The sequence below is a fragment of the Porphyromonas sp. COT-108 OH2963 genome (assembly GCF_000768895.1).
GTDB classification, from domain to species: Bacteria; Bacteroidota; Bacteroidia; order Bacteroidales; family Porphyromonadaceae; genus Porphyromonas_A; species Porphyromonas_A canoris.
In genome coordinates this window covers 1-57671 of record NZ_JRAP01000002.1, presented here as the reverse complement: position 1 = coordinate 57671, position 57671 = coordinate 1, and the positions used below count along the sequence as shown (strand labels likewise).

The following is a 57671-nucleotide window of genomic DNA, read 5'->3' as shown; positions in this document are numbered from 1 at the left end:
TCCGACAAAAGATTGCTTCCTAAAAGAGTCATAAAAACAGAATACATATATATAAGATGAAAACTTTTAATCTGGCAGAAGAGAACTCGCTGCTACACCGCTTTGTGGCTGAACTCCGAAATGTGAACATACAAAACGACTCGATGAGATTCCGTCGCAACATAGAGCGGATAGGTGAGATCATGGCGTATGAGATAAGCAAGACATTGGACTACAAAGTAAAAGATATACAGACACCGCTGGGCATCGCTCCTACCGAACTGGAAGAAGATAAAGTGGTACTTGCTACCATCCTTCGTGCAGGACTTCCGATGCACCACGGATTCTTGAACTATTTCGACAGAGCCGAGAATGCTTTTGTATCGGCATACAGAAAGTACATCGACGAAGAGCATTTCGATATCCACATGGGTTATCTTACCACTCCCGATCTTACAGATAAGACACTCATCATTATAGACCCGATGCTTGCCACCGGAAGCTCTATGGAGATTGCCTACGAAGCTCTCCAGCGTTTTGGGAAGCCCAAGAGCGTACACATTGCATCCGTTATAGCGAGCAAGCCGGCACTTAAATACTTGGAAGAACATCTGCCGGAAGAGGTAAGTGTATGGGTTGCGGCTCTTGACGACACCATCAACAGCCACTCTTATATCGTGCCAGGACTTGGTGATGCCGGAGACCTTGCATACGGACACAAGCTCGATCACGGTGCGAAGCATTGAACTTCTTGCTCCTGCAAAGAATAAAACCTACGGACAGGAAGCGATACTGCATGGTGCGGATGCCGTTTACATAGGAGCTCCGGCGTTTGGAGCTAGAGCATCGGCAGGCAATAGCATAGAGGATATTGCAGAACTTGCAGCTTTTGCACACCTGTATGGAGCGAAAGTGTATGTCGCTCTCAATACGATTCTGACGGATAAAGAGCTGCCCCTCGCCGTGGATCTCACCCGGATGTTATACGAGTCGGATATCGATGCCATCATTATTCAGGATGTCGGATTGCTGGCTTCGGACCTTCCGCCCATTCCGCTCCATGCGAGCACACAGATGGATCTGCGCACGCCTGAGAAGGTAAGATTTTATGCGGATCTCGGCATGGAGCAGATCGTGATACCTCGTGAACTGAATCTTTCCGATATTGCCACAATCGCAAAGACCGCTCCCGATGTTCGCCTCGAAGCATTCATCCACGGAGCTTTGTGCGTCTCTTACAGCGGAGTGTGCTATGCCGCTCAAGCCTTTCATGGGAGAAGTGCAAACAGAGGAGAGTGTTCGCAAGTGTGCCGAATGGCATTCAATCTGATAGATGCCAATGGACGCACGATTGTGTCCAACCGTCATCTTCTCTCCATCAAAGACCTCAACAGAAGTTCTCTGCTGGAACAGATGATAGATGCAGGTATCTCGTCATTCAAGATAGAGGGCAGACTGAAAGATCTCACCTATCTCAAGAGTGTAACTGCGTACTATCACCAGGAGTTGGAGCGGATTATCTCTTGTAGGGAGGATCTGTGCAGGAGTTCGGAGGGGGAGGTTACGCACTTCTTTACTCCGGATCTTTCAAAGTCGTTCAACAGAAGATTCACCACCTATATGGCAAGAGGGCGAGGAGAAGACGAGCTATCATCTTTTGCAACGCCTAAGTCTATCGGGGCGCTCATCGGCAAAGTAGAGAAGATTACACCGCAATGGTTCTCCATCACCGGTACTACTGCTCTGAACAATGGAGACGGACTCACATTCTTTCTCCCCGATGGAGGCACCTCCGGAATACGGGCAAATAAAGTGGAGGGCTTTAAGATATTTCCATCCACACCGTCCGATCTGAAAAAACTCTCTCTCGGAATGGAGATTTACCGCAGTCTCGATGTCCGCTATCAGAAAGAGTTGCAACAGAAGACGGCGGAAAGAAAGCTCCCCATATCCATCTGCGCCACTGCTCAAGATGGTGAACTTTCCATAGAGGCTATCTGTGGAGAGAAGAGAGTAAGGGACAGCATACCATTCAAACCGGAACCGGCAAAGCGTGATGACTCTGCAGGTCAGATAGATATCCTTTCAAGATGGGGCGAAACCATCTTTACTCCGTCAGACATTGACACAGACGGTCTTAAAGGTATATTTGTACCTCGTTCTCTACTCCAAAATCTCAAAAATGATCTCTCCCAACATCTTCTTCGGGAAATAAAAAGATCTTATACGAAACCATATCGCACGATAAAGCGGAAGACGCTCTTAGCTTATCCCGAAAAGAAAGTAGACTTCCGTGCCAACGTCTTTAATGCCCAAGCCAAAACATTCTACTCCGACCACCACGTAGCCGTAGAGGCTGAAGCATTCGAGAGTTCACCAGCCCCCGAAGCTCCTCTCATGGAGACACGACACTGCATCAAGTACAGTCTTGGTAAATGTCCTATCCGCCAATCTCCCTCCTCCACTCTCTCCGAACCTCTCTACCTCGAAAGCACCGATGGGACCGTCCGAATGCGGATCCGTACCGACTGCAAGGCTTGTAAGATGTACCTCTACAATGCCAAGCCTAAATGCTAAGCACCTTTCTTGATTCCTTCATCGAATCTTTCTGCCAAATTTATCATCTCTAAAGACAAGGGAGATACAATAAAAGGGTGAGATTCCCTTTTCTCCCTATTCAAACGACAAAGCATTCCCCTAAATATGTACAATAAGAAAGAGACGGAAATAGAATCATCTATTTCCGTCTCTTATAAGTAATGTCGTCAATAGGCTATTGTTCTAATAGTGCCCTTTCGATCTGTTCGGCTTTCAGGACACCTTCCAATCTTGTATCTCCAATGTATATGGTCGGTATGAAACGAGGGCATTTGGTCTCAGACTCTTTTTGGTCTCTCTCCAAGGTCTCAAGATAGACACCGTTGTCCAAAATCTGCTTCGCTTCGACTCTATCCAGTCCGGCTTCTTCAGCTGCAGAAAGAAGCACTACCCTATCGGATAATACTTTACCTTCCGAAAAGAATGCTCTGCCAAGAGCCTCTTTCAAGGCAAAAAGAGTGTGAATATCTCCACTGAAACGATCCGATACCCACAGAAGCAAAGCAAGAGCTTCGGACGTATTGGAGACGACAGCATCATCCATTCCGTACTTTAAGCCATACTTGTCTGCCAGATGCTTCAGGACTCCGATTTTCTTGTCGATCTGTTCTTTCGCTGTTTCGTCAGATTCATCAAGTTGAGAACGGAAATGATACTGCTCTTCAGGAGTAAAGTGAGGGTATAAACGACAAGCCCGATAAGCCACTTCAACCCTATCCATATATCCCATAGCTTCGATTGTACGCTTGAGAACAACATCTCCGATGTAGCAGAAAGGGCAGTTGAGATCTCCCCAAAATTCTATCTTGATCTTATCGTTTCTCTTCATCTGTGTGGGTTTCTAAGAACTGTTTCATATTACGAAATGCCTTTCCTCTGTGGCTGATGCTGTTCTTCAATGCCAATGGCATCTCTGAAAAGCTCTCTCCGAAACCATCCGGAATAAATATGGGATCATAACCAAAGCCATCTATACCTCTTGGGTCAGTAGCAATAACACCTTCTACTACCCCACTGAAAAGGTGCTCCTCTCCTCCGTGCAAGATAAGTGCAATGACGGTACGAAATCTGGCTCGTCTCAGCTCCGGCTCTTGAAAGTCTTGGAGTTCACGGAGAAGTTTGTCTACATTATCCTTGAAAGAGCAGTGCTCTCCCGCATATCTCGCGCTGTATATGCCCGGAGCTCCGTTAAGTGCATCCACTTCCAATCCGGTATCGTCGGCAAATGCCATATCCACAGAAGGGTTCTTTGAAAAGACGTAACGAGCTTTGATAAGAGCGTTTTCTTCCAAACTGCTACCATCTTCGATGATCTCTTCGGTAAGTCCTATGTCGTTCAAGCTACGAAGATGAAGCCAGAATGGTAACATCTGAGCCACTTCATGAAGCTTGTGGTTATTATGCGTTGCAAATATTGCCTCCATAAGGTTGTTATCCCCAGAAAATAAGGTTTTCTACGACTTTATGCCATTTTTTTTTTCTTGGAAGAAGTTTTGATCGGATCAAATCCCTCTCCGTAAACACCCTTGACAAGGCTTTGAGTGATAAACGCTTTCTGGTCTCGCTCCTTTACAATCCTAAAGATTGTGGAACTTTCGCTACGTCTTGCCACAACCATCAAAACCCTTGCTTCGTTACCGGAATAAGCTCCTTCGCCATAAAGATATGTTCCTCCGCGTCCGGTCTCCTCCATGATGGCTTCACTAATCTCTTTGGTCTTCTCGGAGAAAATGAAAAACTGCATGCTCTGTCTGTAACCATTCAGCACGAAGTCCAAAGTAAAGTTGACCAACATCACTTCTACAACAGAGAACACTAAGAGGTCGGGGTTTCTGAAGACAAAATAAGAAGCACCAATAATAAATACGTCAATGATCATAAGTCCGGTTCCGATGGACATTGGCTTATATTTATTGATGATTGCTGCTATAATGTCTGTACCTCCGGTAGAGCCATTTACGGTGAACACTATTCCCAAACCGATACCGCAAAGAATAGATCCTATAACCACTGCCATAAAAGGCTGATCGGCAAGTAGCGGTGTTTTGAAAAAGCTTTCAAAAGGAGGGATTATAAAGAACAATGCAACAACACTAAAGAGTGTCTTTAGAGAAAACTGCCATCCTAAAACAACAAGAGCTATTACTATAAGAATACCGTTGATAATGTTATACGGCCAAGCCACAGCAATGTCCAGAGTACGACCAATGAGTGTTGCAATACCCGCAAGACCTCCGGAGGTGATGTCGTGCGAAAGGATGAATGCCGTCCAACCAAAAGAGTAAACTAAAAGCCCGATGAAAATGACAACATAGTCGGAGATTGCATAGAGTTTTTTTGAGATCTTTCCCATGATTTCTAAACTATTAGAGAATGGTTATGTTTTTGTGTTTAATGTACTATGTTTATAATCTTTCCAGGAACAACTATCACTTTTTTAGGAGTAGCTCCCGAAAGCCATTTGGTTGTGTCCGGATGTGATAAAGCAACTTTCTCCACTTCATTCTTACCCATATCTGCAGGGAGAGGGAGTTGGAAACGCACCTTGCCATTGAAAGACACAGGATAATTTATCTCGGCTTCAACCAGGTATTGCTCTTCCAACGCCGGGAAAGGCTCTTGAGTAATAGTCTTTTCATGTCCGAGATACTGCCACAACTCTTCTGCCAAGTGTGGGGCAAAAGGAGAAAGTAAAATCGTAAGAGGCTCTAAAATCTGTCTCTTACTGCAACGACCGGCTTGCAACTCATTAACGCAGATCATAAAGGCACTGACGCAGGTATTAAAAGAGAAAGACTCGATTCCCTGCCCTAACTTCTTGATAAGAGTGTGCAAGATTTTATACTCTTCCGAAGAAGGTTTTTCATCCGTGATATTATCGTATAGTCCGACGAACTTTCTCAAGAAACGATGAACACCATCTATACCCTTAGTATCCCAAGGCTTAGATTGCTCCAACGGACCTAAAAACATTTCGTATAGTCTGAGCGTATCCGCTCCATATTGTGCAACAATATCATCAGGATTGACTACATTGAAGAGACTCTTACTCATCTTTTCTACTGCGTAACCACAGATATACTCTCCATCTTCGAGGATAAACTCTGCTGTTGCAAACTCCGGCATCCATCTTTTGAATGCATCCAAGTCTAAACGATCGTTATGAACAATATTTACATCGACATGTATTGCAGTAGTATCATACTGATCTTTCAAACCAAGAGAGACAAACGTATTGGTCTCCTTGATTCTATAAACAAAATTGGATCGTCCTTGTATCATTCCTTGGTTAATAAGTTTCTTGAAGGGTTCATCTTCACAAATGATGCCTAAATCAAACAAGAACTTATTCCAAAAACGACTATATATAAGGTGTCCGGTGGCATGTTCCGTCCCTCCGATATAGAGATCTACATTCTTCCAATATTCGTTCTTTTGCTTGTCAACCAAAGCCTCCGGATTATGAGGATCCATATACCTCAAATAGTACGCAGAAGATCCGGCAAATCCGGGCATCGTTGAGAGCTCTAAGGGATAGCCGTCTTGGGTCTTCCAGTCCTTTGCTCGACCGAGAGGAGGCTCTCCTGATTCTGTTGGAAGAAACTTATCTACCTCCGGCAATTCAAGTGGAAGTTGCTCTTCCGGTAGAGGATAAGGCATTCCCTCTTTGTAATAGATAGGAAAAGGCTCTCCCCAATATCTCTGACGACTGAATATGGCATCACGAAGACGGAAATTGGTTTTAACTCGTCCCAAGTCATGGTCGTGGATATAATTCTTCATCTCGGCAATAGCATCTCTTACCGACAGTCCATTAAGAAAATCAGAGTTTATCATGACTCCCTCTTTACTGTCCAAGCTATCTTTCCACTCCTCTACCGGCAAAAGTTCTCCGTCCAGAGGTTTTACAACCGGAAGTATAGGCAAGCCAAAGTGGTGAGCAAAGGCAAAGTCTCTACTATCATGAGCAGGAACAGCCATGATTGCACCGGTTCCATATCCGGAAAGGACATAATCGCTAATCCAGATGGGAATTGGCTGCTTTGTAATAGGATGGATGGCATAACCTCCCGTAAATACACCGGTCACTCGACGATCAGAAATACGCTCACGCTCAGTTTTCTTTTTCGTCGCATCCAGATAAGCTTCCACTTCTTCCCTATACTCGGAGGAAGTGATGACACTCACATATTCGCTTTCGGGAGCCAGTACCATGAAGGAGACTCCAAACAAAGTATCTGCTCTTGTGGTAAACACAGTGATAACAGCATCGGAATCTGCTATATGAAACTTTATCTCTGCCCCTTCACTTTTACCAATCCAGTTGCGCTGTGTTTCTTTAAGCGATTCTGTCCAGTTCAAACCTTCCAAGCCGCTTAAAAGCCTGTCTGCATAAGCAGAAATACGCAGGCACCACTGCTTCATCTTGCGTTGTTCTACCGGATGTCCTCCGCGAACAGAGAGACCTTCGCTGACTTCATCGTTGGCAAGAACCGTACCTAAAGCAGCACACCAATTTACCATCGTTTCTCCAAGGTATGCTATCCGATAGTTCATCAAGATCTCTTGCTGCTCTTTCTCACTTTTCCCTTTCCATTCCTCTGCAGTAAAATGAGTTTCATCAGAGCAAGCAACATTGAGCCCCTCCGTACCCTTATGCTCAAAGTGAAACACAAGTTGTTCTATGGGAAGAGCTTTATTTTGTGTGTTATCGTAATAAGAGCCAAACATCTTCAAAAATGCCCACTGAGTCCACTTGTAATATCGGGGCTCAGAAGTGCGAATCTCTCTATCCCAATCATAACCGAAGCCGATCTTGGCGAGCTGCTCTTTGTATCTGTCAATATTTTTATAGGTCGTTACTTCAGGGTGCTGCCCTGTTTGAATGGCATACTGTTCTGCCGGTAAGCCATACGCATCAAAGCCCATAGGATGCAAAACATTAAACCCTTTATGTGTCTTGTATCTTGCATATATGTCTGATGCAATATATCCTAATGGGTGCCCCACATGTAACCCGGCTCCGGAAGGATATGGAAACATATCCAATATGTAAAACTTCGGACGAGATGTGTCTTCAACAATCTTATACGTTAAGTTTTTTGACCAGTAGTCTTGCCACTTTTTTTCTATGGTCGAAAAGTTATATTCCATACTCTGATTTTTACTACTTAAATATTGTGCAAAGATAACAAAAACGATGTAGAGATAAATCAGCTAACAGCTTCTATTTTACGATAAAATCAGACTCTCAGAAATGAATTGTCAAACTCCTTTGAAAGCGTAAGAAAACAATCAGAAAAAGCCTTCTCCTATACAAAATAGAAGAAAACACACACAAGAATTGGTTTTTGAGAAAAAATGTTTTACTTTGCGCCAAGTTTGCTCCGGAAGGCGGATTAAGTTTTCTTCGGAGAAAGAATAATTAAAAGAACCTATAACGACAACTAAATCACTATGTACTGGACACTAGAACTTGCATCAAAATTAGAAGATGCACCATGGCCTGCAAGCAAGGATGAACTTATAGACTACGCTCAGCGATCCGGAGCTCCTATGGAAGTCATAGAAAACTTACAAGAAATAGAAGAAGAAGGTGAGATATATGACTCTATTGAAGATATTTGGGCAGACTATCCCAGTAAAGAAGATTTTTTCTTTAACGAGGATGAGTATTGATCTTCTGTCCGGACAGCAAAAGAAAACAAAGGCAATACCGCTCAACCATAGCGATATTGCTTTTGTTTTTATTACAGACGATTGGTCTAAATGATCTCCATTACAATAGAAATTGCTAAATTAGCATTCGTATATGGCTGTCCTCAAATTATATTTGAACAAACAAAATACAAACCATAAAATATCTTAGCACAATGAACAGTAAAAGCATCTTTTCTTTTGTGGTAATACTTGCGACTCTCTTAGCCGGATTCGCCTATGCACAAGACTTCAATAAGAATGACAATAGGCAGTATGACCTACCTGAGTCTCCTAAATTTGTAGAAGCAGAAAGAGTCGTTAAAATAACTGTTAAGCAGTCTAATAAAAACTATTTAGAACTTATTTCCGATTCTAAATACGCGAAAGGAACCGAAATACGAGTAGATAATGGGAAAGTAAAAGTTATAGGTCCTAAGAAACTTCCCTTCACAAAAAACAGCAGAATAGAATTTATACTATATGTAACAGATCTATCTGTTCTACGAGGTTTTTCTCTACAAGGGGCATCTACGATTCTTGTCAACTCGAGTCAATCCTCAAACATAGACAAACTCGCGATAGAACTTTCCGGAGCATCATCTTTTGGTTGTTCTGCGGATGTCAGGGAGTTAGACGTTGAACTTTCTGGGGCATCAATGGCAAAGATATCCGGGAACTTTGACAAAATTGACTGTGAATTATCCGGAGCTTCTAATATTGATATATCAGGGCATACGCGCTTGTTAGATATAGAAATATCGGGAGCTTCATCTGCAAATTTGAAAAAGCTGCTTACTAAAATAGGTAAGGTTGAAGTTTCAGGAGCAAGTTCTGCCACAACCAATGTCACTGGAGAACTCTATTATGGTGTTTATGGTAGCTCTTTATTAACCAATGCAAGCGAAAAAGTTCCAGAAATTCGACGTGGAGAGACAAGTGGATTTTCAAAGTTTAATCAGAAGTAATTCCAGAGAATATGCGAGAAAGCAAGAGAATGACAACGGTATTGGCACTTCTGTGCTGTGCCGTAGCGTTGATGATTGCCAAATGCACGTTTAATCGTAGTGCATCTTACAATGAAAGGATTGTTGTACATACTTCTGAAGATAGGAATAAAAAAGAAATTCCGGAAAGAGGAGAGTTAGAGGACTTTGATGCAGTAGAAATTGAAGGAAATATTCTATTGGACTTCATCTACGATAAGGAGGTTAAACGCTCCATATATGAAATAGTAGATCAAGACCTCTCGGAAGAAGATATTTTATTCAAGATCTCTAAACAAGACAACAGAAAAGTTTTAAGGATTGTGGACTATAGACATGATTCTGACAATGAACAAATCTATATAAAAATAAAATCCCGAAAGATGAACTTCACGGGCATTAGTTTAGACAAAGCTGCATCGGCAAAATTTTCAATTGGTGAAAAGTGGCTTTCCAAACTTAATGCAGAAATCAATAAAGCCGGAAGTTTCTCATTGCAGGGTAATATTGATACCCTTACAGTAGTAACTCAAGATGCATCAACTCTGCTCTTTTCAGGAGATGTAAATATTTTCCATCTTAAATTGGCAGATGCATCTGAGGCATCCTTAGAAGGGAGTTCCAAATATCTTAAAGCGTCAGTACTAAGAGCCTCCGAACTACTTGCAGGTACGTTTAAAACAGACAGCATAGACCTAAAGCTGCTAAACTCATCCGAAGCATTATTAAGCTCTGATAAGGTTAATAAGAACGACATAGACAATTCTTCAAAACTTATTATCTCTTCTCCGGAAGAAAATAAAAGTTCCAAAACTCCTACAAGGACAGACTCCGTAGATGTTAATGCAAAAACTTATCGTCTCTAAGATCTTTCAGCACACTCTTGGGGTCATTCTGATCTTATCTTGTCTCTCTTGTACATCTAATGATAAGACAGATTCTAAGCCAGAAATTGTGGTAAGTATTTCTCCACAGAGATTCTTTGCAGAAAAACTGTTAGGAGACATCGCCAACGTAAGAGTATTGGTTCCTCCTGGAGCAAACCCTGAGTCCTTTGATCCTACACCCAATACCCTTCTCTCCTTATCATCATGTAAGGTATTCTTTTACATGGGAAGTTTGCTTATGGAGAAAACTTTGGTCAATACCATCAATGAGAATGGAATAAAGAGTGTAGATCTTTCAAACTATGTTCCTAAAGAAATTATGGAAGCATATGGGTCAGATCATATTTGTTCTCATCCGGGGCATGTCCACTCAAGCATGGGAGATCCTCATTATTGGTCTTCTATTCTTGGAGGACGTGCAATAGCAAAAGGGATGTTTGAAACATTCCAAGCTATTTTTCCTAAGCATAAAGATTTATTGGAAAAGAACTATGATCAGCTTATCCATGAAATGGATTTATTGGAAAAAGAGATAGAACTACTAAAATCAAACTCTTCAACTCGCTCATTTGTAATCTTTCATCCCTCTCTCTCTTTCTTTTCGGGGGAATGGGGACTCTCTCAAATAGCAGTGGAACACGAAGGCAAAGAGCCTACTCCCAAGCATATAGAGAAGATATTAAAGGAGGCAAAAGACCAAGACGCAAGAGCTGTATTGCTTCAAAAAGAGTTTTCAAGCAGCTCCGTGGAAGCTATTGCCAAGTCTTTATCTCTTCCTACTCACACCATAAATCCGCTATCCGAAGAATGGGATAAGGAGCTATTAGCTACAGCAAAAGCGATATTCAACTAATGCCTTTACTAATAAAAGCTATAGATATTGTAGCCGGATATGATGGGGATATCATTCTTCCAAGAGTATCGTTTGAAATCTCTTCTAACGATTTTATAGGTATTATTGGCCCCAATGGTGGGGGAAAGACAACTTTGATAAAAGTACTATTAGGAATGATAAAGCCTTTCTCCGGAAAAGTTCTTTATGGAGAAGAGGGCACCCTATTTCCGACATTTGGAATTGGTTATCTTCCGCAACAAAGTAGCATAGACAAACAGTTTCCCATATCTGTCTATGATGTAGTGAGTAGTGGATTGGTAAAAAGCTGGAACAAAGGTATAAAAGACATCTATAATATTCGGCAGAAAGTGGAAGATATGCTCAAAAGAGTACACATGATCGACTACAAAGATGCTCACATAGGAAAACTATCCGGAGGACAACTCCAACGCATACTTCTTGCTCGCGCATTGGTGTCTTCTCCAGCTCTGCTTATATTAGATGAACCTAATACGTATGTAGATAAACGTTTTGAGGGTCATCTCTACTCTCTTCTTCCCGAAATAAACAAAGAGACCGCCATTATAGTGATCTCTCATGATGTTGGAAGTGTTCAAAAATTAGTGCGAACGATTTTCTGTGTGGATAGAGATCTTCATATCCACCACGATGTTCAATCCTTAGCAAGCAATCCGACGGACCATACTATTGTATAATATCTGTTCTTTTTCAAGGTTGTTATCCGTTGGGATTGTTCTATAAAAGAAAAGCTGTCCAAATGATCATCTGGACAGCTTCTATTCTTTTTATAACAAGAAGGTACAAAGTCTCTTATTTTTCTCTCATTGGAACAAGATACTTATTAGCAATGATGTGGAAAAGGAAACCACCGACCACAGCAATTAACCCCACAACCAAAAGAGTATTGCTTTGGATATTTCCTCTAAGACCAACAAAGATCAAAATTGCGGCACCGATAAGTTCAATAATGATGCCTAAGTATTTCAGTATGCCCATAATGCTGTTACTTTATATAGTATGTTTATTATTCTTTCTCTAAATTCGTCTCGCTCTATAAAGGCGATATCACTGCAAATAAAGCCATTTTTATTGATTCTACAAAAAAGATTAAGAGAAAAATGCCATTATCTAAATTTCAAAAGAAGATTCTTTCTTGCCCCATTCAAAAACGCTTGAATCGTCATTCTTTTCTTACTTGGAGGTTGAAGTTCAAGAAGTTCCACAGACTTTCCGTCCGCAGCAATTACTCTCAAAAAACTCTTTCCATCTGTCTCACATATTCCTGGAGCAGAATTAGAGACATGATCTCCAATTTTCGCATCATACACCTTAAACTGTAAAGAGTTCCCTTCTTCATCTTCACACTCAGCTAAAGCAGCAGGATAGGGAGACATGGCCCTTATAGTAAGCAAGAGGGATTCTGCATTAGATTGTGTAAACGAGAGGAGCTGATCTTCCTTAAAAATCTTCGGAGCGAATGGAGCTTGTGCTGCAGCTATCGGATCTTGTGGAATACCATCTGAAATAGTGCCATCAAACAGCCCATCTATGGTTTTTGCTACCAAGAATTTCCCCCTATTCATCAGTTTGTTGTGTAGAGAACCCGCATTATCTACAGGCTCTATATTCACCTCTTCTTGCAACAATATTCGTCCGGTATCTATTTCTTCATCTAATAAAAATGTGGTAATTCCGGTACGTGTTTCTCCATTCTGGATAGCTCTATTGATCGGTGCTGCTCCTCTGTACGCAGGTAATAAGCTTGCATGAAGATTAAAAGTCCCCAGGGCTGGCATATTCCAAACAATCTTAGGAAGCATCCTGAATGCTACTACGACAAATATCTCTGCTCTCCATGCCTGCAAAGAAGATACAAACTTCAAATCTTTAAGGCTTTCCGGTTGCAACAGGGGGAGATTATTAGACTCTGCCACAACTTTCACAGCTGATGGTTGCATCTTGTGTCCTCTTCCGGCAGGTCTATCAGGAACAGTTACCACTCCGGCTATGTTGTATTTCTCAGATACAAGATAGTCTAAAATATGAGCAGCAAACTCCGGTGTTCCAAAGAATACTATCGATCTTTGTTTATTGTTTTCAGACATTTTATTATCCGTCAAAATTGGTTATTAGAAGATCTCTGTAACTATTAAATATTTTAGACTTGGAGACAAATCCCAAATAACAACCTTTTTCATCCAATACAGGCAAGTTCCAAGCCCCTGTGTCATCAAATTGGTGCATCACCTCTTCCATAGTCAAGCTAACATTTACCCTCGCCGGAGGTGATACCATAAACTTCTGCACCAGAAATCTGTCGTATAGTTCTGGGCGAAACATGATGTTCCTAATATTATCCAGCAATACTATCCCAACCAACTTTCTGCCCTCTGTAAGTACCGGAAAAAGGTTTCTTTTACTCTCTCCAAAGACTTGTACCATCTCGCCTAAGGTCATATCCGGCCTAAGCTCACTAAAATCCGTTTCTATTACGTTCTCCACATGTAGAAGTGTAAGGATAGCTTGATCTTTCCTGTGAGTCAGCAGTTTACCTTTCTCTGCTAAACGAAGAGAGTAGATATTATGTGGAAGGAATATCTTATTGGTAGCATACGAACTTATAGAGACCACCATCAGAGGTAGAAACAGATCATACCCGCCGGTAAGTTCGGCAATAAGGAATACTCCTGTCAGAGGTGCATGCATTATACCAGCCATCACCCCTGCCATGCCCATAAGAGCAAAGTTTTTTGTCGGAAGATATGGAGCAAATGGAGCGTAGTTGAGTAAGTATGCAAAAAGGAATCCTGTCAAGCATCCTAAGAAAAGACTTGGTGCAAATACTCCCCCACACCCACCTCCGGAATTGGTAGTTACAGTTGCGAATACTTTCATCAAAATACTCAGAACAACAAATATCGGTAACACCCAAAAGAGATTATCCATATTGGCAAAGATGGTATTCTTCAATATAGAATTCGGATGACCATTAATAAGAGCATTGATAGTGAGGTATCCTTCTCCATACAGTGTTGGTATAAGAAAGATAAGAGCACTCAATATCGAAGCACACAAAGCATAGCGTACCCAATAGCTTGGTATCTTTTTTAAACGTGTCTCAAGAGAAAAAGAAATCTTCGTAAAGTAAAGAGAGACCAAACCACACATCACCCCCAAACATATCACAAACGGAATACGCTCAAGTGTAAACATCTCCGAGTGAGAAAACCCAAACATAGGTTCTGTTCCGAAGGCTACGTAAGAGAGCGTTGCTGCAGTAACAGAGGAGATAAGCAATGGCAGTACGGATGATAGTGTAAGATCCAACATGAGAACCTCTATCACAAATACCAAACCGGTGATAGGAGCCTTAAAAATACCCGCAACAGCTCCGGCAACACCACAACCGACGAGCAACATCAGATTTCGCTGCTCCAACCGGAAAGCTCTACCAATATTACTACCGATCGCGGCTCCTGTCAGAACGATTGGAGATTCGGCTCCGACAGATCCTCCAAATCCAATTGTCATACTTGAAGCAACAAGAGAAGACCACATATTGTGCGGTTTTATCCTACTTTTCTTCTGACTCAAAGCGTAGAGAATCTTGGTAACGCCATGGCTTATATCATCCTTCAGAATGTACCTTACAAAAATTCCGGAAAGCAATATTCCCAGAACGGGAAAGATGAGATAAGAAAAGTTGAGCCGTTGAGTGGCGGTAGTATAAATGACAAAATCCTGAATCTCGTGAATGATAGTCTTAAGAAGACCTGCAGCGAATGAGCTGCAAATACCTATCAAGAATGCTACAATAAGAATAAACAGCCCTTCTTTGATATACTTTTCCCGCCAAAGTAAGACCTTCAGAAAGAACGAATCTATATCTTTTATCAGTTTCATCTATCCTCTTATGATCTTTATAGAACCTTCAACATCGAGTTTTATTATCTTGGAAGCCGTAGTAGGCTTGCGATCTTGTTGCCTGAAGCTGACCACGTAATCCACTCCGGACTTTATCTCCTCGCCTATCTCCTCAAAGTTTCGAGGAGCACTCTCTCCGCTGATATTTGCAGAAGTAGACACAAGAGGGCGTTTAATTTTGTTGCACAATGCTTTGCAGAAAGCATCATCAGGGATACGTATGCCGGCACTTCCATCCTCAGCCTTCAAGAGAGCACTTACTCCCGTAACATTCGGATAGATAATGGTAAGAGGTTCTGTCGCCAATTCTACCAGATCATACGCTATTTCGGGCACCTCTGGCATATATCTTTCAAGCCATCCGCTGTGTTCCATAAGTGTAATGAGCGCCTTAGAGTCTGCTCGCCTCTTTAGTTCAAAAACCTTAGATACCGCTATATCATTCGTCGCATCACAGCCTATTCCCCAAATTGTATCTGTCGGATAGAGGATCAAACCTCCTTCGAGTACCGTCTTTACAGCTTTTTCCAGATCTTGGGCGTCATAACGTTGTTCTACAGATCTGTCCATTGATTACATTTTTATTATTCTTTAATTATGGATAGCGAATATAGGCATTTCCAAGCAATTGCATGGTCTGACTCGTTAAAATATTTTCCTATCTTTGTGTTTAAGACACGGAAAGATTTCTTTCACGGTAAAAATCTATAAAAGAAAGACTCTCCAAAACTATAACACAAAAGATGAAAGCACACAATAATACGCTCATAGATGCTATTCAGGGCTACCCCATCACTCATACACCGATATGGATGATGAGACAAGCCGGACGCTATCTTCCGGAGTACATGAAGATACGGGAGGAAGTAGGCTCTTTCATGGGCATGTGTACACGCCCCGACATTGCTGCGGAGATTACTCTTCAACCGTTAAGGCGTTTTCCGTTGGATGCCGTTATTATCTTTTCCGATATTCTTACCGTTCCCGATGCCATGGGACTCGGTCTCTACTTCGAGGAGAATCAAGGTCCTCTGTTCAAGCATCCTATCCGAACGGAAAGAGATATCAAACAGCTGGAGTTTGATAGTCCATTGTCCATGGAGAAGTTGTCCTATGTCATGGAAGCTATCAAGGAGACAAAGAAAAGGCTCGAGGGTGCAGTACCGCTGATAGGCTTTTGCGGCAGTCCTTTTACGCTTGCTTGCTACATGATAGAGGGCAGTGGAAGCAAACGGTTCATACAGACCAGACGGATGATGTACAGCCGTCCGGATCTTTTGCACAGACTATTGAGCGTACTCTCTCAAGCCCTTATCTCCTATCTTGTTGGGCAGGTGCGTGCCGGAGCAAGTGTTTTACAGATCTTCGACACATGGGGAGGGATACTTTCCACTCCGTCGTTCAAGACTTTCAGCCTGGCATACACACAGGAGGTCATGGAAGGAGTCCGAAAAGCATTGGGTGAGTCCGCTCCCCCCATTATCTGCTTCACGAAAGATGCTCCTCTTGCGTGGTATAAGCTCTATAAGGAGTCGGGTGCATCCGTTATAGGAGTGGATTGGCGCCACGAGCTCTCTTCCGTTGCGGAGGCTTTGCCTCGGATGCCATTGCAGGGCAATTCGGATCCATTCCTTTTGCTTGGTGATCCGGAAGCCATAAGGGCGAGAGCGAGAGAGATATTGGATCAGGTTCCTGCCGATACGCCTCACATCTTCAACTTAGGGCACGGCATAGACCGAGAGACGCCGATAGAACACGTGGCGGCACTAGTGGATGAAGTTCGCCGCTACTCTTCTGGAAAGAAACAGCAATAATTTTGTATTTATCACTATATAGTTTTTCACACTAAAACAAATCGTTACACTATGATTCCAAAGACACTTAAACAAGCTATTGACGAACAGATCAAGCTGGAGCTTAATGCTTCCCATATCTATCTTTCCATGTCCATCTACCTTTCCAATGAGGGATGGTCCGGTTTTGCAAAATGGTTTGCAAAGCAAGCCGATGAAGAGTATCAGCACGCCATTACGATGATCAGATACGTCCTTTCGCGCGGTGAGACGCCCATCCTTGCAGGAGTGGAAGCTCCGGAGTCCGACTTCAAGTCCGTCCTACACACATTTGAAAAGAGCTACGAGCACGAATGTAACGTTTCCAAAGCGATCAACAACATCGTAACCATTGCTATCAAGGAGACGGACTATGCCACAGAAAACTTCTTCCGCACGTTTGTGGACGAACAAGTAGAGGAGGAAGAGACTGTTGTGGATATTATAAACAAGCTCAAGCTGATAGATAAGAATCCTGCCGGTCTTATGACATTGGACAGCCAGTTGGGAGCAAGATAAGCCTTGCTCGGCGGCTGCCTTGCACGGGTAAACTTTTTCTTTTACCTTTGTGCCTGAAATTTATGGCGCCCAGATGGTGGAATTGGTAGACACGAAGGACTTAAAATCCTTTAGCCATTGCGGCTGTACGGGTTCGAGTCCCGTTCCGGGCACTTCTAAAGACTCTTGCAAAAGGCTGTTTCATCCTTACAAGAGTCTTTTTTATACCTGTTTCCCCCGACAACGTAACATCTCCGAAGAAAGGAGCTCCACATCATTGTTTCGAGATCTCGGTACTCTGTTTTGCCTCAAGACCAAGCCTCGTGTCGGCTCTTCTCTCCCGAACATCTGCTTTTATCTGCGACTGTAACGGAAAAACAGTCCGGAACAACGACTCTTTCAACGAGAAGAATAAACTCTCTTACTAACAAGTAAAAATAGTTTTTCCGACCAAAAACTATTTTTGGGTCAATAGTTTCTAAGTTTTAGACCAATAGTAATCAAACTTTTCTCAAGTGGATCCGAGAGCAAAACGGCTAAGTCTTCAGAAGGAAAAAAGAAGATCTCCAAGTAAAGCCACCAAGATGCAGAAGAAAAGCCCCTAAAGTTTCGGAACAAACGCACTATTCAACGACATGATTGCAGGACAGCATACCCGGATTTTGTCCTAAATAGGGGCTAAACATTTCATCTCAGACTATTGATTTTTGTTGCCTTTTTCCGTTACTTTGTCATGAGACGAAGAGACGACAGATCATAGGGGGAAGGAGAAGTTTCTGCTCCTCTTCGAACAAAAAAATGGTTTAATTCAACAAAATATTATTCTGCAATTATGTCACTATTTGGAGCAATCAAAGAGAAAGTTTTCAAAGAATTTATTGACATCATCGAGTGGACGGACTCTAGCTCGGATACAATGATCTGGCGATTTCCTCGCTATCAAGCCGAAATTAAAAACGGGGCGCAGCTTACCGTTAGAGAGACACAGTTGGCTGTGCTGGTGAATGAAGGTCAGTTTGCCGACGTATTCCAGCCGGGAAGACATGAGCTTACAACTCAAAACATGCCCATCCTGACCACTCTTAAGGGATGGAAATACGGCTTCAACTCACCGTTCAAAGTGGACGTTTACTTCGTCAATACAAAAGAGTTTCTGAACCAACGCTGGGGAACATCCAATCCTATCATGATGAGAGACCCCGAATTTGGTCCCATCAGGCTGCGGGCTTTCGGCTCTTTTAATATCCGCATCCAGTCTGATCCGATACCTTTCATCCGAAAAGTGCTGGGAACGAACGAACACTTCACAACAGAAGGTATCCGCGAACAGCTGCGCAACTTCGTCATCACAAAGTTTAGCGACTATCTGGGCGAATCCAAGATCGCTGCGCTTGATCTGGCCGCAAATCTCAATGAGTTCTCTCAAAGCCTTTTCGAGAAACTCTGTGCGGACTTCGCAGATTATGGTTTGGATCTGACAAAGTTTCTCATCGAAAACATATCTCTGCCCGAAAGCGTCGAACAAGCCCTTGATCGCCGTACAAGCATGGGTGTGATAGGAAACATGAATGCTTACACCCAAATGCAGTTTGCAAACTCTCTCGAAAAAGGAGCAGTACATGGCGGATCTCCGGCAGGAGATGCAATGGGAATGGGAATGGGCTTTGCGATGGCATCTCAGATGGCTAACCAAGTAAGCCAAGGCTTATCAGCCTCGCCTTCCAGTCAGGCAACTGGAGCTATGCCTCCTCCTGTACCGGAAGCAGTACTCTATCATGTGGCTCTGGATGGTAAACCGAAAGGACCTTTCTCCAAAGAAGAACTCATCCGGATGCGCGAAGCAGGATCTTTATCTCCTGATAGCCTGGTCTGGACAGCAGGAATGTCGGACTGGGCATCCGCTTCTTCCATCCCAGTTCTGAACGAACTTTTCGGAGCAACCCCTCCTCCACTTCCTAAGGAGTAAAGATGTGCAATAGAAAGACTTCATGATCAAACACGATGGATATGGTAGAGATCGAGATTGATGATACCTTACAAACAAAGTGTGAGGGATGTGGAGGCTACACACGTTTCGACCCCGAAAGTCAAGCTCTCAAGTGTCTGAACTGCAGTTTTACTCAAGCCTTAAACCTGATTCCCGGAAAGATTGTCGAAAATGACTTTGAGTATTGGACGACTCATTTCAATGAAGGAAAGAAGGAGAAAGGTGCCGAAACGGAAAGCCTTCTGAAAGTAAGACAGGTGAGGTGTAAGCAGTGTGGAGCAAAGACATCCATGCCTCCGAACACCAGCAGTATGAGTTGCGCCTTCTGCGGCACTCCTCTTATATTGAGTGAGGCAAGCCTTCAATCAACTTGGCTTCCAAACTATGTCCTCCCCTTCTCCATCACCGAAAAGAGAAGCCAAGAGAGTTTCAGAAAATGGATAGGTTCTCGTTGGTTTTTGCCCAACAAGGTCAAAAGAGGAGACATGGCAACCGACTCTTTCAAGGGGATCTATCTCCCATTCTGGAGCTATGATGCCGACACCGAAACCCAATATACCGGAGAGCGTGGCATAGACAGGACTGAGGAGGATAAAGATGAAAAAGGGAACATACGGCATAGAACCGTGACAGACTGGTACTATACTTCCGGAGATGTCAGCCATAGCTTTGACGATCTATTGGTCTCGGCATCTCATACATTACCCAAGAGTTTGGTGAATGATCTCACTCATTGGGATACTAAGAACTGCCTGCCATATAGCCATGAATACATTGCCGGATTTATCACAGAGATATACCAACAAGATTTTCGTGAAAGTATATCGGAAGCAAAAATGAAGATGGAAGCAGAACTTGAGCAAATGGTTCGGAATGACATCGGAGGCGATCGTCAGCGAATCCATTCTATGGATACGGAATATAGCAATGTTATGTTCAAGCTCATGCTTTTGCCTCTATGGATAAGTGCTTTCAAGTACAACGGCAAGCTCTATCAGTTTGTGGTGAATGGTAGGACAGGTGAAGTAGCCGGTAACTACCCCAAGAGCTTTATAAAGATATTCTTCTTCATACTGGGGATCTTACTAATAATAGCTATTCTCTATTTTCTCAGCGGAAAGGCGTGATACCTATTCTACTCCTGACATAGTCTCTGTAACAGATAATAATAAGAATAATCGGTGCTGCTTGACAGTTTTTATTGGTTGTGAAACCAATAAAGGATTGTTGAGCAGCACTGTTTTGTAAATAAAATACTTTGAAGAATAGAAGTAAGGGAGGTAAAGCAATCACTTTTTTCTAACCAGCCCCGCAATGCGCCCATAAAAAGAGGAGCGTTCTATCACTCCGGATGTTATGATAAGTGTTACGGCACAGAGGATAAACAGAATACCGGAAAATGTCAAAGTATAAATCGGTTCGTCAAACACAATAATCCCGACCGCCACGGCAGTCAGAGGCTCCATTGCTCCCAACACAGAAGTAGCGGTAGAACCAATGGAGCGTATGGCAACAACTAAAGCAAGATTGGAAAGCACTGTTGGAATGAGAGCCAAACCTGCAATATTAAGCCATCCGTCAAGCTGAGGAATGTGAGCAAGTCCGCCTTGGGTAAGATTCTCTATAATCAAAACCATTCCTGCTGCGAGGATCATCACCCAAAAGGTAAGCACAGAACCGGAAACACTTTTAGTGGGGGAGTGTTGAACTATTACAATATAAAGCGCATAGGCAAGAGCAGATAGAGCTACGATGATAAGACCAAATGTTTCTATACCTCCACTTCCCTCTCCCCAGACATCCATAATAAATGACACGCCCAATATTGCCATGATAATGGCAAGTAAAGAGATAGGCGAGATGCGCTGGCGGTAGAATATAGCTAAGATAAGAACTAAAAATACAGGATAAAGAAAGTGTATCACTGTGGCTACTCCGGACGGCATGTAGTAAAATCCCCAGAAAAGAAACATAGCTGAACCAACATACATCATGGCAAGAGCGAATACACTGGGAATTGCTTTCTTCGGCACTTTAAGATTTTTCTTCCTGAAGAAAGACAATAAACCAATAATAAGGGCAGAAAAAAGAAAACGGTAAAAAATAATAGTACCTTTAGAAACACCTATCTCCATAACCGGAAGAGTAAAGAAAGGAATCAATCCAAAAGATGCTGAGGCAAATATACCAATGATCCATCCTCTGGCTAATTGCCATACAGAGCTTTTACCATTTTGCATTACTTGTTCCATGACATTTATTGTTGTGAAACAGTTGCACATTTACCATAGTTCAGGTCAATGTAAATGGGAAAATGATCCGAATATCCGCCGTTATAAAATTCCCCGGATAAGAAGCGGAGAGGCCTGGAAATACTAAATCTTTTATCTTGCAAAAAGAGAGGAGCGTAAACTTGTGCCATCGGGCTCTCTATACAAAGAGTTCCGGACTCTGACTGAACAAGAGAAGGAGAAGCAATAATGTGATCCGGAGTCCAACCTTTACCTTGAAAATAGTGTGAGTAGAGACCTCTATCAGAAAACTCTTTACAGAGATGTAGTAAAGAGTCTGATAAAAGAAGTGTCGCCGGATCTGTCGGATCTTCGTTGGCATCTCCCATGATTATTATTTTGGCTTTAGGCTTCCGAGATATTAGATCGCTGAGATGATTACGAATATTCTTTGCTGCTAAAATCCGCTTCTGCTCACTCTCTCTTACACCTCCTCTTCTCGATGGAAGATGGATAGCATAAAGGTGAAGAGAGTCTTTATCAGCCGTCATAGTGCCTCTTCTATAGCTAAACAATGTTTCGAGGACGAGGTAAAGCGTATGACGTCCGGGGAAATGTGAAGTATCGGCAACAGAGTAGTTAGGAATATCCTCTCTTCCTATCTTCCTAAACAATCTTCTATCCCACGCAATAGCAACATTGATACCTCTACTATCTTTCCCATTAGTTATATCAAAATTAAAATAGGGGGAACCATCTATATCGTGCTTTGTCCTATATAGTAACTCTTCTACCACTCTACTGTTTTCTACTTCACTAAAAGCTATAATACCGGGAAGTTCCCAACCATTGATACTATTGAGCACTGTAGAAATATTAGACAGTTTTCTTTGATACCTTGCTCTATTCCATCTGTATTCTCCATTAGGAGAAAAGGCCAGATCCGCATAAGAACCCGAAGGTATCGTATCAAACAAATTCTCCACATTATAACTCACGACTCTAATCCTTTTGGGAGGAGACCACGAAACAAAAAGAAAAAATAGAAAAAGACCCGATAACAATAATATAAGATAATATTTGCTACCGAGTCTTTTCATATCTCTATTATTATTGCGTTTACAAAAACGCAGCAAAATATTGATCTACTTATTTCTTAGGAGCATGCTTCAATACTTCAAGAAGGTGATCCCACCACATCTTTACAGTTACAATCTCAAGTCTTTCATTAGGAGAGTGCACATCCCTCATAGTAGGTCCAAAAGATACCATATCCAAATGAGGATATTTTTCCTTAAACAAACCACACTCAAGACCTGCATGGATAGCCTTCACTTCCGGAGACTTACCAAAAAGCCTTTCATAAGTTTCCTTTGCAACTTTTAGTATTTCAGAGTCAACATTTGGCTCCCAACCTGGATAACCATCTCTTTCGACAACCTCTGCTCCTGCTAACTCAAACACTGTACGAACTGTCTGACCTGCTGCACGTTTAAGAGACTCGGTACTACTGCGTTGACTGGTTTCCACAAGAATCTGTTTTTCTTCTTCTTTGATCTTAATAGAGGCAAGATTATTTGAAGTCTCCACAAGACCTTCAATAGCATGACTCATACCTAAAACACCATGAGGACAAGCAATCAATGCTGAAAGAAGGAAATACTTAGTATCCTCATCTATAATATACTCCGGTTTATCTGTTGTAGATACAGTAAGAGTAACACCCGGATCCACAGCCTTAAGTTCATTATGAACATCTGCTGCAAATTCGTTTGCAAAGATAGCTACTTGCTCTTTTAATTCTGAAGGAATGCCTATAATAGCATGAGCTTCACGAGGAATAGCATTATGGAGATTACCACCTCTAATATCTGCCAAAGTCCAATCTTCTGTAATATCGTTAAGACCTACAAGGTATCTTGCCAAGATCTTATTAGCATTCCCAAGTCCTACATGAATATCTCCACCGGAGTGTCCTCCACGAAGGCCTTTTATATCAACACGCAAATATGTTTTATCTGGACAAGCATAGCCCTTTTGGTAGTCAAAGTAAGCTATCTGTCCCATACCTCCTGCGCAACCGATGAACAACTCGCCTTCATCCTCGCTATCCAAGTTGAGAAGGATATGAGAATCTATAAAGCCCTCCTTAAGTTCCATAGCTCCCGTAAGACCTGTCTCTTCGTCCACTGTGAACAGACACTCAATAGGACCATGCTCAATATCATCAGAAGCCAGTATTGCCAACTCTGCTGCGACACCGATACCATTATCAGCTCCGAGAGTCGTACCTTTAGCTTTCAACCAACCATCAACAATCTCTGTCTGGATAGCATCATTCTCAAAGTCAAACACAACATCACTGTTCTTCTCACAAACCATATCAATATGGCTCTGCATGCAAACAGACTTTCTGTCTTCATAACCGGGAGTAGCTGCTTTTTTAATAACAATATTGCCTACGTGGTCTTTCTTGTACTCCAAGTTGTGTTCCTTGGCAAATGCCTCAAGATATGCGATTATCTTGCCTTCTTTCTTCGATGGACGTGGCACTTTTGTGATTTCTTCAAAGTAGTGCCAAATAATTCTTGGGTTCAGTGTATTCATAAATAAATGATTAATTTTGGTTTGTCGTTGGATGACAACTATTAGTCGGATTATTTTCCATCTCAAAAGTACAAAAAAATATGTCAACTCTCTTACTTATATCGATCGTTATCGTCCTTATTTCAGTTCTATTACTGGGGATCAATGTCTTTTTCACTAAAACAAGACGATTCCCATCTTCTCATGTCGGGGCACAACCTGCTCTAAGAGAGAAAGGGCTCTCTTGCCATAGAGAGCAGCATGCAGATGACTCTGAGAGGAAAAATTTGGAAGAACGCATTAAAGAAGAGGATAATGATGACCAAATAAATTAGATTATATGAGAGATATATTGTATCTTCGCACGCAGATTCCTTTGTTGGTCAATATTATATGTACAACAAGAAGGAATTGGGAGTTAAGATATATAACGTATAAACGCTTACGATGAAAAATTTCAATTACATTTCAACAGCCATATTGGCTATAGCGGTTGTGGTACTATTTGGGCTGCATTTCTCTGGGAACAAAAGTGTTAATAGCTCAACTCAAGAGATTGGCATGGGAGATTCTACTGCTGTTGAAGCGGTAACAATGCCTATTGCTTACATCAATGTGGACACTATTCTTGTTCACTATCATCTCTCTAAAGAGCTTAACGAGCAGATGGTTCGTCGTGCGGAATCTGCACAAGCGACATTGAATCAGCGTCTAAAATCTTTTGAGGCTGAAGCTGCGGAGTTTCAAAGAAAAGCACAAAACCAAGCGTTCTTATCTCCACAGAGTGCAGAACAACAACGTAATAATCTGATGAAGCGTCAGGCAGAATTGGAGCAGCTTCAACAAAAGCTTTCTGTAGAGTTTCAACAACAACAGTTGGAAACGAACACGGTTTTGAGAGATACCATCATGTCTCAGTTGGCTGCATTCAACAAGACGATGAGGATACAAGTGATCTTCTCCAATACGATGAATGATAATATCTTGCTTTCGGACAAGAAGTACGATATAACGGCTAAGTTCCTGGAGTATCTCAACAGCAATCATACTCCGGCTACGGCTGAAAAGAAATAACAGACAAAATCAAAAGCTTTATAAAAAGGGAACGACCTCTTTATCCGATCGGACAAAGAGGTCGTTCCCTTTTCAACATAGCAGATAAATCGCTATCTCATTGTCTTCTCCTGTCTGATTTTATAGCCTTTCATCTGCACATCCTTCATTACACGCAGAAAGTTGTGTCCCCATACTTTCATGAGCTCTTCGGTAGAGAATCCTCTGCGAAGCATTTCGATGGTCAATCGTTTCATTGCAGAAGCATCTCTGCAGCCGATCACCTCCCCATCGCCATCAAAATCGGAGCCGATACCGACATGGTCTATCCCGACAAGCTCTCTGATATGTTCGACATGATCTATCACATGAAGCAGAGAGGCCTCGTTTGAAGGTTCATATACAAATCCCTTGTACATACAGACCTGCACAACACCGCCGCATTCGGCTATGGCTTTGATCTGATCATCGTACAAATTTCTGGGATGATCGCAGATTGCCCGTGCACCGGAATGCGATGCGATGATGGGAGACGTGCTCACCTCAAGGACATCTTCTATGGTTCTGATACCGGCGTGAGAGACATCCACCATAACGCCCCAAGTGTTCATTTGTCGGACCACTTCTCGTCCGAGGGAGCTGAGTCCGTTATTCGTATGGTTGCTTCGCGATGCACTGTCGCAGATTGCGTTATCTCCATTATGACAGAGCGTGATGTACTTCACTCCCATCTTTGCAAACTCTTCCACCTTGTCCGGATCTCCTCCCAGTGCATAGCCGTTTTCTATTCCGAGTATGATGCTTTTGCGGTTGTTCTCCTTATTGACATACAAGTCTTTTGACGAGAAAGCGAGCCGGGCGGCTCCTCCGCTGTTCTTGACTGCCGTCTTCAGCTTTCGGATCCGTTCCAGAGCATACTCATAAGCCTTCGCGTGCCCTTCCGGTGAGATTTCTCCTTGCGGAAGATAAGCCACCATCACTGCGGCATCCAGATTTCCGGCTCTCATCTTGGGGAGATCCACCAACGCTTTATCACTCAGGGCGGTCAGGTCGTAAGGTTCGTCATTCTTAAAGAGCATCGGTGTGTCCGTATGCGAGTCGAGAGTAAGATGTTTGCCATGAAAAGTACGAGCTTCGGCATACAGTGTAGCCTCTTTGACAAGGAAAGAGAACAGGGCGGCTTGCTCTTCGGACTCTCCTTCGGACACCATTGCCTCCGGATGCCACTGTACTCCCATGGCGTTATGTTCCGGATAGGCGTCTATCGCCTCCACTATTCCGTCCCTTGCCGTGGCGCAGACGCGGATGCTTTTGCCCAACCGTCCCACCGCCTGATGGTGAAAAGAGTTGACATAGATACTCTCCTGTGCTCCGAAAACATCTGAAAGTCGGCTCTTCTTCTCCATACTTACCGAGTGCCAGGGTTCGCTCCGGTGCGATGTCTGTACATGAAGGACTCCCTCCTGCTCGCAGGCGGAAGGAATATCTTGTATCATCGAACCTCCGAGCACGACATTCAGCAGCTGCATTCCGCGACAGATGCCAAGCAGCGGGATACCGCGTTCGAGAGCCGTGATGACCACTGCCATGTCGAAGGCGTCCTTCACCCAGTCCGCCGCTCCGAGCTTCGGATGGGGCTCTTCTCCATACCAAAGCGGATGAGCGTCCGCTCCTCCCGTCACGAGGATTCCATGACATCGCTCCACGGCCTGCACCGTTGCCTCCGTATCGTTGGAGTAGGGTATGATGTAAGGTGCGCCTCCGCTGCGGATCACCGCCTTTATGTAGTTGTCTCTCAACTCCTGATCCACGCCGGCATGATTGGCAGTGATTCCGATCAGCGGCTTTTTATCCTCCGATCCCACCGTGAGTCTTCTCACTTTCTCACGCAAAGCCGCGAGATTTGCAAACTCTATTCCTCTGTTATTTTTCATATCGGACTACTGATTTTTTCATTATCCCATGCTCTTTCTGCAAAGATAGCATTTACATCTCTTAGTTATGACCCGAAGCAGAGATCCGTTCCTCTCCGGCGGCTGATAAACAGGGTTGATGAGGGGGATGATTCACGGCCTCCTGTCCGGTCATGATCAAAACCGAGCCGAATCATTACCCTTCGGGAAAAAGGAGCAAAAATTTTTGTCAAATCTTATTGAGCAATAACCATATTGTAAACGGTGAATAATCCGGCTGATAATGATCAAAAACTGATTTCTTACTTACCAATTCTATATTTCTCGCCGTGAAACCAATATTTCACGGCGAGAAACCAATATTTCACGGCGAGAAACCAACATTTCACGGCGAGAAATATAGAATTGATAAGTAATAATAGAACTTTTGATTGGCAACTTTTTAATTTTTAATCATTGGGAATAGAGCTTTCGAACGGCAGCTTTCGGGGTGCAGATCATTGGAAATAGAGCTTCCGAACGGCAGCTTTCGGGGTGCAGATCATTGGAAATAGAGCTTTCGAACGGCAGCTTTCGGGGTGCAGATCATTGGAAATAGAGCTTCCGAACGGCAGCTTTCGGATTATCGCTTTATCGCTTTTCAACCATTGTACGGGCACAAACATCCGTTCGAGAAGAAGATCCGGGCTTGACGAAAAGCTGTTGAGCCAAAGGAGATTCAGTCTCAAGAAGAGAAAAAAGATGATGCAAAGAGAGCTCGGAAAGAAGATCTTCGAGAAAAGGAAAGGTGCCGGAAAGGCTCCGAACAGGAGGATGCGGGCATTTTTTATTAAGTTTGTCCTCATGAAATATTTGGAAGAGATCTCGGAGTTTCGCTCCTCTCCGGAGCTTGTGGAGAAGCTGTACAGGTACGGCATATTGAAAGTTTATGAGGCGGGCAGCGTTATTCTGAATGAGAATGCGCACATCCGCTCTATCCCGATCGTGATGAAAGGCGTGATGAAGGTGTTGCGCACGGAGGAAGACGGCAGGGAGATTCTGCTCTATTATATCCGTGCGGGAGAGAGCTGCATCATGTCTTTCCTCGGAGGTCTGCACCATGAGACGAGCAAAGTACGGGTGGAGATCGAGGAGGACGCGGAGATCCTCTTCCTTCCGGTAGACAAGGTTTCGCTCTTTATGAGGGAACATCCGGAGTGGCTGGATTATATCTTCCGCTCTTATCATAAGCGGTTCGAGGAGCTGTTGGAAACAGTCAATGCCATCGCCTTCAAGAGAATGGACGAACGTCTGCTGGATCTGATCCGGAAGAAGGTAGAGCTGACCGGAAACAACACGATCCAGATCACTCACGAACAGCTTGCCGGCGAGCTGGGGACTGCAAGAGCCGTGGTCTCGCGCCTGCTCAAACAGCTCGAAGAGGCAGGCATCGTGCGGCTGGGGCGCAACAAGATTTCCGTTGTGTGACTAAAGTAGCTGTGAGAACCGGCAAAGATGGCGACCTTTGTTCCATGATAAAACAGAAGAGTTTATGTATGTAATAGGTTATCTGGCATCCGTCTTGATCGGTCTTTCTCTCGGACTCATCGGAGGCGGAGGAAGTATTCTGACCGTTCCGGTCCTTGTCTATCTGTTTGGCGTGAATCCCGTCTTGGGCACAGCTTATTCTCTTTTCATTGTGGGAGCCACGAGTGCCGTGGGGAGCGTTTCGTACTTCCGTCGCTCGCTGGTGGATGTGCGGACGGCTGTGGTGTTCGGCATTCCGTCCATCGTATCGGTCTTTCTGACAAGAGCCTATATCATTCCCGCCATCCCGCAGGAGATCTTGAGAGTGGGAGGCTTCGTGCTTGACAAGAGTATGTTCCTGATGCTTCTGTTTGCGGTACTGATGCTTGCAGCCTCAATCAGCATGATCAGACCGGGAGGCAAAAGGGAGAGCAAGGCAGATAACGGTCGCAAGTTCGGACGCTTTCCTTATCTTCTGATCCTGATCGAAGGCGCCGTGGTAGGCTCGCTCACCGGTCTTGTCGGCGCAGGTGGCGGCTTCCTGATCATTCCCGCCTTGGTGGTGCTCGGGGGGCTTCCCATGAAACAAGCCATCGGTACTTCCCTGGTGATCATATCCGCCAAGTCTCTTCTCGGATTCCTCGGAGAGAGTAATTTCCCGGGACTCGACCGGACTCTCTTGTTGTCGGTTACCGGATTCGCAATAGTCGGAATATTCATCGGGATGAAGCTGTCTCAGTACATTGATGGAGCAAAGCTGAAACCGGCTTTCGGCTGGTTCGTCTTCGTGATGGGAATATATATCATCCTGAAAGAGACAATCTTCGCATAAGTAAACGTTGTGTGACTAAAGTAGCTGTACAAGAGAAGAAATAGCTGCATCTTTGTATCGTTAAGCAAATATTCAAGCATTCAACAACCATGAAAGTAGAACAAATTTATACAGGATGCCTTGCTCAGGGCGCATACTACATCACCTCAATGGGGGAAGCTGCCATCATCGACCCTCTCCGTGAAGTGGCTCCATACCTCGAGAGACTAAAGCGTGACGGGGTACAACTGAAGTATATACTGGAAACCCATTTCCATGCCGACTTTGTGAGCGGACACCTCGACCTGAGTCGTGCAACGGGAGCACCGATCATCTACGGACCGACAGCCAAACCGGAGTTTGATGCCATCGTTGCGGAAGATAACCAAGTCTTCCAATTGGGTAAAGCCAAAATCAAAGTGCTCCACACTCCGGGACACACCATGGAAAGCTCCTGCTTCCTTCTTATAGACGAAGAGGGACATGAGACAGCTCTTTTCAGTGGAGACACACTCTTCCTTGGAGATGTCGGCAGACCGGATCTTGCACAAAAGGCGGCGAATCTGACCCAAGAAGAGCTGGCAGGTCTGCTCTATGATAGTCTCTATAACAAGATTCTTCCCCTATCGGACGATATAACGGTCTATCCGGCTCACGGTGCAGGATCGGCATGCGGAAAGAATATGATGAAAGAGACAGTGGACAGCCTTGGAAACCAAAAAAAGGTCAATTATGCCCTTAACCAACCCAGCAAAGAAGCATTCATAGCATCGGTAATAGAAGGCTTACTCCCTCCTCCTGCCTATTTCGGAGGAAATGTTGCCATGAACAAGCAAGGGTACGATAGTATCGAAACCGTACTGGAGAGAGGTTTGTCTGCACTCTCGACTGAAGATTTTGAGACAATGGCAGAAAGATCCGGAGCACTCATCCTCGATACGAGAGCTCCCGGTACATTTGCGCAGGGCTTCATCCCTCGCTCTATCAACATAGGTATAGATGGCGACTTTGCTCCATGGGTCGGTACAATGATCGTTGACGTCAAACAGCCGCTACTCCTCGTAACTGATGCCGGACGAGAAGAAGAAGTGATCACAAGACTGAGCCGCGTGGGCTTTGATAACGTACTTGGCTATCTGGACGGAGGTTTCGATACATGGAGAGCTTCGGGCAAAGAGACAGACCGGGTGGAATGCATCACTGCGGAAGAGTTTGCACAACGATTCGCTTTCGAAAAGACTCTCGTGATAGATGTCCGCAAAGAGAGCGAATACGCATCAGAGCACGTGGAAGAGGCTTACAGCCGTCCGCTCGCCTATATCAACGATTGGATTTCAGACCTTCCTCAAGACCAACACTTCTATATCCACTGTGCAGGCGGCTACCGCAGCATGATCGCATCAAGCATCCTGCAGGCGAGAGGCTATCGCAACTTTACGGACATCGAAGGAGGCTTTGGCAGCATAACACAAACAGACATCCCTAAAACCGATTTTGTATGTCAAAGCAGAACATCAAAAAGATAATATCATTTCCCTTACTTATAATTATAGCATTTCTCATGTTTGGATTACTAAAGAACCTATTCTCTCAGCCTGACGATCAGGCTCTCACAGAAGCTATCCGCTCCGGAGCTTTCCTTGTAGACGTACGTACTTCGGGCGAGTTTGCATCCGGCTCTGTTTCCGGAGCTGTGAACATTCCGTTGGATCAGATAGAGTCTCGTCTCAACGAGTTCAAAGACAAGAAGACCATCATAGTATTCTGTCGCAGTGGTAACAGAAGTGGTCAGGCAAAAAGCATTCTCGAACGCAGCGGTTTCACCAATATCCTCAATGGTGGCACTTGGGATCATGTCGCTTCTCTCAAAGACAACAAATAACACCAACTCCATAAGCTCGGCATTCTTTCGAGGCGTCCTCTCGAACCGGTTCCTCCGAGCCATCCTACATAACGCCGAGTCATAAACCAAAGGTCTCTTGCTCTGTCGCTCTCAGATATTCTGAGTTGCACGACATGGGCAAGAGATCCTGTTTGTTATCTAATCTTCCCAAAAGCGTTTATTTGTTTTTAGAGGTTTGTTGAGAAGAGATTTTTTTGCTCATTGTAATCTACATCTTCCGAGGAAGACGAGATTTTCTAAGCAATTTTCAAAATATCCTCGCACATCAACAAACAAAATAAAACCTCCCGATTTCATTTTGAAATCGGGAGGTTTACATTGCGCTACTTTTTTATTGTGATGCCACTAAAAGCGAAGCCCTTATATCTCTAATGCTCAATCTGCAAGAGCTCTAAATTCTACTAATGATTCAAATTTTGAAACCAATACTAGTCCATCGGCTTTATATCATTCCGTTTTAACTCCTCTGATGATTCGATTACTCTGTAGGTATAGATGTTCTAAGACTTTCTACAAGACTCTTAATGTCTTCTATGCTATTTAGAGTATAGGTTATGTCGTTCACTCTTACAACTCCGACCACCTCATTTTTTCTCGTATAGATAAATAGATCTCGGAACTCAACATCGAGAGCACGAGCAATATCTGTAAGAGAAGATATAGAAATGCCTTTTTTGCAGTTCATTATGTCACTAATATATGAGCGACTTTTCCCAAGCATCTCGGCAAGGTCTTTTACCTGCATACCTCGTTCTTTCAGTATCTCCTTTATTCGGAGACGCACAATTTCTTCTTGCATGTTGTTTGCTTATTACAGCTGCAAATATACGACATCTATGTAATAATGAGTACAGAAAATAAGAGCATCAAACAAAGTTAAATCAATTTGCATTCTAAATTATCTGTTGCACAATTCAGAAAATGGAGAGAAAACATTTTCAATACAAAAATGAAACACAACTCTCGATCAAAAAACTTACAGATATGAAAACTATCAACAGCAACAAGGTTGAAATTCTAAGACAACACTACAAAGAACAATCAAACACCCATAGCGAGATTTTAGGTTAATGCTTTTTCTATCCATTTTTCTGATTGTTTCTCAGGTGCAAGAATAAGGGTAGTTCGTAAAGCTCGCCCTTGCTTTGTACATGAAAGAAAAATGCTCCAAAACCTATGTTTTGGAGCATCCCGTGTACAAACTTATGTACCTATGTCTTAATTCTCTATGAATTAGGAATCTCTGTGGTGCCACCAGGAATCGAACCGGGGACACAAGGATTTTCAGTCCTTTGCTCTACCAACTGAGCTATGGCACCGTCACTTGATCGTGATTCGCTTGCAAAGGTAGATCTTTTTTTTGAATCTCCAAATGTTTCGCCCATTTTTCTTCATTTTTTTCTGTTGAAATGGCTATTTTCTGCCTTTTCTATATCTTTATGCCCTGCATAACAGAAAGAAGAGAAAGAGAGAGATGGATAAGTTGCGCCCCATTATGTTTGTCGGAACAGGTTCGGATGTCGGGAAGTCGGTTGTAAATGCCGGTTTCTGTCGTGTATTCTTACAGGATGGCTACTCGCCTGCTCCGTTCAAAGCACAAAACATGTCTCTGAACAGCTATGCCACGCCGGATGGTTTGGAGATAGGGCGTGCGCAGGCAGCTCAAGCAGAAGCGTGCGGACTGGCATGCTCGGTGGAGATGAATCCGATACTTCTCAAGCCTAGCGGCAATCTCACTTCGCAGGTGATTGTTAATGGAAAACCATGCGGCAATGCTACGGCAAAGAGCTACTTTCGAGGCAACTTCCGTCAAGATCTTTTCGAGCGTGTTCTCACGGCTTATCACAAATTGGAGCAGAAGCATAACCCTATCGTGATAGAGGGAGCAGGGAGCATTTCCGAGCTCAACCTGAAAGATAAAGACATCGTCAATATGCGAGTTGCCGTGGCAACCCGGGCAGCTACTTACCTTGTTACGGACATAGACCGAGGCGGGGTGTTTGCAAGTGTTTATGGCAGTATCATGCTTCTGCCTCCGGAAGAGAGAGCCTGCATCAAGGGCGTTATCATCAACAAGTTCAGAGGCGACATCTCTCTATTCGATGAGGGGAAAAAGATTATTAAAGAGCTTACCGGCATACCCGTTGTAGGTGTTTTGCCTTACGCCCCGGAGATATACATCGAGCAGGAAGACAGCGTTGTTCTGGAACGTTTGCAGACCAAATCGAAAGAGGGAAAAATCAACATCGGGGTGGTTCGACACAAACTCTTCTCCAACTTTACCGACTTCGATATGCTCTCGCAGATACCCGAAATCAACCTTTACTTCTCCGAAGACCCCATGGAGATAGCCAAAGCGGACATCATCATCATTCCCGGTTCAAAAAATACCATTGCAGACTTGGAACGTATGCACGAAAACGGCATGGCGGAAGTGATATTGAAGCATCACAAAGCAGGCAAATCTCTCTATGGTATATGCGGTGGATACCAGATGATGGGCAGGAGCGTTCAAGATCCTCACCATATTGAGGGCGATCAGGAATACACCAACGGCTTGGGCATTCTTCCCGTAGATACTATTATAAGTACGGAGAAAAGCACCAAGAGCTGTACGTTCTCGTTCATGAACGAATCCATTCACGGAACGGGTTATGAGATACACATGGGTGTAACGAAAACGGACAAACCTCTCCTCCGAACGAGCCACAATGAAGAGGATGGCTATATTCTGAACTCTCGCACATGGGGCACATATCTTCACGGCATCCTGGATAATGCTTCGGTGATCAACCGTATCATACAGGAGATAGATCCCAACTTCCACACCGACATAGACTACAAAGCAAAGAAAGAGAAGGGTTTCAATGCCCTTGCAGACCTCATACGAACCCACGTGGATATGGACTATATCTACCAAACAATGAAGCAGGAATGATCAACGGACACGGAGACGACTCACATCTATTCGGTCGGAAGGGTCTGTTGGACTTTAGTTCAAATATCCCCTACCGCAACCACTCGGACGCGATCATCGCTCACATCGGAGAGGTGCTACCCCGAATAAAAAACTATCCCGATCCCAATGCTTCAAAGCTTACCTCTCTGCTTGCCCGGAGACAACGGCAAAAGGAGTGCTCGATAGTCGTAACCAACGGCTCCACAGAAGCATTCTACATCACGGCTCAGGCTTACAAAGGGGCAAAAAGCATGGTTGCCATCCCCTCTTTTGCCGAGTACGAAGATGCCTGCTCTCGTTTCGGGCATCGGATCTCCTACCTCACATATCAGGAGATTACAGCCAAAGAGGTGAAGCCATACGATATGCTTTGGATGGCTTATCCCAACAATCCGGACGGTTACATCATTCCCACCGATACGCTTACCGATATTCTGGAGCAGTGTCCCGATACGCTTGTCGTAGTAGATACCGCCTACTCCGAACTTTCTCATACTCCCATCCGGATAGATACCCTTCACAGCTGCTATTCCAACCTCATCACCATTCATTCTCTTACCAAGACATTTGCCATTCCGGGGCTTCGCTTGGGCTACATCGTTGCATCCGAACAGATAGCCGAACGGATCTCAGCCATGCGTATGCCTTGGTCTGTCAATGCTTTGGCGCAGGAAGCAGGATGCTATATCATGGAGCATTATGAGGAGTTGCTCCCTTCATCAGGAGAACTGATAGCAGAGTGCCAACTCTTTAGAGACGAACTGCTGAATGAAGTAGAACATCTTGAAGTTTTTCCCTCCTCTTCCAACTTTTTTCTGGCACAGCTTCCCAAGGGAGATGCAAAGAGCTTGAAATCGTACCTGATAGAGCAACACGGCATCCTTATCCGCAATGCCGACAACTTCAGAGGGTTATCTCCTCAACATTTCAGAGTGTCGGTGCAAGGTCCGGAAGCCAACCGCAAACTGCTCGAAGCCCTTCAAGACTATCTCTCACAGACTCCCATCTAAAACGGCAACTTCCTTCATTTCATGATCTATTCCGTAGCACCTCTTCTTTTAGGCTGGAGCATAGATGCTCTTATAGGTGATCCTTACTCACTCCCACACCCTATCCGGCTCTTCGGAAACCTTATTGCTTTCGGAGAAAAGATACTGAACAGAGGTTCTCATCTCAGGCTCAAAGGGACGCTGTTATCGCTGTTTTTGGTCGGGGCGGTTATCGGAGCCTTTTGGCTGGCAACTCATCTCCTCTCCCCTTATCCCCTGTTCAAAGGCATCTTTGAAGCGATCTTTATTTTCTACGGACTCAGCGCAAGACAGCTTGTGAAAGAGGCTCTTGCCGTAGAGCATTTTGTCCAAACAGACGACCTTACGGGGGCACGGCACAGAGTGGGCTACATTGTCGGACGAGACACAAGCAATCTTTCTTTCAATCAGATACGCACAGCCACACTGGAGACGCTGGCAGAAAATCTTTCGGACGGTGTCGTCGCTCCCCTCTTCTTCTATGCCATTGGGGGCGTTCCGCTTATGATGGGATATAAAATGATAAATACGCTGGACTCCATGATAGGATACAAGAACGAGAGATACGGAGAGTTCGGCTACTTTGCCGCCAAAATCCTGGACGATTGGGCCAACTATCTCCCTGCCCGAATCACTGCAATACTCATCTGGATGCTTCACCCCACCCGGCAGGTATGGCATCACATCCGGAGGTATGCACGTGCGCACTCCAGCCCCAACAGCGGATACCCGGAGTCTGCCATGGCAGGACTTTTAGGTTGCCGTTTCGGAGGTCCCAATATCTATCATGGGAAGTTGGTGGAGAAACCATACATAGGAGAGATCGAACGGGACATCACTCACGCAGATCTCATCAGAGGCTGTCGGGTAGTCTCTGTCGTTACACTGCTCAGTGTCGGTATCGTTTGCGGAATACTCCTTCTGCTATGATGGTCGCTACTCCGTTTTCGGGACTCTTATCTTGTGAGGCATCTCAAACGGAATGATCATAGAAAGCTCCACAAAGCCCATATAACTCCCCTCTTCGTACCAAGGGATTTGGTAGATGAGCTTCTTCACCCCGTTTTTCTCTATTGTGTAGGCATTCTTAGTCTGCTTTTCCATCATCTCTTTTAGCATGGAACGCGCCGGTTCAGGGTGGCAATCCAGTACATTGCTCCCTATCAGATTCTGTCCCGGTTTCTGATTCACCTTTTTGCTTTGCTCGTTCATCTCTATAATGATGCCGTCTTTATCGCAGACGGTTACGGCAATATCTGCCTCGTTGAGATAGTTTATCATAAATAGTCTACGTTTAAGTTTAGAGCCGACCAACGGCTCTTTTTATTTTCCTTATGGCTGACATCAGGGGTTAGACACCGGCTTTGTTTTATAATCCGGTATTTCGTAAAAGTAGATATTCTCTCCTTTTTCTCCGCCATAAGCCTTGTTAAATGCCTCTACACGAAAGATAGAATATTTTCCGGCTTGTTTTTGCGGCAAGTCAATATAGATTAAGTAAGCCATTTGCCTTGGACCTCCTATAAATTCTCTTACTGCCTGTACGGACTGTATAGCCACCGGAACATCATCCGCATACACCTTAAACTCGATTTGGTCAGGCTCCACGGAAAGATCAATCTCCTCTGTTTTCTCGGATTTCACCTTACCGCTCCACACATCCTGCCCGTAAGAAAGCAGTCTACCCAGACTCATCGGACGAGTATAAATGGTCATACCCGGATAGCCTCCGTTTGATTTGAAAACGGTAGTACCATATAGTTCGAGACGATGATACCGAGGATTGATTGTCAAATCCTTATCTGCCACAACATTCCAAGCCCAAAACTCCAGCCGCATATCTTTCTCTGCCACTTTCAGTTCCTTCGGATATTCATTGGGTCGGATGGCATAGATTGCCATGTACTTTCCTTTCTCAACATTCGGGATAGAGTAAAAGCCCTCATTATTGGTATACGCAGAATAGGCAACAGAGAAGTTCGGATAAAATACAGCAACAAAGCAGCTGTCAATCGGATTGCCATTAAAGTCTGTTGCTCTCCCTGAAATTGTAATTGTATCACTGTTCTGCGCATAGGAGATTCCCATCACACAAATAGAGAGAAAAAGGGTAAGTAAGTTGCGTCTCATTTTAATTTCATTTACTGTTTACCAAACGTATTACCACCCTGCGAATATACATATTTTATTCATGCCGAATATACTATTTTTCACATCTGTAAAGGCAGAAAACGAATCTGTTTCCAAATCTCATTTTTCCTCTACTTCTCAACCCATTAGTGGATAGAAATTGTCTCTATACACTATAAAAAGATGCTCTAAACGGCAATACAAACTGCCTTAAAGCCATTCAGTATCGTAAATCAAGACCCGATTTCCCTACTTCAAAGCTTGCTCTGCACTTTTCAAGGCTTGATTTCTACAAATCACACCTCGATTTCAAAACTTTAATCCGTTGAGCATAAGATATAAACGTATTCAGGAAAACATCCGAAGCCGTTAAAGTCTATTTCTATGGCTTTTCTTTGATTTTGGGGAGTGTGGATATAAAACAAAACCACCCCTGTATGAGCTTTCCATACAGCGGTGGTTCTATTGCGCTGAATACTCCACAAAAAGCTAAGAATACTTCTCTTTTAACTCCTTTGCATATTTATCCATTTCCGGAAATATAAAGGATTCTGTAATACCCATTTGTGCAAGTTCTTTTAAAATCTTCTTTTTCGCACAACCATCTACAATAAGTCTATTAGCAGTTCCATTGCTCCTCTTACCCAAAACAATCCAATCATCCGGGACAGGAGGATACTTCTCTTTAGTATAACAACCTTTATAATTCTTTCCAAGTCCAAATAAGAGAAAAGCCCCTGATTGGTTTTTTACCCTCTGATTATTCTGTTTTGGTATCACAGGGACGACACAACTTAAAAAGTTATTTGGATCTATTATAGACTGATAGTAAGACTTTTCCTTTCGCACCTCATGTACCAATCTCTTCATATCTGAATGCCTATTAAAGCAACCGATGTAACATTTTGTAATACATTTAAAAGTTCCCCTTATTTTTTTAAACAATTCTCTCTTACAATAACAAGATGCATTTTTAGAACGATGATTAAATTTATCATAAACAAGAGAAGCTTGCTTGTAGAAAGACAAAAAATGGGGAGTCAATTCAATAGAATCAATTTTTGACAAATTTGAAATAGCTGAAACTTGGTCGCTATCATAATGGCGTATATTATCTTTGGGAATATTAAAAACTATCACCTCTCCATTCTGATCACAAGGACCTAAGCATGCAAAGTATAAAGCTACCCTATAGTCTGTAGTTAAATCTAATGCTCTTGTTGGTAAATCATAGTGTTGCATCTTTACAAGAAAATCCATAGTATAAGAACAGTCCCTGAACTCTGCATCATAACGAGCGACAAAGTCTCTAAACATTAGATGTTCTTTCTCTACAAAACTATTTCCAGAAGAGTTCCCTATAGGACGAAATATTGATGGTTCCATCTTATAGCTCTCGTTACTATGTCCTCTAAAAAAGATAACAGTATCATTGTTCCTTGCTATCTTCCTCATCTCTCTAATAAATCCACAAATACTATTAACAATCATAACTTTTCCAATATCATTAAGTACTACATAGAATAACAAATATCGTAAAAATTTTTCTTAAAATACCCTTACACCCCAACTTGTCTTCCACAACAAAAAACGCCACTATATAAAATTTATATAGTGGCGTATCTATCTATTCTCCTTGTGGAGAGATTAAGCTAATTCTGCTTGTATTTTAGCGATGCTCTCTTTAGCATCACCGAGAAGCATAAGCACTTTTTCTTTGTTGCTGTAAAGCGGATTCTCTACTCCGGCATAACCCGGTTTGAGGTCGTAGTTACAGAAGATGATACGCTTTGCTTGGTCAGCAAGAAGAATAGGCATACCATAGATTGGAGTGCCTTCTGCTTCACGAGCGGCAGGGTTCACCACGTCGTTTGCTCCCACTACGATAACAAGGTCGGTAGAGGCAAAATCCGGATTGATACGCTCCATTTCGTAGAGTTCATCATAATCCACGTTTGCCTCAGCCAATAGAACATTCATGTGTCCCGGCATACGACCGGCAACCGGATGGATTGCAAAACGGACATCAGCACCTTTCTTGCGAAGAGATTGTGCCAACATTGCCACCTGCTGCTGTGCCTGAGCAAGTGCCATACCATATCCCGGTACGATAATGACACGTTGTAGATCGTTGAGAAGAGCAGACAGAGAAAGCTCTGTTCCGGAATTGCTGCTCATCGGAGCGTCTGCTACTGCCTCATTAAGAGCCTTATCAATCTTGGCGATGCTCTCTTTGGCATCACCGAGAAGCATTGTTACCTTTTCTTTATTGCTGTACAACGGATTCTCTACTCCGGCATAGCCCGGCTTGAGGTCGTAGTTACAGAAGATGATATGCTTGGCTTGGTCGGCAAGAAGAACAGGCATACCATAGATAGGAGTGCCTTCCGCCTCACGAGCAGCAGGGTTCACCACGTCGTTTGCTCCGATTACGATTACAAGATCGGTAGCTGCAAACTCAGGGTTGATGCGATCCATTTCGTAAAGTTCTTCGTAGTCCACATTTGCCTCAGCGAGTAGAACATTCATGTGTCCCGGCATACGACCGGCAACCGGATGGATTGCAAACTTCACGTCTGCACCTCTACCTCTCAAAGCATTTGCCAATGCCGCAACCTGCTGCTGTGCTTGCGCAAGTGCCATACCGTAACCCGGTACGATGATGACGCGCTTAGCAGTCTGTAATACAGAAGCAAAAGATGGAGCCGCAGCCTTTGGAGCTTCCGCCGGAGCAGACTCAAGAGACTCATTAAGAGCCTTGTCAATCTTGGCGATGCTCTCTTTGGCATCACCGAGAAGCATTGTTACCTTTTCTTTATTGCTGTACAATGGGTTCTCTACTCCGGCATAACCCGGCTTGAGGTCGTAGTTACAGAAGATGATATGCTTGGCTTGGTCGGCAAGAAGAACAGGCATACCGTAGATAGGAGTGCCTTCCGCTTCACGAGCAGCAGGGTTCACCACATCGTTTGCGCCGATTACGATGACAAGATCAGTAGCGGCAAACTCCGGATTGATACGCTCCATTTCGTAGAGTTCTTCGTAATCCACGTTTGCTTCTGCCAATAGGACGTTCATGTGTCCCGGCATACGACCGGCAACCGGATGGATTGCAAACTTAACATCTGCACCTCTACCTCTCAAAGCATTTGCCAATGCCGCAACCTGTTGCTGTGCTTGCGCAAGAGCCATACCGTAACCCGGTACGATGATAACACGCTTGGCACTCTGAACGATTGTACCCAAAGAAGGAGCAGCAGCTTGTGGCTTTTCTGCTTTTACAGGTTCCGCCTGCTTCTTTTGAGCAACCGGAGCAGGAGTATCTTTCGGGAAGAGGATATTCATAAGGCTTCTATTCATCGCTCTACACATGATCTGTGTGAGGAAGAGACCCGATGCTCCAACGATACCTCCGACTATAACAAGGAGAGGATCGCCCAATGCCATACCGGCTATACCGCCTGCCACTCCGGAAAGAGAGTTGAGCAGTGAGATGGTGATAGGCATATCCGCACCACCTACACGGATGGCGAAGAGGTGCCCAAAGAGTCCGGCACTGAGAATAGCGATGATGATCCAGACTATTGCAGATGAACCTATCAAGACATCAGCACCTACGATGGCACTCCAAACAAGGCATACAGCCATGATGGTAGCCGCTCCCATAAGAGCGGAACGGTGTCTCGGTATCACGATAGGTCTTCCCGGGAATACGCCATGAAGCTTTGCTGCAGCGACCAAACTACCTGTGAACGTAAGCGCACCGATAAGAATGGCAAGCATGGATGTGATATTTCCAAAGGTCAGATGCTCCAATGCCGAAAGATCATAAGCAATGGTTGCTCCGCTCATCACCACAGCACCTACAAGCATAGAGGCCAAACCTCCGATACCATTGAGCAAACCCACAAGCTGTGGCATCTGTATCATCTTGACTGTTCTGGATAACCAGATCCCGACAACAGAGCCGATAAGGATGCAGATAATAATGGGGACGAGTGCTGCAAAGTTGAGACGCGCAACGGTAAGCAGTACCGCCAAAAACATGGCTACCGCACTCACTCTGTTGCCAAGCCGTGCCTTGGTTACTTTTGTCATCATGACAAGACCAAGGATAACGAGAAGAGAGATAGCGATAGAAAGGATTACTACAACTGATGAAGAGAGATTCATTCTTCCTTCCCTCCTTTCTTTTTATTGAAGAAACCCAGCATTCTTTCGGTAACACCAAAACCACCCACAATGTTGATAGTGGCAAGAATAAGTGCCGAATATGCAATAATATAGAGCAATGTTACTCCAAAACCGGCAGGAAGTACCCTTAATGCCACAATAACAGATATGGATCCCAAGATGGTTATACCCGATAGAGCATTCATGCCGGACATGAGTGGCGTATGCAGCAAACTTGGAATCTTACTAATGATAAGGTACCCCACTATGGAAGAAACCACGAAGAGGAGTACAAGAACAAGCGGACTCATAATAAGTGTGATCTGATTATCCTGATTTTATAAAAAGAAAAAGACCACTCGCAAACCCGTCCTTTGAGGATGAACTTTCCGAGTGGTCTCTAAAAAATTTATGATTACGCAATACCCATTGCTTCTTTAGTTCCGACGTGAAGTATCTCTCCGTTATTGGTTACCAATGCACTGGATACCACCTGATCCGTCATATCGAGGTTAAGCTTGCCTCCCGGAACAAAATATTTTACCATCTGATACATGTTCTCAGAGAACATATAAGTGGAGGCTTGAGGGATCATACCCGGAATGTTCTTGATACCATTGAGTATCACTCCGTGTTTAATCTCTTTCTTACCCGGAGGTGTGATCTCACAGTTACCACCTTGGTCTATCGAGATGTCTACTATACAAGAGCCACGCTTCATGCCTTTGACCATATCTTCGGTAATAAGCACCGGAGCTATCTTACCCGGTACAAGAGCACTCAAGAATACTATATCCATGTCCTTGATGGCTTCACGGATTACTTCTCTCTCCTTAAGCAACCATTCGTTAGGCAAATGTTTTGCATATCCACCTTCTCCAACGCCGAGTTCATCCGGAACAGAAGTTTCGATAACCTTGGCTCCAAGACTTGTTGCCTGTTCGCGAGCAGCAGGACGGATATCCATAGCGTAAGTGGTAGCTCCAAGACGGCGAGCAGTTGCAAGAGCTTGAAGACCGGCTACACCTACTCCGATGATCAATGCTTTAGCCGGAGGCATAGAACCAACCGCAGAGAAGATAGGAGGTATAAACTTCACCATATCGTCCGCAGCCATGATAATACCCTTGTAACCCGCACATGTACTCATGGATGTAAGTGCATCGAGCTGTTGTGCTCTGGATATACGAGGAATACCATCAAGAGTAATAGAAATAACACCGCGCTTTGCAAGATTTCTTACCATATCGTGGTTCACCGGAGATGCAGGGTGGATAAAAGTGATAAGCACTTGTCCTTCCTTCATCATGTCCACTTCATGGATGTTGAGAGCGCTATTGAAAAGAGGCTCTTTCACCTTCAAGATAAGGTCTGCATCATTGTAGATGGACTTCACATCCGTACGGATTTCAGCACCTGCAGCCTTGTAGTCTTCATCGTGATAGAGAGCACCCTCTCCGGCTTCCGCTTCAAAAAGGACACGGAAGCCATCTTGCACAAATTTGCGCACGGTATCGGGAGTGGCAGAGACGCGATGCTCGCCACTCATTATTTCTTTTGGAATACCTATTATCATTGTTGTTTGTGGTATTTGTGGTTTTATTCTATGATAGTTACCCAGCCATGCTTATCCTCTACATCGCCGTATTGGATGCCGCGTAGGGTTTCGTACATCTTTGTGGATATAGGACCTGCCTTGCCATCTTTAGAGAAGACGTAGCTCTTATTCTCGTCAAGGTCGTCCACTCTCAATATTGGAGAGATCACTGCAGCAGTACCGCAAGCTCCGGCTTCCTCAAATGTTTCGAGCTCTTCTACCGGAATGTGGCGACGCTCAACCTTCATACCCAAATCCTCTGCGATTTGGCAAAGACTCTTGTTTGTAATAGAAGGAAGAATGGAAGGAGAATCCGGAGTAATGTATGTATTATTCTTGATTCCAAAGAAGTTAGCCGGACCGCATTCGTCAAGATACTTCTTCTCTTTAGCGTCAAGGAATAGCACCGCAGAGTAGCCTTTTTCGTGGGCAATATGACCCGGTTTAAGGCTGGCAGCATAGTTTCCACCCACTTTGATAGTACCTGTACCAAGAGGAGCTGCACGGTCGTAGCCACGCATGATAGCCATTGGAGTAGGCTTGAATCCATCTTTGAAGTACGGGCCAACAGGTGTAACGAACACCAAGAACATATATTCCGAAGCAGGCTTCACGCCTACCAAAGGACCTACACCGATAAGCAACGGACGGATATAAAGCGATGCCCCACTTTCGTAAGGCGGAACAAAGTGTTCGTTTGCTTTGACTACCATCTTAACGGCTTCGAGAAACTTTTCTACCGGGAACTCCGCCATCATGATACCATGAGCAGAATCTGCCAAACGGCGAGCATTCTCTTCCGGACGGAAAAGACGAATCTTACCATCTTTGCCTCGGAAAGCTTTTAGACCTTCAAATGCTTCCTGACCATAGTGCAAGCACGAAGATGCCATGTGGATGTTGATGTTAGTATCCTGAGAAAGTTGTAGCTCTCCCCATTTACCATCTTTGTACTCGCATCTTACGTTGTAGTCCGTAGGATAATAACCAAATGTAAGTTGGCTCCAATCTGGGTTTTTCATTGAAACTTAATAATATTAATATAAGACATAAGCTATTCAAAGAAGACAAAGACACGGAAACGTCTCTGCCCTATCTCCTCGCAAAGCTACGTATTATTTCCTGAAATAAAAAGAAGAAATAGGGATTTAATTCTTCACTCTCCTCTTCACAAGAAATTCGCAAGATAAAAGCTCTTTTTTCCATTCCTTTTTAACCCCCTTTTCCCTCTCCATTTTTATATATTCCATACCACCTAAAACACCCTATTTTTATCACTCTCTATTTTAATCAGAGATAGTGTTTTCAGAGCGCGACCGAATTGTTAAATCAGCCCCGATTTATTAACACAATTTCCGATACCCGTTAAGCAAAAACGGTAAACAAGCATATTGTTTCGGCTTAACGTATTTAATTTTTCAATGAACACGTTTACCGATTTCATTTAATACGTTTACCGGATTCAATTAACGTGTTTAGAATTTTCACATATAGTTCTGGCTATTAACATTTTACCGTTTTCCTCCTCTTTTTTGCCGTTTTCGATCATAAAATGGGATTAGGATTTATTTACACAACACCCTGTTAAAATTCACCCATATTAACGCGAAAAAGCCCCATCAAACGGACTTAAGAAAAAATTTTTCCGAATTTAAGATTTTACATAACAACATCAAAATCAGAATCTTAAGAAGCACTCCAAATTTTACAAAGAGAAAATCAAGACAGAGAGGGAGGGAAAATCGGGCAAAATCAAGAGTTCGTTTTTATATAAAAATTCCGCCAAAAGCCCCTTTTGAATCGGGACAAAAAGCCTCTTGAAAAGGGCAAAATTGAAGTATTATTCCTATCCTCCAAAAACGGATACAGATAATAAAAAATAGCTATCTTTGTGCATTAAGACTCTAAGCTCCCTTTCTTGCTCCGTGTAAGCTGCACAGAGAAGAAAAAGACCGGACTCTAAACCTAATGTTCAGTAGCAAAAAACAACATATCAACTGGAAGGAAGATGGTGGTACAAAGATATGTATGACCATAGGAGAGTTGGCGCAGATGTACGGCATCACCGAAAGCATTTTGCGCTACTGGGAGAAGTGCAAGCTGATATCCCCCCGAAAGTCTAAAAAAGGTACCAGATACTACCATAAAAAAGATGTGGAACAGGTGGACAGAGTCTATTACCTTGTGCAAGAACAAGGCTTTACAGTGGAGGCTGCAAAGAGAAAACTCTCTGAGAAACAGCCTTCGGACGGTAAAAGTGTCGTGGATAAGCTCATGGAGATAAAGGCAGGGATAGACGCCTTGATAGAGCAGTGCGACTACATCATCGAGCGAAGAGAAAAATCAGAACATTCCTAACTGATTTGACGCGTACATCGTAACGAAATGAAGACAAAATTTACAGGACACAGCTACCTGATATTTTTTTACCATCTGCTACTCTCGTGGCTGATGTTCAACATAGGACGTCTGGTATTTTATATCCACAACCTCTCATCTTACGAGCATCTCTCGGCAGGTGAAATCTGGACTGCATGGCTCGGCGGACAGCGATTCGACATTGCGGCAATGGGCTACATCAACAGCCTCTATATGTTTGCTTTCATCGTTTTAGGCTACTTCCCCGGCAGAGTAAGAGAGAGCAAAACCTCCTATCATCTGGTCAAGTGGCTCTTCCTGATACCGAATATTGCTGCAGTCATCCTCAATGTGGGAGATGCCGGATACTTTCCTTTTGTTCGCAAAAGAATGACGTCCACCGTCTTTCAAGAGTTCGGCGGAGACAATCCGTTCTTTCTCGTCTTGCGCCTTGCGTGGCAAAATCCGCTTCTTACCTCGGTTGCCATAGTCATGATTGCTCTCTTGATATGGGCTTACGGCAGGATAAAATATCGCAGCACCACAAACACCTCTGCACTTTGGAGGTTCATCATCACCACGGGGAAGGCTCTTGCCGTAGCGTTCGTTACGGTCGTCGGAATACGCGGAGGGCTTGTTCACAGCATACGTCCGCTCTCCCCTTTCAATGCACACTCGTATGTGAAAGAGGTTAAAGACCGTGATCTTGTCCTCAACACACCTTTCTGCATGATACGAACAGCAGACAAGAAGGTGCTCAAACTGATAGACTACATTCCACGAGAAGAGGCAGAGACCCTCTTTTCCGCAACATATAAAGCCGCTCCACTCGGAGAGCAAGACTCTCTTTTCGGTTCATACAAAGATTATAACGTGATGATCCTGATCCTGGAGAGCTTTGCAAAAGAACATATAGGGGCATTACAGCCGGACGGCAAGGGGTTTTCTCCGTTTCTGGATGGTGTCATACGAGACAGCGCAACACTCTCATTTCCCTACGCTTTCGCCAATGGCGTGAAGTCCATAGATGCTATGCCGTCGATAGTGGCAAGCATTCCGGCGTTGGGATTGAACTTTGTGACCAGCAACTATTCCGGCAATGAGATAGACGGTATGGGCAGTTGCCTTATGCGACATGGCTATAAAGAGGCTGTCTTTATGCACGGTGCGCCAAACGGCTCTATGGGATTCGATGCCTTCTCTACACACATGGGATACACCGGCTATCACGGCATGAAAGAGTACAACAACGATGCCGACTACGACAATGCTTGGGGAATATGGGATAAGAAATTCTTACCGACACTTCCTGCGGTCGTTACCGGACAATCCTCTCCATGGCTTACGACGATATTTACACTGTCGAGTCATCATCCGTTTAAGCTGCCTAAAGAGGAGAAAGGAAAATATCCGGAGGGAAAGGTGGATCTGCAACGGATGATCGGCTATTCGGATGATGCCCTCCGGTTGTTCTTTGAAAAAGCATCTTCCGAACCATGGTTCAATAAAACGATATTCATCATCACGGCAGACCATACCTCGCAAAGTGCAAATCCTGCATACGCCAATGTTGCAGGACGATTTGCCATACCGCTTCTCTGGTACATACCCGGTAAGCCTCTTCCACAAGATATATACACCAACAAAGTAGTGCAACAGGCAGACATCTATCCGTCTCTACTCTACTTGTTGGGCATAGAAGATGAGATCGTTTCATACGGACACAATCTGTTCGATCCGCATTCCACTTCATACGCCGTAGTATTCGGCGGAGAGTATAATCTGATCTCAAAAGACGGGGTGTTTGCTCTTAACGAACAGACCGGAGAACGTAAAAGATTGGATCTTGACTCGGATCTGCTCCCGAAAAGAGATACGATACAATCTCATGTTATAACAGATAAAATGCTTCCGGCCGTTGTCATGGACTATAACAGACGGCTTGTGGAAAACAGATTGAGTGCAAAAAAGATAAAAGATAATACTACAAAATAAAGAATTAGATATGCTCACATCAGCAGAGATACGGCAAGCGTTTCTCGACTTTTTCGCCTCGAAGGAGCACCATATAGTGCCCTCGGCTCCAATGGTTATTAAAGATGACCCGACGTTGATGTTTACCAACGCAGGGATGAATCAGTTTAAGGATATAATATTGGGCAATGCTCCCATCAAGTACCCTCGTATAGCAGACTCACAAAAGTGTCTCCGCGTAAGCGGTAAGCACAATGACCTTGAAGAAGTAGGGCATGACACCTATCACCATACCATGTTTGAGATGCTTGGTAACTGGTCTTTCGGCAACTACTTCAAGCAAGAAGCCATCTCATGGGCTTGGGAGTTCCTTGTGGATGTTCTCGGTCTGGACAAAGACAGAATATATGTAACGGTCTTTGAAGGCTCGCCGGAAGAAAATCTTGAACGAGACAACGAAGCAGCTTCTTTCTGGAAAGCCTACCTTTCTGAAGAGAGAATCATAGACGGCAATAAGAAAGACAACTTCTGGGAAATGGGAGATACAGGTCCTTGTGGCCCCTGTTCCGAAATTCATATAGACCTTCGTCCGGACAACGAACGCCGTGAGGTAGAGGGCAGAAGCCTTGTGAACCATGATCATCCACAGGTCATAGAGATATGGAACCTGGTATTCATGCAGTATAACAGGAAAGCGGACGGAGCATTGGAGCCACTACCGAATAAGGTAATAGATACCGGTATGGGCTTTGAGCGTCTCTGCATGGCACTTCAAGGCAAGACATCCAACTACGATACCGACATCTTCCAGCCGATTATCCAAAAAATTGCATCGGACTGCCGCATACCGTATGGCAGCAATCCTAAGACAGATGTGGCGATGCGCGTTATTGCAGACCATATCCGTACTATTGCATTCTCCATCACGGACGGACAGCTGCCGTCCAATGCGAAAGCAGGCTATGTGATACGCCGTATCCTTCGTCGGGCTGTTCGCTATGGTTATACTTTCCTTGAACGCAAAGAGGCTTATATGTACTCCCTCATCCCTACACTCATAGAGGTTATGGGAGAGGCTTATCCGGAACTGCCGGCACAGCAAAATCTGGTACAGAAAGTGATGAAAGAGGAAGAGGAGTCTTTCCTACGTACTCTTGAGACCGGTATTCACATTCTTGAAGGATATGTAGAGGCTCTTAAAGCAGAAGGGAACAAGGTTCTTCAAGGCAGTAAGGTGTTTGAGTTATACGACCGCTACGGTTTCCCTACGGATTTAACGGAGCTAATCCTTCGCGAACATGGTTTGGAGTCCGACTTGAAAGGCTTTGAGGTGGAAATGAACAAGCAGAAAGAGAGAGCTCGTAACGCTGCCGCCATCGAAGCAAAAGACTGGGTCGAACTGTCCGAAGGGTCTCCCGAATTTACCGGATACGATTTCACTGAGACCACAGATGCTCATATCCTCCGCTATCGTCAGGTTACGAAGAAGAAGCAAACCTATTATCAGATCGTGATGGACAAGTCTCCATTCTATGCTGAAATGGGTGGACAGGTAGGAGATACCGGCGTAATGATCGGCGCGGAAGATGGTGAGAGCATCACCATACAAGATACGGTGAGAGAGAATAACCTGCCCATACATATCGTTGAAGCTCTTCCGAAGAACCCTTCACAGCCATTTACCTTGAAGGTCGATGTGGAAAAACGCATTGCAACAGAGTGTAACCACACCGCAACGCACCTGCTTCACGAAGCTCTCAGAGAGGTATTGGGTAAACACGTAGAGCAGAAAGGATCTTATGTATCCTCTGAAGTTTTACGCTTCGACTTCGCTCACTTCTCCAAGATGACACAGGAAGAGATACGTCTTGTAGAGCGTAAGGTTACCGAAAAGATACGTGAAAACCTCACAAGAGAAGAGATGCGCAACATCCCTATTGCTGAAGCAAAGGCAATGGGAGCCATGGCTCTGTTCGGTGAAAAATATGGTGAAGAGGTTCGCGTGATTCGTTACGGCAACAGCATCGAGCTTTGTGGTGGTACGCACATATCGGCTACGGGACGCATCGGAACATTCAGAATTGTTTCAGAGTCCTCCATTGCAGCAGGTATCAGACGTATAGAAGCAGTTACCGCAAAGCATGCAGAAGATTATCTGTACGGTATGCAGACCACCATTCAGTCCGTACAAGAGCTGTTCCACAATGCTCCGAACGTTGTACAGGCAATACACAAGCTGCTCGAAGAAGATGAAGCTCTCAGAAGAGAGATACGTGAGGCGGCAGAGCTGTCCAAGAGACAAATCATCAAAGAACTGCTTTCACAAGATCATCCGGTCGTGAATGGCGTTAAGGTGATCCAGATCAAGCAAAACCTCAAACCCGAAATCGCCAAAGACGTAGCCTTTACGGTAAAGGCGGAAATCGGCACAGACAGTTTTGTATGCCTTGCAGGCTCTTACTCCGAAGAAGAGAAAAAGTGTACCATAACACTGATGTTGGGAGACGCTGTCGTTAGTCAGGGTGCCAACGCAGGCGCTTTGGTGAGAGCTTCAGGGAAGTTCATCCAAGGTGGTGGAGGTGGTCAGCCTCACTTCGCAACCGCAGGAGGTAAAAATCCTCAAGGACTTGATGAAGCATTGGACTTCATATTGGGCGAACTCCAATTGAGATAAACATAAACTCGATATGCAACCACGCTGTTCGGATACCATCATTCGACTTGACATCGAGGCAGATCTGCTCTCGAAAGTCTTGCTTGAAATGGAGCCGGATGGCGTGGTTGTCGTTTGTGATACCCATACCCGGGAGCTTTGTCTTCCGCATCTTCTCTCCCGTCTCGGCTCATATACTCCCGAAGTTATCACCATAGAGCCGGGAGAACAAAACAAGAGTCTTGAGACGGTAAGCCTCTTGTGGGACAGGTTTTACCACCTCAACCTCTCTCGCAAAACCGTTGTCATTCTTCTTGGAGGTGGCTCTCTTTTGGACATAGGAGGTTTTGCCGCATCCACTTTCAAGCGTGGGATGCCTTGCATCAATGTACCTACAACCATCTTGGCTGCCGTTGATGCCGCTGTCGGAGGCAAGAGAGGTTTCAACTTCAACGAGACCAAAAACATCATCGGTTCGTTCTACCCCTCTTCTTATGTGGTATTGGACCCTGGATTTTTCCGCACACTTCCCCTGACAGAAAAGCTTAGCGGATGGGCGGAGATACTGAAACATGCCCTTTTGGAGCCGGACAGAAAAGCACTTATAGAGCTGCTGAAAGAAGATCGACAGCCGGAAACTCTCTCTCTTCAAGAGTGGGGCAACCTGATTTCCCGATCCATTCGGACAAAACAGCGCATCGTCGAAGAGGATCCATACGAAAACGGCGTCAGACAGATGCTCAACCTTGGGCATACGTTCGGACACGCTGTGGAAGCCTATATGCTTCATAACAGAAAGAAAGAGCTGCCACACGGATTTGCAGTGGCTGCCGGCATCATCATGGAGCTTTATTTGAGCTTCAAGCTGCTCGGTTTTCCACAAGAGCTTCTCACTAAGGTCTGCTACTACATACGAGATACCTATCCGGTTGTTCCGTTCAACTGCAAAGCCTACAACACTCTCATTGCCTACATGGAGCAGGACAAAAAAAATCGTGGCAAGGTTATCTCCGCCGCACTGCTCAAGGACATCGGTCTGTATGCTTACGGCACACCTCTCTCTCCCACTCTGTGCAAAGAAGCCATGGATTTCTATCGAGACCTGTACAATACCTGACACCTCATCATGATACTCCATAAGACATTTCAGATAGAGCCACTTCCCTCTCTTTACTCGCACAGACACCTCATACAAGTATGGGGTTCCTGCTTTGCGGACGAGATGTACAAGTATCTTCTCGAAGGGGGCTACCGTGTATTTCCTTCACCGTTCGGTACCATGTACAACCCTCTCAGCATCGCTTCCGGCATCGCTTCCGTTCTTGACGGTACGCAGGCAGATCCCTCTCTGTTTACCGAACGGGACGGGAACTATTACAGCTACATGCACCATAGTCGCATATCAGGCGAGAGCATGGAAGCCTTAGCTTCTGTTATCAACGAGCGTTCTGCTCAAAACGGTATCATTTGGAAGCACACTCGTCTTCTGGTTGCCACGTGGGGTACAGCCTATGTCTATTATAAAGATGACGTAGTGGTGAACAACTGTCATAAGCAACCCGAAAAACTCTTTAAGCGTCGTCTCATCTCCGTAGAGGAGATTGTTGTGGTTTGGGACGCCCTATTGCAAAAACTTTGGGAAAGATTTCCCAATCTTCGAGTAGTGCTTACCGTGAGCCCCATACGCCATTACAGAGACGGCATACACGCCAACACTCTCAGCAAGGCAACGCTTCAACTCGCCATAGAACAGCTACGACTCCGATACCCGGAACGTATCTCTTACTTCCCCTCCTACGAAATTGTTCTGGACGAACTCAGAGACTACCGCTTCTATGCCGAAGATATGGTTCACCCATCGCCTTTAGCCATCTCCTACATCATGGAAAAGGCAAAAGCGTTTATGTTGGACCCCGAAAGTTTCTCCTTTGCAGAAGAGTGGCGCAAAGCGTACAAGCTCGCCAAGCACACACCTTCGGAGAAAGGAAAAGAAGCGCATCAGAGAGAGGTCTATATGCTCTTTGAATCTCTCCGAACCGAACGAGACACCCTCTACCCTCCTCTCACCACACGACCATGAAGCTATCACGACTGGCATCCATACTCGGCATCCAACGGATCGACCACGATAGAGAAATAGAAGTACTCCTTACAGACAGCAGGCAGCTCACATTTTCCTCATCCACTCTATTCTTTGCTCTCACCACCCCAACGGGGGACGGACATCTTTATATAGATGAACTCTACCACGCCGGAGTACGTGCCTTTGTTGTGGAGAAGCTGCAAAAAGAAGAGAATGAATATCCCGAAGCACAATTTCTGATCGTTCCGGATGTTCTCGATGCACTGCAAAAAATCGGAGCAGAAAGACGCCAAAGCTTCAAAGGGAAAGTGGTGGCGATCACCGGGAGCAATGGCAAAACGACCATAAAAGAGTATCTCTACCAGCTCCTTACTGCCGCCGGAGTGAATGCCGACCGCTCTCCTCGAAGCTTCAACTCGCAGATCGGTGTTCCTCTCTCCCTTTGGCAGGCAGACCCCGAAGCGGAAGTGTGTCTTGTGGAAGTGGGAATATCGAAACCGGGAGAAATGGAACGGCTTGCCAAGATTGTGGATCCGGACATCGTCCTCATCACCAATATCGGAGAAGCGCATCAGGAAAACTTCTCATCCTTACAGCAGAAAGCGGAGGAGAAATGCAAGCTTGCGACACACTCCTCGCCGGCTCTGCTGCTCTACAATGGCAGGGATAAGGTGCTGTCGGAAGCTGTTTCCGTCATCAGCCAACCGCCTCTGTGCCGTTCATATACAGAGCATCGGAGCAGACTCACCCCTCCCGTATCCGTTGCCGAGCTGCTTCTCCCCGAAAATCTATCGGCTATCATGGCTCTCTTGGATGAGCTTGTGCCCTCGCTCTCTCCCGATACCACCATCTGGAGTCAGCTTGAACCGGTGGAGATGCGCTTGGAAATCTTCAACGGGATATACGATACCACCATCATCGACGATGCTTACAACAACGATGCTTCTGCCTTGCTGCTTGCTTTGGAACAGCTGAAAAGAGTCTCCGAAAAGTCTCAAACTCCATCCTGTCTCATTCTTTCGGACATGACAGGTATGTCTGCTCCGCATCTCCGTGAGGCTCTTCTGTCTCAAGTATCGGATATGATACGGAAGATGCCGCCCGACAAACTGATATTTGTAGGGAAACAGCTTGCCGCACTGACTGCAGAACTCTCCGGAATGACTTCGACTCCTCTCTGCTTCGAGAGTACCAATCATTTCCTCGAAACATTCGATCCTCAAACGCTGAAAGGCTATACCATACTGCTCAAAGGAGCACGAACTTTCAAGTTTGAAAAGATCTCCGCTCTGTTTCATACCAAACGACATCAAAGCATTTTGGACATCAACCTCACGGCACTGCTGGATAACCTGAAGTATTACCGCTCCCTTGTCCCTTCGGAGACCCGATTTGTCGCCATGGTAAAGGCGTTCGGATACGGTAGCGGAGACGTAGAGATAGCCCGGCTATTGGAAGCACACCACTGCCATTACCTTGCCGTGGCTCTCATAGATGAGGGTGTGAAGCTGCGAGAAGAGGGTATAAGGATGCCCATCATGGTGATGAATCCGGAGTCTTCCGCCCTTTCCCACATGTGCAAACACAGCCTGGAGCCGGAAGTGTACAGCCTTGCTTTGCTGGACAAACTCATAGAGAGTTGCAGACGGCTTGGCATCACACACTATCCCATACACATAAAGCTCGATACCGGAATGCATCGCTTGGGATTCGATACCCATGAGGAGTTTCTGCTGCTTCTGGACAAATTGAAGTCCACCAACCGTGTTCGGGTCAAAAGCATCTTTACACACCTTGCTGCGGCAGACGATATTACGGCAGACGAAAAGACTCTCGGACAGCTCCACACCTTCCAAACGTGGGCAGAAGAGCTGGAAAAGACGCTTGGCTACACCGTGCTGAAGCATGCGCTCAACTCCGCCGGTATCTCCCGCTTTCCGCAATACAGCATGGATATGGTGCGTCTCGGAATAGGATTGTACGGCTATCCACCCTACGAGGACAAGGGAACTCTCAAGACCTCACTCCGTGCAGTGGCTTCCCTCAAAAGCATCATCTTGCAGATCAAGCAGATTCCGGCAGGAGACTCCGTAGGCTACGGCACTCACGCCACTGCCGACACTCCCCGAAGAATAGGCATAGTGCCGATAGGATATGCCGATGGAATAGACCGGCGGTTAGGCAACGGCAATATGTCCGTCCGCCTGCAAGACGGCTCGTTGGCACCGACAATAGGAAATATCTGCATGGATGCAATGATGATAGACCTCACTCAAGCCTCATCCGTAAGCGAAGGAGAGGAGGTCGTGATCTTCGATGAGCAGCTTCCTCTGCAGCGTCTCTCCTCCACACTTGGCACTATCCCGTATGAGATCATCACCTCCATCTCCTCCCGTATAGCGCGCCATTACTTCAGAGAATAAGGTTTACAAAATCTTCTGAACATATTTACATCTTTTTCCAAACCTGTTCGGAAGTAAAAATCAAGGCTTGATTTGCAACAATCAAGCCTTGATTTTTATGTACCAAAGCACGAATACCACCGACCACGCCTCTATTTCAACTTCTGAAAAGGTTTAAGGGAAACATCAAATGCTTTCGGACAACTTTTTGTCCCTTATAAAATCAAATTTGAAAGAGGTTGTACCCTTTCCGCAACCGAATCTTTAATAATAAGAAATCCCTGCTTCCGATACCGGAAGCAGGGATAAACAAGATGATTTGAGGATAAAAAATAAACTTTACTTACTCAATGCTGCTCCTATGGTCTCGATAATCTTGACGATGTTTGCCATGAAGAATTTCACGGAGATAGCCAAAAGGATAACGCCGAAAAACTTACGCAAAACATACACACCGCCTTTCCCGAAGAAGCGTTCCAGCTGATTCACGAACCTGAGCATCAAGTATATCATCAATGCATTTAGTAGCAACGCAATGGCAATGTTCGTAGCCGCATAGCCATCCGCTTGCAGAGTCAGAATCGTGGTGAATGTTGCGGCACCGGCAAAGAGTGGAAAGACCAAAGGAACGATCGTGGCACTGCCCGAAGGCCCGTCATCCTTAAAGATCTGCACGCCAAAGATCATCTCCACAGCCATTACGAACAGGACGATAGCCCCGGCAACGGCAAACGAAGAGATATCCACTCCGAAAAAGTTCAGCATAGGCTCTCCGATAAACAGGAAAGCCAACATCATTATGCCTGAAAAGAGACTCACCTTCACGGTGCTGAAAGTCTGTCCCTTATCCTTCAGACTAAGGACGATAGGTATGGCGCCGATAATATCGACCGCCACAAAGAGGATCACAAAAGCCCCCACGACATCCTTGATGTTGAAGTGGCTCAGGTCCTGCATCATGTTTTCTAATACGTTCATTCTGTTACAGTAGTTTTTTGTTTGTTAGTTGATATGTTGGTTTATCAGTGTGTCGCCATACCGGCGAGAGTATTGCAGTTTATTCTTTTCGCTTTTTCGGGGAGCATACAACCTGCTGCCCATAAATATTCGGCACAAAAATAGAAGAAAAAAATGACAATCCGGTCATTAAGGAGAGCCCGAAAAGCCGTATATTTGAGACACTGTTTGAGAAACTTACACGACAAAACCATAAATCAGACCACATGAAACCGGGAAAAACAATCCTTACCCTGCTCCTTCTACTCTGCTGTACAGCATCGGTATATGCACAAAAAGGCTATAACAGACTCATAGAAGAGGCCTCCGACCTGATGTACAACGGGGCGGACTTCGTTAAATATGTCAAAGCGATGCAGATCTTCGACGATGCATTCCGCCTCTATCCCGATAGCATAGATGTCGCAGGGCTGTATCATGCCTCTGTCCTTGCGGCGAGACTGAATTTGAAGGAGCGCGCTTTCTCGTTCCTCCACAGCATGAACGCGCTTGAAAAAGATGAATACGGATTTCCCGGATGGTTTACCATCGCTTCCGAAGAGCAGATCGGGAAGGAGTATCCCAACCTGATAGGCGATCCGAGATGGCAGGAAATGCTCAAAGATGTGGAGAGAAGAAAAGCGCTGTTCGACAAAAGGCTTGCCCTCTCTCAAGAAGAGTTCTTCGCCTCCTCATACACCGCTCCGGACACCACACTCACGCCGGAAGAGCTGTACAGAGAGTTGCAAAAGGAGAGAGGGTATCTGCCCAAGAAAGAGAGAAACTACTCCATCAAGTTCAGGATAAACGACTCTGCCCTCACCTCTTACTACGTTTATCTCCCGGCAGATTACTCCCCCGACAAGAGCTATCCTATGCTTGTGATCCTGCACGGAGCGGTGAGGAACAACTCTCTATTGGAGTTTCTCACACCGGAGATCTGCCTTGAGGGCTTCAACCGATTCTATACCAAGTATGCGGATCAACACGGTGTCGTACTTCTCATTCCGCAAGGAAGCAGAGAGTACAACTGGATGATGCCGGATGACGGATTCTTTATGGTACCTGCGATGATACGCGAAGTGAAAAAGGCTATCAACATAGACGACAACAAAGTATTCCTTTCGGGACACTCCAACGGAGCTACCGGAGCGTTCTCTTACCTCATGAAGCAACCCACGATATTTGCCTCGTTCTATGGCTTCAACGGCTATCCGAAGGTGCGTACCGGCGGCACCTTTATAGAAAATATCCTCAACCGCTCTCTTCTCTCCTTCACCACGGATCAAGACTACTACTATCCGCCCAATGCCAATGACAGCATAAGCCGGCTGATGACCCGGCTTGGAGCCGACTACAAAGAGATCCGGACAAAAGGATTTCCGCACTGGTTCCCAAGGTTTGACGAGTCCGAGCCCTGCTTCCGTCTCCTTTTTGAAGACCTCGTTCGGCGACAACGTCATCCGTTTCCCTCGAAGCTCACATGGGAATATGACGACCAACAATACAACGCAATAGACTGGATCTCCGACATCCGAATGGATACCATAGCTCCGAGAGCGCAGTGGCACAAAGATCTCAACTTCGATATAACAGAGTGGCAACAGTACGATGAACAGGATCGGCTGCAAACCATAAAGGTGAAAAAGAAAGCTTTCGACTTTCCTCGCAAGTCCGCAAAAATCCGTGCAGAGTATCGGGACAACAGCTTCCACATATCGACCTCCTGCGTGAAAGCCTTCCGAATAAAGATCTCGCCCAAAATGGTGAACACAAAAAAAGCAGTAAGCATCTTCGTGAATGGCAAGCGACTCTTCCGAAAAAAAGTACAATACGACAAAGCCTGCCTGCTCCGACAGCTGTCCGATCCCGACAGAAAGCAGATTTGGATAGCAGAGATAGAAATAAAAGTCTGATTCTTCCCTCCCTACCGATCCTCCTCACCTCCCCCTCAAAAGCTCTAAAGGTTTTGGCAAAAAGCTCTAAAGGTTTCAGACGAAAGCTCTAAAGGTTTCAGACAAAAGCTCTAAAGGTTTCAGACAAAAGCTCTAAAGGTTTCAGACAAAAGCTC

General features: G+C 44.7%; 47 protein-coding genes and 2 tRNA genes. 27 read left to right on the top strand and 22 right to left on the bottom strand.

Features of this window, described 5'->3' with window-relative positions:
* Positions 1 to 56 precede the first annotated feature (56 nt).
* Both upp and HQ39_RS00295 read left to right on the top strand, forming a co-directional pair.
* Positions 57 to 725 carry a uracil phosphoribosyltransferase gene (gene upp / locus HQ39_RS00300; RefSeq protein WP_036862607.1) on the top strand — a complete coding sequence of 223 codons (669 nt, stop codon included), beginning with the start codon at positions 57 to 59 and terminating at the stop codon, positions 723 to 725.
* On the top strand, positions 712 to 2556 hold the full coding sequence (locus HQ39_RS00295; protein WP_160216091.1) for a peptidase U32 family protein: 1845 nt from the start codon (positions 712 to 714) through the stop codon (positions 2554 to 2556). Before upp ends, HQ39_RS00295 begins: the two co-directional genes overlap by 14 nt.
* 196 nt (positions 2557 to 2752) lie before the next feature.
* On the opposite strand, the gene HQ39_RS00290 is transcribed toward HQ39_RS00295, so the two are convergent.
* From HQ39_RS00290 to leuS, 4 genes are read right to left on the bottom strand one after another with little or no spacing between them, the layout of a single operon-like run.
* Positions 2753 to 3406: a DsbA family protein gene (locus tag HQ39_RS00290; RefSeq protein ID WP_036862604.1), complete on the bottom strand. Its 654-nt coding sequence runs from the start codon at positions 3404 to 3406 to the stop codon at positions 2753 to 2755.
* Positions 3390 to 4001 (bottom strand): RdgB/HAM1 family non-canonical purine NTP pyrophosphatase, encoded by a 612-nt coding sequence (gene rdgB / locus HQ39_RS00285; protein WP_036862602.1) that lies wholly within the window; start codon positions 3999 to 4001, stop codon positions 3390 to 3392. Before rdgB ends, HQ39_RS00290 begins: the two co-directional genes overlap by 17 nt.
* 38 nt (positions 4002 to 4039) lie before the next feature.
* A complete protein-coding gene (locus HQ39_RS00280; RefSeq protein ID WP_036788739.1) occupies positions 4040 to 4930 on the bottom strand; it encodes a YitT family protein in 891 nt (296 codons plus the stop codon).
* A gap of 38 nt (positions 4931 to 4968) precedes the next feature.
* A complete protein-coding gene (gene leuS / locus HQ39_RS00275) occupies positions 4969 to 7731 on the bottom strand; it encodes a leucine--tRNA ligase (protein ID WP_036862600.1) in 2763 nt (920 codons plus the stop codon).
* A gap of 303 nt (positions 7732 to 8034) precedes the next feature.
* Between leuS and HQ39_RS00270 the strand changes: the two genes are divergently transcribed.
* The 5 genes from HQ39_RS00270 (at position 8035) to HQ39_RS00250 (ending at position 11698) form a co-directional block, all read left to right on the top strand.
* A complete protein-coding gene (locus HQ39_RS00270) occupies positions 8035 to 8256 on the top strand; it encodes a DUF2795 domain-containing protein (RefSeq protein WP_036862598.1) in 222 nt (73 codons plus the stop codon).
* A 194-nt stretch (positions 8257 to 8450) separates the two neighbouring features.
* Entirely contained in the window at positions 8451 to 9242 is a 792-nt protein-coding gene (locus HQ39_RS00265) for a GIN domain-containing protein (protein WP_036862595.1), read from the top strand.
* Positions 9243 to 9271: 29 nt separating this feature from the next.
* A complete protein-coding gene (locus HQ39_RS00260; protein WP_152565462.1) occupies positions 9272 to 10126 on the top strand; it encodes a hypothetical protein in 855 nt (284 codons plus the stop codon).
* Entirely contained in the window at positions 10098 to 11000 is a 903-nt protein-coding gene (locus tag HQ39_RS00255) for a metal ABC transporter solute-binding protein, Zn/Mn family (RefSeq protein WP_081965334.1), read from the top strand. The genes HQ39_RS00260 and HQ39_RS00255 overlap by 29 nt, the downstream gene beginning before the upstream one ends.
* Complete coding sequence (locus tag HQ39_RS00250; RefSeq protein ID WP_052079259.1) at positions 11000 to 11698, top strand: metal ABC transporter ATP-binding protein; 699 nt, start codon at positions 11000 to 11002, stop codon at positions 11696 to 11698. The genes HQ39_RS00255 and HQ39_RS00250 overlap by 1 nt, the downstream gene beginning before the upstream one ends.
* Positions 11699 to 11813: 115 nt before the next feature.
* Here the strand turns inward: HQ39_RS00250 and HQ39_RS00245 are convergent, their stop codons facing one another.
* The 4 genes from HQ39_RS00245 to HQ39_RS00230 all read right to left on the bottom strand — a co-directional run bounded on the left by HQ39_RS00245 (position 11814) and on the right by HQ39_RS00230 (position 15497).
* Complete coding sequence (locus HQ39_RS00245) at positions 11814 to 11999, bottom strand: hypothetical protein (RefSeq protein ID WP_036788723.1); 186 nt, start codon at positions 11997 to 11999, stop codon at positions 11814 to 11816.
* Between the two features lie 128 nt (positions 12000 to 12127).
* Positions 12128 to 13108, bottom strand: a complete 981-nt coding sequence (gene fmt, locus HQ39_RS00240; RefSeq protein WP_036862588.1) for a methionyl-tRNA formyltransferase — start codon at positions 13106 to 13108, stop codon at positions 12128 to 12130.
* 4 nt (positions 13109 to 13112) lie between these two features.
* Positions 13113 to 14906 (bottom strand): chloride channel protein, encoded by a 1794-nt coding sequence (locus HQ39_RS00235; protein WP_036862582.1) that lies wholly within the window; start codon positions 14904 to 14906, stop codon positions 13113 to 13115.
* Positions 14907 to 15497, bottom strand: coding sequence for an L-threonylcarbamoyladenylate synthase (locus tag HQ39_RS00230; RefSeq protein WP_036862579.1), 591 nt, complete (start codon positions 15495 to 15497; stop codon positions 14907 to 14909). It abuts the gene before it with no gap.
* 173 nt (positions 15498 to 15670) lie between these two features.
* On the opposite strand from HQ39_RS00230, the gene hemE reads away from it, so the two are divergent.
* The 5 genes from hemE (at position 15671) to HQ39_RS00200 (ending at position 20371) form a co-directional block, all read left to right on the top strand.
* Positions 15671 to 16741: a uroporphyrinogen decarboxylase gene (hemE, locus tag HQ39_RS00225; protein WP_036862576.1), complete on the top strand. Its 1071-nt coding sequence runs from the start codon at positions 15671 to 15673 to the stop codon at positions 16739 to 16741.
* Between the two features lie 51 nt (positions 16742 to 16792).
* A complete protein-coding gene (locus HQ39_RS00220) occupies positions 16793 to 17278 on the top strand; it encodes a ferritin (RefSeq protein ID WP_036862574.1) in 486 nt (161 codons plus the stop codon).
* A 67-nt stretch (positions 17279 to 17345) separates the two neighbouring features.
* A tRNA-Leu gene (locus HQ39_RS00215) sits at positions 17346 to 17430 on the top strand.
* A 659-nt stretch (positions 17431 to 18089) separates the two neighbouring features.
* Positions 18090 to 19223, top strand: a complete 1134-nt coding sequence (locus HQ39_RS00205) for an SPFH domain-containing protein (RefSeq protein ID WP_036862569.1) — start codon at positions 18090 to 18092, stop codon at positions 19221 to 19223.
* Between the two features lie 41 nt (positions 19224 to 19264).
* Positions 19265 to 20371 carry a hypothetical protein gene (locus HQ39_RS00200; RefSeq protein ID WP_052079326.1) on the top strand — a complete coding sequence of 369 codons (1107 nt, stop codon included), beginning with the start codon at positions 19265 to 19267 and terminating at the stop codon, positions 20369 to 20371.
* Between the two features lie 162 nt (positions 20372 to 20533).
* Here HQ39_RS00200 and HQ39_RS00195 read toward each other — a convergent pair whose 3' ends face one another.
* The 3 genes from HQ39_RS00195 to HQ39_RS00185 all read right to left on the bottom strand — a co-directional run bounded on the left by HQ39_RS00195 (position 20534) and on the right by HQ39_RS00185 (position 24082).
* Positions 20534 to 21496, bottom strand: coding sequence for a DMT family transporter (locus HQ39_RS00195; protein WP_052079257.1), 963 nt, complete (start codon positions 21494 to 21496; stop codon positions 20534 to 20536).
* Between the two features lie 5 nt (positions 21497 to 21501).
* A complete protein-coding gene (locus HQ39_RS00190) occupies positions 21502 to 22473 on the bottom strand; it encodes an endonuclease/exonuclease/phosphatase family protein (RefSeq protein WP_152565461.1) in 972 nt (323 codons plus the stop codon).
* Between the two features lie 151 nt (positions 22474 to 22624).
* Positions 22625 to 24082, bottom strand: a complete 1458-nt coding sequence (locus HQ39_RS00185; RefSeq protein ID WP_036862562.1) for an aminoacyl-histidine dipeptidase — start codon at positions 24080 to 24082, stop codon at positions 22625 to 22627.
* A 426-nt stretch (positions 24083 to 24508) separates the two neighbouring features.
* Here HQ39_RS00185 and HQ39_RS00175 point away from each other — a divergent pair, with 426 nt between their 5' ends.
* The gene (locus HQ39_RS00175; RefSeq protein WP_036862554.1) at positions 24509 to 25135 is read left to right on the top strand and encodes an OmpH family outer membrane protein; all 627 of its coding nucleotides are present in this window, start codon (positions 24509 to 24511) and stop codon (positions 25133 to 25135) included.
* A gap of 92 nt (positions 25136 to 25227) precedes the next feature.
* Here the strand turns inward: HQ39_RS00175 and HQ39_RS00170 are convergent, their stop codons facing one another.
* Positions 25228 to 27048, bottom strand: coding sequence for a membrane dipeptidase (locus HQ39_RS00170; protein WP_036788686.1), 1821 nt, complete (start codon positions 27046 to 27048; stop codon positions 25228 to 25230).
* 720 nt (positions 27049 to 27768) lie between these two features.
* Between HQ39_RS00170 and HQ39_RS00165 the strand changes: the two genes are divergently transcribed.
* The 4 genes from HQ39_RS00165 (at position 27769) to HQ39_RS00150 (ending at position 31226) form a co-directional block, all read left to right on the top strand.
* Positions 27769 to 28494 carry a Crp/Fnr family transcriptional regulator gene (locus tag HQ39_RS00165; RefSeq protein WP_235305935.1) on the top strand — a complete coding sequence of 242 codons (726 nt, stop codon included), beginning with the start codon at positions 27769 to 27771 and terminating at the stop codon, positions 28492 to 28494.
* 64 nt (positions 28495 to 28558) lie between these two features.
* Entirely contained in the window at positions 28559 to 29365 is an 807-nt protein-coding gene (locus HQ39_RS00160) for a sulfite exporter TauE/SafE family protein (RefSeq protein ID WP_036788682.1), read from the top strand.
* An 89-nt stretch (positions 29366 to 29454) separates the two neighbouring features.
* Positions 29455 to 30870: an MBL fold metallo-hydrolase gene (locus tag HQ39_RS00155; RefSeq protein WP_036862550.1), complete on the top strand. Its 1416-nt coding sequence runs from the start codon at positions 29455 to 29457 to the stop codon at positions 30868 to 30870.
* Between the two features lie 35 nt (positions 30871 to 30905).
* Positions 30906 to 31226 (top strand): rhodanese-like domain-containing protein, encoded by a 321-nt coding sequence (locus tag HQ39_RS00150; protein WP_235317623.1) that lies wholly within the window; start codon positions 30906 to 30908, stop codon positions 31224 to 31226.
* 499 nt (positions 31227 to 31725) lie between these two features.
* Here the strand turns inward: HQ39_RS00150 and HQ39_RS00145 are convergent, their stop codons facing one another.
* Entirely contained in the window at positions 31726 to 32046 is a 321-nt protein-coding gene (locus tag HQ39_RS00145; protein ID WP_052079253.1) for a helix-turn-helix domain-containing protein, read from the bottom strand.
* A 447-nt stretch (positions 32047 to 32493) separates the two neighbouring features.
* Positions 32494 to 32566, bottom strand: a tRNA-Phe gene (locus HQ39_RS00140).
* A gap of 155 nt (positions 32567 to 32721) precedes the next feature.
* Between HQ39_RS00140 and HQ39_RS00135 the strand changes: the two genes are divergently transcribed.
* Genes HQ39_RS00135 through cbiB form a run of 3 tightly spaced genes read left to right on the top strand, consistent with a single transcriptional unit; the run spans position 32722 to position 36164 of the window.
* Positions 32722 to 34185, top strand: a complete 1464-nt coding sequence (locus HQ39_RS00135) for a cobyric acid synthase (protein ID WP_036862547.1) — start codon at positions 32722 to 32724, stop codon at positions 34183 to 34185.
* Positions 34182 to 35216 carry a pyridoxal phosphate-dependent aminotransferase gene (locus HQ39_RS00130; protein WP_036862544.1) on the top strand — a complete coding sequence of 345 codons (1035 nt, stop codon included), beginning with the start codon at positions 34182 to 34184 and terminating at the stop codon, positions 35214 to 35216. The genes HQ39_RS00135 and HQ39_RS00130 overlap by 4 nt, the downstream gene beginning before the upstream one ends.
* A 21-nt stretch (positions 35217 to 35237) precedes the next feature.
* A complete protein-coding gene (cbiB, locus tag HQ39_RS00125) occupies positions 35238 to 36164 on the top strand; it encodes an adenosylcobinamide-phosphate synthase CbiB (protein ID WP_036862540.1) in 927 nt (308 codons plus the stop codon).
* A 6-nt stretch (positions 36165 to 36170) separates the two neighbouring features.
* Here cbiB and HQ39_RS00120 read toward each other — a convergent pair whose 3' ends face one another.
* From HQ39_RS00120 to HQ39_RS00090, 7 genes are all read right to left on the bottom strand, one after another.
* Positions 36171 to 36515, bottom strand: coding sequence for a PAS domain-containing protein (locus HQ39_RS00120; protein ID WP_036788663.1), 345 nt, complete (start codon positions 36513 to 36515; stop codon positions 36171 to 36173).
* Positions 36516 to 36578: 63 nt separating this feature from the next.
* On the bottom strand, positions 36579 to 37364 hold the full coding sequence (locus tag HQ39_RS00115; RefSeq protein ID WP_036862538.1) for a carboxypeptidase-like regulatory domain-containing protein: 786 nt from the start codon (positions 37362 to 37364) through the stop codon (positions 36579 to 36581).
* A 489-nt stretch (positions 37365 to 37853) separates the two neighbouring features.
* A complete protein-coding gene (locus tag HQ39_RS00110; protein ID WP_036862533.1) occupies positions 37854 to 38855 on the bottom strand; it encodes an FRG domain-containing protein in 1002 nt (333 codons plus the stop codon).
* Positions 38856 to 39011: 156 nt separating this feature from the next.
* Positions 39012 to 41537, bottom strand: coding sequence for an NAD(P)(+) transhydrogenase (Re/Si-specific) subunit beta (locus HQ39_RS00105; protein WP_036862530.1), 2526 nt, complete (start codon positions 41535 to 41537; stop codon positions 39012 to 39014).
* Positions 41534 to 41848, bottom strand: coding sequence for an NAD(P) transhydrogenase subunit alpha (locus HQ39_RS00100; protein ID WP_036862527.1), 315 nt, complete (start codon positions 41846 to 41848; stop codon positions 41534 to 41536). Before HQ39_RS00100 ends, HQ39_RS00105 begins: the two co-directional genes overlap by 4 nt.
* 104 nt (positions 41849 to 41952) lie before the next feature.
* Positions 41953 to 43113, bottom strand: a complete 1161-nt coding sequence (locus HQ39_RS00095; RefSeq protein WP_036848601.1) for an NAD(P) transhydrogenase subunit alpha — start codon at positions 43111 to 43113, stop codon at positions 41953 to 41955.
* A gap of 23 nt (positions 43114 to 43136) precedes the next feature.
* Positions 43137 to 44156 (bottom strand): branched-chain amino acid aminotransferase, encoded by a 1020-nt coding sequence (locus tag HQ39_RS00090; protein WP_036788647.1) that lies wholly within the window; start codon positions 44154 to 44156, stop codon positions 43137 to 43139.
* 946 nt (positions 44157 to 45102) lie between these two features.
* On the opposite strand from HQ39_RS00090, the gene HQ39_RS00085 reads away from it, so the two are divergent.
* From HQ39_RS00085 to alr, 6 genes are read left to right on the top strand one after another with little or no spacing between them, the layout of a single operon-like run.
* The gene (locus tag HQ39_RS00085; protein ID WP_052079251.1) at positions 45103 to 45492 is read left to right on the top strand and encodes a MerR family transcriptional regulator; all 390 of its coding nucleotides are present in this window, start codon (positions 45103 to 45105) and stop codon (positions 45490 to 45492) included.
* A gap of 27 nt (positions 45493 to 45519) precedes the next feature.
* Positions 45520 to 47487: an LTA synthase family protein gene (locus HQ39_RS00080; protein WP_036862524.1), complete on the top strand. Its 1968-nt coding sequence runs from the start codon at positions 45520 to 45522 to the stop codon at positions 47485 to 47487.
* A gap of 10 nt (positions 47488 to 47497) precedes the next feature.
* Positions 47498 to 50140 (top strand): alanine--tRNA ligase, encoded by a 2643-nt coding sequence (gene alaS, locus HQ39_RS00075; RefSeq protein WP_036862522.1) that lies wholly within the window; start codon positions 47498 to 47500, stop codon positions 50138 to 50140.
* Between the two features lie 13 nt (positions 50141 to 50153).
* On the top strand, positions 50154 to 51236 hold the full coding sequence (locus HQ39_RS00070; RefSeq protein WP_036862515.1) for a 3-dehydroquinate synthase family protein: 1083 nt from the start codon (positions 50154 to 50156) through the stop codon (positions 51234 to 51236).
* A 9-nt stretch (positions 51237 to 51245) separates the two neighbouring features.
* On the top strand, positions 51246 to 52199 hold the full coding sequence (locus HQ39_RS00065) for a GSCFA domain-containing protein (protein WP_036862514.1): 954 nt from the start codon (positions 51246 to 51248) through the stop codon (positions 52197 to 52199).
* A complete protein-coding gene (gene alr, locus HQ39_RS00060; RefSeq protein ID WP_036862512.1) occupies positions 52196 to 54625 on the top strand; it encodes an alanine racemase in 2430 nt (809 codons plus the stop codon). Before HQ39_RS00065 ends, alr begins: the two co-directional genes overlap by 4 nt.
* A 318-nt stretch (positions 54626 to 54943) precedes the next feature.
* Here the strand turns inward: alr and HQ39_RS00055 are convergent, their stop codons facing one another.
* On the bottom strand, positions 54944 to 55582 hold the full coding sequence (locus HQ39_RS00055) for a MarC family protein (RefSeq protein ID WP_036788627.1): 639 nt from the start codon (positions 55580 to 55582) through the stop codon (positions 54944 to 54946).
* 245 nt (positions 55583 to 55827) lie between these two features.
* Between HQ39_RS00055 and HQ39_RS00050 the strand changes: the two genes are divergently transcribed.
* A complete protein-coding gene (locus HQ39_RS00050) occupies positions 55828 to 57516 on the top strand; it encodes an alpha/beta hydrolase-fold protein (protein WP_052079250.1) in 1689 nt (562 codons plus the stop codon).
* Positions 57517 to 57671: the final 155 nt, after the last annotated feature.

Coding starts and splice junctions, on each gene's coding strand:
- HQ39_RS00135 (WP_036862547.1), top strand. CDS start 32,722: ATGGATAAGTTGCGCCCCATTATGTTTGTCGGAACAGGTTCGGATGTC.
- HQ39_RS00200 (WP_052079326.1), top strand. CDS start 19,265: ATGGTAGAGATCGAGATTGATGATACCTTACAAACAAAGTGTGAGGGA.
- upp (WP_036862607.1), top strand. CDS start 57: ATGAAAACTTTTAATCTGGCAGAAGAGAACTCGCTGCTACACCGCTTT.
- HQ39_RS00130 (WP_036862544.1), top strand. CDS start 34,182: ATGATCAACGGACACGGAGACGACTCACATCTATTCGGTCGGAAGGGT.
- HQ39_RS00115 (WP_036862538.1), bottom strand. CDS start 37,364: ATGAGACGCAACTTACTTACCCTTTTTCTCTCTATTTGTGTGATGGGA.
- HQ39_RS00230 (WP_036862579.1), bottom strand. CDS start 15,497: ATGGACAGATCTGTAGAACAACGTTATGACGCCCAAGATCTGGAAAAA.
- HQ39_RS00265 (WP_036862595.1), top strand. CDS start 8,451: ATGAACAGTAAAAGCATCTTTTCTTTTGTGGTAATACTTGCGACTCTC.
- HQ39_RS00185 (WP_036862562.1), bottom strand. CDS start 24,082: ATGAATACACTGAACCCAAGAATTATTTGGCACTACTTTGAAGAAATC.
- HQ39_RS00065 (WP_036862514.1), top strand. CDS start 51,246: ATGATACTCCATAAGACATTTCAGATAGAGCCACTTCCCTCTCTTTAC.
- HQ39_RS00160 (WP_036788682.1), top strand. CDS start 28,559: ATGTATGTAATAGGTTATCTGGCATCCGTCTTGATCGGTCTTTCTCTC.
- rdgB (WP_036862602.1), bottom strand. CDS start 4,001: ATGGAGGCAATATTTGCAACGCATAATAACCACAAGCTTCATGAAGTG.
- HQ39_RS00280 (WP_036788739.1), bottom strand. CDS start 4,930: ATGGGAAAGATCTCAAAAAAACTCTATGCAATCTCCGACTATGTTGTC.
- HQ39_RS00055 (WP_036788627.1), bottom strand. CDS start 55,582: ATGAACGTATTAGAAAACATGATGCAGGACCTGAGCCACTTCAACATC.
- hemE (WP_036862576.1), top strand. CDS start 15,671: ATGAAAGCACACAATAATACGCTCATAGATGCTATTCAGGGCTACCCC.
- HQ39_RS00100 (WP_036862527.1), bottom strand. CDS start 41,848: ATGAGTCCGCTTGTTCTTGTACTCCTCTTCGTGGTTTCTTCCATAGTG.
- HQ39_RS00260 (WP_152565462.1), top strand. CDS start 9,272: ATGACAACGGTATTGGCACTTCTGTGCTGTGCCGTAGCGTTGATGATT.
- HQ39_RS00090 (WP_036788647.1), bottom strand. CDS start 44,156: ATGAAAAACCCAGATTGGAGCCAACTTACATTTGGTTATTATCCTACG.
- HQ39_RS00085 (WP_052079251.1), top strand. CDS start 45,103: ATGTTCAGTAGCAAAAAACAACATATCAACTGGAAGGAAGATGGTGGT.
- HQ39_RS00195 (WP_052079257.1), bottom strand. CDS start 21,496: ATGGAACAAGTAATGCAAAATGGTAAAAGCTCTGTATGGCAATTAGCC.
- HQ39_RS00120 (WP_036788663.1), bottom strand. CDS start 36,515: ATGATAAACTATCTCAACGAGGCAGATATTGCCGTAACCGTCTGCGAT.
- HQ39_RS00095 (WP_036848601.1), bottom strand. CDS start 43,113: ATGATAATAGGTATTCCAAAAGAAATAATGAGTGGCGAGCATCGCGTC.
- HQ39_RS00205 (WP_036862569.1), top strand. CDS start 18,090: ATGTCACTATTTGGAGCAATCAAAGAGAAAGTTTTCAAAGAATTTATT.
- HQ39_RS00235 (WP_036862582.1), bottom strand. CDS start 14,906: ATGAAACTGATAAAAGATATAGATTCGTTCTTTCTGAAGGTCTTACTT.
- HQ39_RS00255 (WP_081965334.1), top strand. CDS start 10,098: ATGTTAATGCAAAAACTTATCGTCTCTAAGATCTTTCAGCACACTCTT.
- alr (WP_036862512.1), top strand. CDS start 52,196: ATGAAGCTATCACGACTGGCATCCATACTCGGCATCCAACGGATCGAC.
- HQ39_RS00145 (WP_052079253.1), bottom strand. CDS start 32,046: ATGCAAGAAGAAATTGTGCGTCTCCGAATAAAGGAGATACTGAAAGAA.
- leuS (WP_036862600.1), bottom strand. CDS start 7,731: ATGGAATATAACTTTTCGACCATAGAAAAAAAGTGGCAAGACTACTGG.
- HQ39_RS00250 (WP_052079259.1), top strand. CDS start 11,000: ATGCCTTTACTAATAAAAGCTATAGATATTGTAGCCGGATATGATGGG.
- HQ39_RS00080 (WP_036862524.1), top strand. CDS start 45,520: ATGAAGACAAAATTTACAGGACACAGCTACCTGATATTTTTTTACCAT.
- fmt (WP_036862588.1), bottom strand. CDS start 13,108: ATGTCTGAAAACAATAAACAAAGATCGATAGTATTCTTTGGAACACCG.
- HQ39_RS00155 (WP_036862550.1), top strand. CDS start 29,455: ATGAAAGTAGAACAAATTTATACAGGATGCCTTGCTCAGGGCGCATAC.
- HQ39_RS00110 (WP_036862533.1), bottom strand. CDS start 38,855: ATGATTGTTAATAGTATTTGTGGATTTATTAGAGAGATGAGGAAGATA.
- HQ39_RS00050 (WP_052079250.1), top strand. CDS start 55,828: ATGAAACCGGGAAAAACAATCCTTACCCTGCTCCTTCTACTCTGCTGT.
- HQ39_RS00165 (WP_235305935.1), top strand. CDS start 27,769: ATGATGCAAAGAGAGCTCGGAAAGAAGATCTTCGAGAAAAGGAAAGGT.
- HQ39_RS00105 (WP_036862530.1), bottom strand. CDS start 41,537: ATGAATCTCTCTTCATCAGTTGTAGTAATCCTTTCTATCGCTATCTCT.
- HQ39_RS00220 (WP_036862574.1), top strand. CDS start 16,793: ATGATTCCAAAGACACTTAAACAAGCTATTGACGAACAGATCAAGCTG.
- HQ39_RS00270 (WP_036862598.1), top strand. CDS start 8,035: ATGTACTGGACACTAGAACTTGCATCAAAATTAGAAGATGCACCATGG.
- cbiB (WP_036862540.1), top strand. CDS start 35,238: ATGATCTATTCCGTAGCACCTCTTCTTTTAGGCTGGAGCATAGATGCT.
- HQ39_RS00175 (WP_036862554.1), top strand. CDS start 24,509: ATGAAAAATTTCAATTACATTTCAACAGCCATATTGGCTATAGCGGTT.
- HQ39_RS00070 (WP_036862515.1), top strand. CDS start 50,154: ATGCAACCACGCTGTTCGGATACCATCATTCGACTTGACATCGAGGCA.
- alaS (WP_036862522.1), top strand. CDS start 47,498: ATGCTCACATCAGCAGAGATACGGCAAGCGTTTCTCGACTTTTTCGCC.
- HQ39_RS00170 (WP_036788686.1), bottom strand. CDS start 27,048: ATGAAAAATAACAGAGGAATAGAGTTTGCAAATCTCGCGGCTTTGCGT.
- HQ39_RS00290 (WP_036862604.1), bottom strand. CDS start 3,406: ATGAAGAGAAACGATAAGATCAAGATAGAATTTTGGGGAGATCTCAAC.
- HQ39_RS00150 (WP_235317623.1), top strand. CDS start 30,906: ATGTTTGGATTACTAAAGAACCTATTCTCTCAGCCTGACGATCAGGCT.
- HQ39_RS00245 (WP_036788723.1), bottom strand. CDS start 11,999: ATGGGCATACTGAAATACTTAGGCATCATTATTGAACTTATCGGTGCC.